Annotated in this window: 61 protein-coding genes and 1 pseudogene (1 of these 62 only partly in view); 37 read left to right on the forward strand and 25 right to left on the reverse strand. The window is 43.5% G+C overall.

Features of this window, described 5'->3' with window-relative positions; genetic code table 11:
• The 7 genes from VIN08_RS21180 to VIN08_RS21210 all read right to left on the reverse strand — a co-directional run.
• A partial coding sequence (locus tag VIN08_RS21180; RefSeq protein ID WP_331969419.1) for an NAD(P)H-binding protein occupies nt 1-310 on the reverse strand: 310 nt, incomplete at its 3' end.
• A 177-nt stretch (nt 311-487) separates the two neighbouring features.
• The gene (locus tag VIN08_RS21185) at nt 488-1,306 is read right to left on the reverse strand and encodes a type 1 glutamine amidotransferase domain-containing protein (protein ID WP_331969421.1); all 819 of its coding nucleotides are present in this window, start codon (nt 1,304-1,306) and stop codon (nt 488-490) included.
• A gap of 31 nt (nt 1,307-1,337) precedes the next feature.
• Nucleotides 1,338-2,108: a putative quinol monooxygenase gene (locus VIN08_RS21190; RefSeq protein ID WP_331969423.1), complete on the reverse strand. Its 771-nt coding sequence runs from the start codon at nt 2,106-2,108 to the stop codon at nt 1,338-1,340.
• 5 nt (nt 2,109-2,113) lie between these two features.
• The gene (locus VIN08_RS21195) at nt 2,114-2,926 is read right to left on the reverse strand and encodes an alpha/beta fold hydrolase (RefSeq protein WP_331969425.1); all 813 of its coding nucleotides are present in this window, start codon (nt 2,924-2,926) and stop codon (nt 2,114-2,116) included.
• 61 nt (nt 2,927-2,987) lie between these two features.
• Nucleotides 2,988-3,554: a hypothetical protein gene (locus tag VIN08_RS21200; RefSeq protein ID WP_331969427.1), complete on the reverse strand. Its 567-nt coding sequence runs from the start codon at nt 3,552-3,554 to the stop codon at nt 2,988-2,990.
• Nucleotides 3,555-3,586: 32 nt separating this feature from the next.
• A complete protein-coding gene (locus tag VIN08_RS21205; protein WP_331969429.1) occupies nt 3,587-4,159 on the reverse strand; it encodes a cupin domain-containing protein in 573 nt (190 codons plus the stop codon).
• Between the two features lie 9 nt (nt 4,160-4,168).
• Entirely contained in the window at nt 4,169-4,393 is a 225-nt protein-coding gene (locus VIN08_RS21210; protein WP_331969431.1) for a 2TM domain-containing protein, read from the reverse strand.
• 258 nt (nt 4,394-4,651) lie between these two features.
• Between VIN08_RS21210 and VIN08_RS21215 the strand changes: the two genes are divergently transcribed.
• The 6 genes from VIN08_RS21215 (at nt 4,652) to VIN08_RS21240 (ending at nt 13,828) form a co-directional block, all read left to right on the forward strand.
• A complete protein-coding gene (locus VIN08_RS21215) occupies nt 4,652-8,791 on the forward strand; it encodes a hybrid sensor histidine kinase/response regulator transcription factor (protein WP_331969433.1) in 4,140 nt (1,379 codons plus the stop codon).
• A gap of 158 nt (nt 8,792-8,949) precedes the next feature.
• Nucleotides 8,950-9,372 (forward strand): EthD family reductase, encoded by a 423-nt coding sequence (locus tag VIN08_RS21220; protein WP_331969435.1) that lies wholly within the window; start codon nt 8,950-8,952, stop codon nt 9,370-9,372.
• A gap of 143 nt (nt 9,373-9,515) precedes the next feature.
• Nucleotides 9,516-10,406: a hypothetical protein gene (locus VIN08_RS21225; RefSeq protein ID WP_331969437.1), complete on the forward strand. Its 891-nt coding sequence runs from the start codon at nt 9,516-9,518 to the stop codon at nt 10,404-10,406.
• 153 nt (nt 10,407-10,559) lie between these two features.
• A complete protein-coding gene (locus VIN08_RS21230) occupies nt 10,560-12,944 on the forward strand; it encodes an ABC transporter permease (RefSeq protein ID WP_331969439.1) in 2,385 nt (794 codons plus the stop codon).
• A gap of 93 nt (nt 12,945-13,037) precedes the next feature.
• The gene (locus tag VIN08_RS21235) at nt 13,038-13,367 is read left to right on the forward strand and encodes a metalloregulator ArsR/SmtB family transcription factor (RefSeq protein WP_331969441.1); all 330 of its coding nucleotides are present in this window, start codon (nt 13,038-13,040) and stop codon (nt 13,365-13,367) included.
• Nucleotides 13,364-13,828, forward strand: a complete 465-nt coding sequence (locus tag VIN08_RS21240; protein WP_331969443.1) for an SRPBCC family protein — start codon at nt 13,364-13,366, stop codon at nt 13,826-13,828. The genes VIN08_RS21235 and VIN08_RS21240 overlap by 4 nt, the downstream gene beginning before the upstream one ends.
• A 49-nt stretch (nt 13,829-13,877) precedes the next feature.
• Here the strand turns inward: VIN08_RS21240 and VIN08_RS21245 are convergent, their stop codons facing one another.
• From VIN08_RS21245 to VIN08_RS21265, 5 genes are read right to left on the reverse strand one after another with little or no spacing between them, the layout of a single operon-like run.
• Complete coding sequence (locus VIN08_RS21245) at nt 13,878-14,444, reverse strand: DUF4256 domain-containing protein (RefSeq protein WP_331969445.1); 567 nt, start codon at nt 14,442-14,444, stop codon at nt 13,878-13,880.
• Between the two features lie 60 nt (nt 14,445-14,504).
• A complete protein-coding gene (locus VIN08_RS21250; protein WP_331969447.1) occupies nt 14,505-15,092 on the reverse strand; it encodes a YdeI/OmpD-associated family protein in 588 nt (195 codons plus the stop codon).
• Nucleotides 15,093-15,104: 12 nt separating this feature from the next.
• Nucleotides 15,105-15,485, reverse strand: a complete 381-nt coding sequence (locus tag VIN08_RS21255; protein ID WP_331969449.1) for a DoxX family protein — start codon at nt 15,483-15,485, stop codon at nt 15,105-15,107.
• A 7-nt stretch (nt 15,486-15,492) separates the two neighbouring features.
• Nucleotides 15,493-15,957 (reverse strand): SRPBCC domain-containing protein, encoded by a 465-nt coding sequence (locus VIN08_RS21260; protein WP_331969451.1) that lies wholly within the window; start codon nt 15,955-15,957, stop codon nt 15,493-15,495.
• Nucleotides 15,958-15,964: 7 nt separating this feature from the next.
• Nucleotides 15,965-16,288 carry a metalloregulator ArsR/SmtB family transcription factor gene (locus tag VIN08_RS21265; RefSeq protein WP_331969453.1) on the reverse strand — a complete coding sequence of 108 codons (324 nt, stop codon included), beginning with the start codon at nt 16,286-16,288 and terminating at the stop codon, nt 15,965-15,967.
• Between the two features lie 244 nt (nt 16,289-16,532).
• Between VIN08_RS21265 and VIN08_RS21270 the strand changes: the two genes are divergently transcribed.
• Both VIN08_RS21270 and VIN08_RS21275 read left to right on the forward strand, forming a co-directional pair.
• Nucleotides 16,533-17,282: an NADPH-dependent F420 reductase gene (locus VIN08_RS21270; protein WP_331969456.1), complete on the forward strand. Its 750-nt coding sequence runs from the start codon at nt 16,533-16,535 to the stop codon at nt 17,280-17,282.
• Nucleotides 17,283-17,439: 157 nt separating this feature from the next.
• Nucleotides 17,440-18,111, forward strand: coding sequence for a heavy metal transporter (locus VIN08_RS21275; protein ID WP_331969459.1), 672 nt, complete (start codon nt 17,440-17,442; stop codon nt 18,109-18,111).
• Between the two features lie 388 nt (nt 18,112-18,499).
• Here VIN08_RS21275 and VIN08_RS21280 read toward each other — a convergent pair whose 3' ends face one another.
• The 3 genes from VIN08_RS21280 to VIN08_RS21290 are packed head-to-tail and all read right to left on the reverse strand — an operon-like array spanning nt 18,500 to nt 24,251.
• Complete coding sequence (locus VIN08_RS21280; protein ID WP_331969462.1) at nt 18,500-19,942, reverse strand: TolC family protein; 1,443 nt, start codon at nt 19,940-19,942, stop codon at nt 18,500-18,502.
• Nucleotides 19,932-23,138, reverse strand: a complete 3,207-nt coding sequence (locus VIN08_RS21285; protein ID WP_331969464.1) for an efflux RND transporter permease subunit — start codon at nt 23,136-23,138, stop codon at nt 19,932-19,934. Before VIN08_RS21285 ends, VIN08_RS21280 begins: the two co-directional genes overlap by 11 nt.
• Nucleotides 23,139-23,165: 27 nt before the next feature.
• Nucleotides 23,166-24,251, reverse strand: a complete 1,086-nt coding sequence (locus tag VIN08_RS21290) for an efflux RND transporter periplasmic adaptor subunit (RefSeq protein WP_331969467.1) — start codon at nt 24,249-24,251, stop codon at nt 23,166-23,168.
• 412 nt (nt 24,252-24,663) lie between these two features.
• Between VIN08_RS21290 and VIN08_RS21295 the strand changes: the two genes are divergently transcribed.
• The gene (locus tag VIN08_RS21295) at nt 24,664-24,795 is read left to right on the forward strand and encodes a hypothetical protein (protein ID WP_331969470.1); all 132 of its coding nucleotides are present in this window, start codon (nt 24,664-24,666) and stop codon (nt 24,793-24,795) included.
• A 413-nt stretch (nt 24,796-25,208) separates the two neighbouring features.
• On the opposite strand, the gene VIN08_RS21300 is transcribed toward VIN08_RS21295, so the two are convergent.
• Nucleotides 25,209-25,688, reverse strand: coding sequence for an SRPBCC domain-containing protein (locus VIN08_RS21300; protein ID WP_331969471.1), 480 nt, complete (start codon nt 25,686-25,688; stop codon nt 25,209-25,211).
• Nucleotides 25,689-25,694: 6 nt separating this feature from the next.
• Nucleotides 25,695-26,192 (reverse strand): SRPBCC domain-containing protein, encoded by a 498-nt coding sequence (locus VIN08_RS21305; protein ID WP_331969473.1) that lies wholly within the window; start codon nt 26,190-26,192, stop codon nt 25,695-25,697.
• A 138-nt stretch (nt 26,193-26,330) separates the two neighbouring features.
• Between VIN08_RS21305 and VIN08_RS21310 the strand changes: the two genes are divergently transcribed.
• The 9 genes from VIN08_RS21310 to VIN08_RS21350 all read left to right on the forward strand — a co-directional run bounded on the left by VIN08_RS21310 (nt 26,331) and on the right by VIN08_RS21350 (nt 33,103).
• Nucleotides 26,331-27,311, forward strand: coding sequence for a GlxA family transcriptional regulator (locus tag VIN08_RS21310; protein WP_331969475.1), 981 nt, complete (start codon nt 26,331-26,333; stop codon nt 27,309-27,311).
• A gap of 39 nt (nt 27,312-27,350) precedes the next feature.
• The gene (locus VIN08_RS21315; protein WP_331969477.1) at nt 27,351-27,920 is read left to right on the forward strand and encodes a Crp/Fnr family transcriptional regulator; all 570 of its coding nucleotides are present in this window, start codon (nt 27,351-27,353) and stop codon (nt 27,918-27,920) included.
• A 113-nt stretch (nt 27,921-28,033) separates the two neighbouring features.
• Complete coding sequence (locus VIN08_RS21320) at nt 28,034-28,585, forward strand: YceI family protein (protein WP_331969479.1); 552 nt, start codon at nt 28,034-28,036, stop codon at nt 28,583-28,585.
• A gap of 12 nt (nt 28,586-28,597) precedes the next feature.
• Nucleotides 28,598-28,816 carry a 4-oxalocrotonate tautomerase family protein gene (locus VIN08_RS21325; RefSeq protein WP_331969481.1) on the forward strand — a complete coding sequence of 73 codons (219 nt, stop codon included), beginning with the start codon at nt 28,598-28,600 and terminating at the stop codon, nt 28,814-28,816.
• A 4-nt stretch (nt 28,817-28,820) separates the two neighbouring features.
• Complete coding sequence (locus VIN08_RS21330; protein ID WP_331969483.1) at nt 28,821-29,564, forward strand: SDR family oxidoreductase; 744 nt, start codon at nt 28,821-28,823, stop codon at nt 29,562-29,564.
• An 18-nt stretch (nt 29,565-29,582) separates the two neighbouring features.
• On the forward strand, nt 29,583-30,062 hold the full coding sequence (locus VIN08_RS21335; protein ID WP_331969485.1) for a nuclear transport factor 2 family protein: 480 nt from the start codon (nt 29,583-29,585) through the stop codon (nt 30,060-30,062).
• A 24-nt stretch (nt 30,063-30,086) separates the two neighbouring features.
• Nucleotides 30,087-31,157, forward strand: a complete 1,071-nt coding sequence (locus tag VIN08_RS21340; RefSeq protein WP_331969487.1) for a nitronate monooxygenase — start codon at nt 30,087-30,089, stop codon at nt 31,155-31,157.
• A 72-nt stretch (nt 31,158-31,229) separates the two neighbouring features.
• The gene (locus VIN08_RS21345) at nt 31,230-32,072 is read left to right on the forward strand and encodes an SDR family NAD(P)-dependent oxidoreductase (RefSeq protein WP_331969489.1); all 843 of its coding nucleotides are present in this window, start codon (nt 31,230-31,232) and stop codon (nt 32,070-32,072) included.
• 143 nt (nt 32,073-32,215) lie between these two features.
• Nucleotides 32,216-33,103 carry a dienelactone hydrolase family protein gene (locus VIN08_RS21350; protein WP_331969491.1) on the forward strand — a complete coding sequence of 296 codons (888 nt, stop codon included), beginning with the start codon at nt 32,216-32,218 and terminating at the stop codon, nt 33,101-33,103.
• A gap of 123 nt (nt 33,104-33,226) precedes the next feature.
• Here the strand turns inward: VIN08_RS21350 and VIN08_RS21355 are convergent, their stop codons facing one another.
• From VIN08_RS21355 to VIN08_RS21370, 4 genes are read right to left on the reverse strand one after another with little or no spacing between them, the layout of a single operon-like run.
• Complete coding sequence (locus tag VIN08_RS21355) at nt 33,227-33,694, reverse strand: hypothetical protein (RefSeq protein ID WP_331969493.1); 468 nt, start codon at nt 33,692-33,694, stop codon at nt 33,227-33,229.
• A 7-nt stretch (nt 33,695-33,701) separates the two neighbouring features.
• Entirely contained in the window at nt 33,702-34,643 is a 942-nt protein-coding gene (locus VIN08_RS21360) for a heme-binding domain-containing protein (protein ID WP_331969495.1), read from the reverse strand.
• A gap of 27 nt (nt 34,644-34,670) precedes the next feature.
• On the reverse strand, nt 34,671-35,417 hold the full coding sequence (locus VIN08_RS21365; RefSeq protein WP_331969497.1) for an alpha/beta hydrolase: 747 nt from the start codon (nt 35,415-35,417) through the stop codon (nt 34,671-34,673).
• Nucleotides 35,418-35,445: 28 nt separating this feature from the next.
• A complete protein-coding gene (locus tag VIN08_RS21370; RefSeq protein WP_331969499.1) occupies nt 35,446-35,916 on the reverse strand; it encodes an organic hydroperoxide resistance protein in 471 nt (156 codons plus the stop codon).
• Nucleotides 35,917-35,942: 26 nt separating this feature from the next.
• On the opposite strand from VIN08_RS21370, the gene VIN08_RS21375 reads away from it, so the two are divergent.
• The 6 genes and pseudogenes from VIN08_RS21375 (at nt 35,943) to VIN08_RS21400 (ending at nt 39,789) form a co-directional block, all read left to right on the forward strand.
• Nucleotides 35,943-36,245 carry a hypothetical protein gene (locus VIN08_RS21375; RefSeq protein ID WP_331969502.1) on the forward strand — a complete coding sequence of 101 codons (303 nt, stop codon included), beginning with the start codon at nt 35,943-35,945 and terminating at the stop codon, nt 36,243-36,245.
• 1 nt (nt 36,246) lies between these two features.
• Nucleotides 36,247-37,023: a DUF1223 domain-containing protein gene (locus VIN08_RS21380; protein ID WP_331969505.1), complete on the forward strand. Its 777-nt coding sequence runs from the start codon at nt 36,247-36,249 to the stop codon at nt 37,021-37,023.
• 114 nt (nt 37,024-37,137) lie between these two features.
• Nucleotides 37,138-38,157, forward strand: a complete 1,020-nt coding sequence (locus VIN08_RS21385) for a sensor histidine kinase (protein WP_331969508.1) — start codon at nt 37,138-37,140, stop codon at nt 38,155-38,157.
• A complete protein-coding gene (locus VIN08_RS21390) occupies nt 38,138-38,902 on the forward strand; it encodes a LytTR family DNA-binding domain-containing protein (RefSeq protein WP_331969511.1) in 765 nt (254 codons plus the stop codon). The genes VIN08_RS21385 and VIN08_RS21390 overlap by 20 nt, the downstream gene beginning before the upstream one ends.
• 21 nt (nt 38,903-38,923) lie before the next feature.
• Nucleotides 38,924-39,142, forward strand: a pseudogene (locus VIN08_RS21395) (helix-turn-helix domain-containing protein); the annotation flags it as partial.
• A 131-nt stretch (nt 39,143-39,273) separates the two neighbouring features.
• Complete coding sequence (locus VIN08_RS21400) at nt 39,274-39,789, forward strand: DinB family protein (protein WP_331969514.1); 516 nt, start codon at nt 39,274-39,276, stop codon at nt 39,787-39,789.
• A gap of 72 nt (nt 39,790-39,861) precedes the next feature.
• Here VIN08_RS21400 and VIN08_RS21405 read toward each other — a convergent pair whose 3' ends face one another.
• The gene (locus tag VIN08_RS21405) at nt 39,862-42,213 is read right to left on the reverse strand and encodes a ChbG/HpnK family deacetylase (protein WP_331969517.1); all 2,352 of its coding nucleotides are present in this window, start codon (nt 42,211-42,213) and stop codon (nt 39,862-39,864) included.
• Nucleotides 42,214-42,602: 389 nt separating this feature from the next.
• Here VIN08_RS21405 and VIN08_RS21410 point away from each other — a divergent pair, with 389 nt between their 5' ends.
• Nucleotides 42,603-43,511, forward strand: coding sequence for a LysR substrate-binding domain-containing protein (locus VIN08_RS21410; RefSeq protein ID WP_331969520.1), 909 nt, complete (start codon nt 42,603-42,605; stop codon nt 43,509-43,511).
• Nucleotides 43,512-43,562: 51 nt separating this feature from the next.
• Nucleotides 43,563-44,759, forward strand: coding sequence for a threonine synthase (locus tag VIN08_RS21415; RefSeq protein WP_331969523.1), 1,197 nt, complete (start codon nt 43,563-43,565; stop codon nt 44,757-44,759).
• A gap of 53 nt (nt 44,760-44,812) precedes the next feature.
• Here VIN08_RS21415 and VIN08_RS21420 read toward each other — a convergent pair whose 3' ends face one another.
• Nucleotides 44,813-45,106, reverse strand: a complete 294-nt coding sequence (locus tag VIN08_RS21420; protein WP_331969526.1) for a YciI family protein — start codon at nt 45,104-45,106, stop codon at nt 44,813-44,815.
• Between the two features lie 232 nt (nt 45,107-45,338).
• Here VIN08_RS21420 and VIN08_RS21425 point away from each other — a divergent pair, with 232 nt between their 5' ends.
• From VIN08_RS21425 to VIN08_RS21455, 7 genes are read left to right on the forward strand one after another with little or no spacing between them, the layout of a single operon-like run.
• A complete protein-coding gene (locus VIN08_RS21425; protein ID WP_331969529.1) occupies nt 45,339-45,953 on the forward strand; it encodes a TetR/AcrR family transcriptional regulator in 615 nt (204 codons plus the stop codon).
• Nucleotides 45,954-46,002: 49 nt separating this feature from the next.
• The gene (locus VIN08_RS21430) at nt 46,003-47,289 is read left to right on the forward strand and encodes a TolC family protein (protein WP_331969532.1); all 1,287 of its coding nucleotides are present in this window, start codon (nt 46,003-46,005) and stop codon (nt 47,287-47,289) included.
• A complete protein-coding gene (locus VIN08_RS21435; RefSeq protein WP_331969535.1) occupies nt 47,270-48,184 on the forward strand; it encodes an HlyD family secretion protein in 915 nt (304 codons plus the stop codon). Before VIN08_RS21430 ends, VIN08_RS21435 begins: the two co-directional genes overlap by 20 nt.
• Before the next feature lie 5 nt (nt 48,185-48,189).
• Complete coding sequence (locus tag VIN08_RS21440) at nt 48,190-49,137, forward strand: ABC transporter ATP-binding protein (RefSeq protein ID WP_331969538.1); 948 nt, start codon at nt 48,190-48,192, stop codon at nt 49,135-49,137.
• Nucleotides 49,134-49,874, forward strand: a complete 741-nt coding sequence (locus tag VIN08_RS21445) for an ABC transporter ATP-binding protein (RefSeq protein ID WP_331969540.1) — start codon at nt 49,134-49,136, stop codon at nt 49,872-49,874. Before VIN08_RS21440 ends, VIN08_RS21445 begins: the two co-directional genes overlap by 4 nt.
• Before the next feature lie 12 nt (nt 49,875-49,886).
• Entirely contained in the window at nt 49,887-50,993 is a 1,107-nt protein-coding gene (locus VIN08_RS21450) for an ABC transporter permease (protein WP_331969543.1), read from the forward strand.
• Nucleotides 50,990-52,108: an ABC transporter permease gene (locus VIN08_RS21455; protein ID WP_331969546.1), complete on the forward strand. Its 1,119-nt coding sequence runs from the start codon at nt 50,990-50,992 to the stop codon at nt 52,106-52,108. The genes VIN08_RS21450 and VIN08_RS21455 overlap by 4 nt, the downstream gene beginning before the upstream one ends.
• 152 nt (nt 52,109-52,260) lie before the next feature.
• On the opposite strand, the gene VIN08_RS21460 is transcribed toward VIN08_RS21455, so the two are convergent.
• Both VIN08_RS21460 and VIN08_RS21465 read right to left on the reverse strand, forming a co-directional pair.
• Nucleotides 52,261-52,464, reverse strand: a complete 204-nt coding sequence (locus VIN08_RS21460) for a hypothetical protein (RefSeq protein WP_331969549.1) — start codon at nt 52,462-52,464, stop codon at nt 52,261-52,263.
• A gap of 285 nt (nt 52,465-52,749) precedes the next feature.
• A complete protein-coding gene (locus VIN08_RS21465) occupies nt 52,750-52,998 on the reverse strand; it encodes a hypothetical protein (RefSeq protein WP_331969556.1) in 249 nt (82 codons plus the stop codon).
• A gap of 339 nt (nt 52,999-53,337) precedes the next feature.
• On the opposite strand from VIN08_RS21465, the gene egtB reads away from it, so the two are divergent.
• The 4 genes in view from egtB to VIN08_RS21485 are tightly spaced (at most 38 nt apart) and all read left to right on the forward strand, a layout consistent with a single transcriptional unit that may run on beyond the window.
• Complete coding sequence (egtB, locus tag VIN08_RS21470; protein WP_331969559.1) at nt 53,338-54,480, forward strand: ergothioneine biosynthesis protein EgtB; 1,143 nt, start codon at nt 53,338-53,340, stop codon at nt 54,478-54,480.
• Between the two features lie 3 nt (nt 54,481-54,483).
• Nucleotides 54,484-55,458 carry an L-histidine N(alpha)-methyltransferase gene (locus tag VIN08_RS21475; protein WP_331969562.1) on the forward strand — a complete coding sequence of 325 codons (975 nt, stop codon included), beginning with the start codon at nt 54,484-54,486 and terminating at the stop codon, nt 55,456-55,458.
• Between the two features lie 38 nt (nt 55,459-55,496).
• A complete protein-coding gene (locus VIN08_RS21480; RefSeq protein WP_331969565.1) occupies nt 55,497-56,924 on the forward strand; it encodes a sensor histidine kinase in 1,428 nt (475 codons plus the stop codon).
• 4 nt (nt 56,925-56,928) lie between these two features.
• Nucleotides 56,929-57,243: the 5' end (the start) of an FAD-dependent oxidoreductase gene (locus VIN08_RS21485; RefSeq protein ID WP_331969568.1), read on the forward strand. 1,347 nt of this gene lie beyond the right edge of the window; 315 of the gene's 1,662 nt are visible here — the first part of the coding sequence; it begins with the start codon at nt 56,929-56,931; the stop codon falls past the right edge of the window.

Here is a 57,243-nt window from a genome sequence, read left to right on the forward strand (position 1 = left end):
GCACTCCGTTTCGTTTGGCAATCTCTGCAAATCTTGCCGGGATCTGAAAATCAATCTCCCATTGCCGGTCTTTGGAGCCCGCTGTTTTCAACGTTGTGCCCAGACAGGAGAAGAGAATGTCACCGTTAATCATTGATGACACCTCTTGCAGATTGTTAAAATTGGTTACAACAACAGAGAGTTTAGGGTGCTCTATATTCAAGGATTTACGAACGAAGGCAACTACTTCCGTATAGTCTTTGTTCTCGAGCAAAACATTGATAAGATCTTTACCCGTTGCTCCTGTTGCTCCGATAATTAATGCTTTCATGTCTCCTTAATCATTGGTATAGATCTGTTTCTTTCAGCCGTATACTTATTGATTATCTGTTAAACGCAAGTAGAAATTGCTTTCAGGCTTTCCGTCATCCGGACTTTTTACTTCAACATTCGTTAATCGATATTTCTTGTTCGATATTCAATTCCGTAATTCGTTAATAGAAATTTTCTAACGCCTAGCTATCAACCAGTTTTCAACAGCTCTTGAAAAATCAGACACATCAATCGGGTGTCTGCTGGTGATCAGGTTTCCATCAACAACCACCGCTTGTTCCAGCACCGTGCCACCCGCATTCTTCAGATCAACCTGAATGTTCCAATAGCCTGTGAGTTTTCTTCCTTTCAGAATATCAGCTGAGGCCAACACTACTGGCGCATGACAGATCGCTGCGATCAGTTTACCTGACTTGTTGAAATCCTGAATGAACCTGATTACATCTTTGTCGAACCGGAGGTTATCGGGATTCCATGCACCACCCGGTATAAACACTGCATCATAGTCGTTCACTTTGATCTGGTCTGCTGTACGATCGAATTTGATCCAGCCCACAGGTTGTAAGTACTGAATCGCCATGATATGTGTTTTAGACATTTCAGGATACTGCAGTCCATAGCGTTCAGGAGCGGGTACAAACTTCGGTGCTACGATATCTACTTTTGCACCGAGTTGTCTGAAATACCAAACCGGACCAAGCAGTTCTATTTCTTCAAAGCCATCGGCAGCGATAACAGCGATCTTCTTTCCTTTCAATATAGTTGAATCCTTTATCGGAGTAAAAAAGAAAGAACGCAATGCCTCGTTGCCAGGAGCATTGAGCAATTGAGAAACAGGCATGTTTACTACCACGGCCGGAGAACCTAATTGATTCAATACTTTCAGCTCGTGATCATTTACTGTTGTTGCTTTTACTTTCACCTGCGCTTGTGTTTGAAATAAAGTAAAGAGAGCAACTATACCCGTCAGGATAAATTGATTTATTGTTTTCATTGGTTTCATTTTTTGATCTGATCAATAACTACTAGTGGTGTTCATCCGCAGAGACATTTAGCGGAACGAGTCGATGCAAACCAGCCTGGAAGGGCGGCTTCTTAATGCTCGTGTTCAGATAGTCGAGCACAGGTTGTATAGGAGGAAAATTCAGATGGTATTTAAAGGCATCTTCATTTCTGAATTTTTCATAAGTAACAAATTGAGTCACATCATCCAGAGATTGCGATAGCCCATACGTGATGACGCCCGGTTCGCTTCTGAATTTTGGCATCGCTATATCATATACCTGCATGAAGGTTGCCTCGGTGCCAGGTTTGCTATCTACAAAAAGCATAATCACAATGGGCGTATCATCTTTAGCAGGAGCCCTGCGCCACGCAGTCTTTGAAAGTGGCGCAAGGTCTTTCAGGTAATATACTTTTACCGACTCGCCAAACGCGGTCTTTGTCAACCTCATCGTCTCCCTCACCTGAGCGCGTTGGGAGAACTCGTTGTAGTTGACCTGGCTATTCCAGCGCTCCAGCACCCATAACACGGAGGTCTGTTCCTCTTCCTGGAAAACCTCTGCCATAATATTGTTCTCATCGGCAAGCGCCTGTTGCACATAAGTACTGAGCGCTTTACCAACCTGTCCTTTAACGTGAGGATGAATTTCATATCGGGTAATGACAACGTATACATCCTGAGCATTGGATTGCGCAGCAACTGATGTCGCATACATATCAAAAGCATTCACAAAGCATAGTGTCAGTACCAACGATATCATGATCGTGGTCCATACAGATGATTGGATTTTCATGTTTCCTATTTTGCAACCTTCAATAAGAGCTCCGACAGCTTGTGTGGCTGAGCAAGAAAAGGCGAGTGACTTGTGTTCACTTCGAGAACCGTTTTGATTCCCGCTGCGGCAATCATACGACCTTGCAACCCGGGTGAGATCACTACATCCTGCAGCGTCTTGATATATACTTTATCAACTGCTCCAAAATTCTCTTTGGTCAATGTTACTTTATTGGTAAAGGGAATAGCAGGCTCTGCACGATAATTGGTAACCACCAGATTCTTCACGGCTTCGGTGCCATCGTTGATAAACAGACTGGTGAGTTGTTCCTTCTTTACATCGAGTGTTAACTGATCTGCAGAAGGTACAAGGTTAGGTCCCAATTTAGAGTCAGGATCAGAGTAAGCCAGATCAGTAAGTGCCTGGCCACTCGCTGGAAGGAATGCACCAACGTAAACAAGTTTACTGATTTTACCGGGGGCATTCTCTGCTACATGCGTAATAACCATTCCCCCCATGCTATGTCCAACCAGTATAACTTTACCTTCTACACCTGACATCGATTCAATGACCTTGTCGCGATAAACATCCAGACTAAGCGTGTGCGTTGGTGTCTGATCTTTTCCGTGTCCGGGCAGTTCAACAATAATTACCTTTTGACCTTTCTTCTCCAGGTCATCACGAACAGCATCCCAGACATAGGGTGCCTGCCATGCACCATGTACTAACACATAGGTATTTGCTTTTGCACTGGCGTCATTTTTCTCAGTGGATGAAAACAGTGACATGGCAAAAACTGCCGATATCAACGACATAAGCGTGTACTCGTTAATCATAAATAGTAATGTTTGTTGGGTATATATTTGAAATAATTAGTCAGGGTGTGAACTCATCAGTTTATGAATTGTCCGGTGGCAGCACATCAAATCCATTCAGGATCATAGCGAGGAGGCTATAGCCACCAATGAGGAAGTATAACTCGGCAACCTCATCTCTTCCAAGAATCTGAATAGCGTAATGGTAAGTAGCATCAGAAACTATATGACCTCGTACCAATGTGCGCGCGATGTCGTGGGCAATTGCTTCCTGATCACTTAACCCTTCGGGGCGACCACCGGCAGCAAGCGTTGCAATACTGGCCAGCGATAATCCAAAGGCCGCTCCCATAATTTCATGTGCATAGAGCTCGAAGCGTGCACCGAAAGAAGCGCCTACTGTTAAGATGGCCACTTCACGTACTTTCTTATCGAGCTTCGCGTGGTTATCCAGCGAGCGTATAAAAGTCAGTGCAGGCACACCAAACTGCGGGTAATGCAACATGGGCGGGAATGGACCAATCAACGCGCCATCTTTATCAGTCATGGTTACCTGGCGCTGGCTTCCACCTACAAGTGCTGCAATGCCATCATGAACAAGGCGCAGTTCAGCATTAAGCTTTTCCGGCTTTATAGGGTTGATACGCATACGACAATGGTGATTAGTATATATCTCGATGATTAGGAAACTGGTTTTATGAATTGTCCATCGATGAGCACAAAGGCCATACGACATAATTTCCCGGAGCGATTGGCCCAGGCATGGTTGGTACCATTCTGTATTACAATGTCGCCCTGTGAGATCGTTGTCTCACCTTTATCCAGCACCAGTGTGATCTCGCCCTCGAGTACAATACCGTAATCAACTGTCTTGGTCTTATGCATGAGCGGATGTGGAGCACCAGCCTTTGATGTTGATGCGTGTTCACCGCCCATCGCTTTAAATTTTTCTGCAGCATCGGCTCCGCTTAATCTTCTTATCTCTTCTCCTTCCGGAGGAAAATCAATAACCCGGATACGTGTTCCGCTTTGAGGTGGTGCCAGCACTAATCCATTCTCATTATCCTCGAGTGGTTGATCGTAGATCAATGCCGGTGATTCAGAAGTATGCCATACTTCGATGAACGTTGGTCCGCCAGGTCCGCCAACAAGCTGCGTTCTGGTGGGTGGCGCATTGGAAGTGATAACAGCATTTCCATTTGCATCATGACCCGTCACGATGCGTCTGAATGTTTGTGATTGTGATGCCATCATGCTGTTGTATTAATTGTTTTTGTTCTTCCTGAAAACAAACACGCCCAGGTAGTGGAACAATACACCGATCGCCCATGCCGGAGTTGACCATAGAGGCCACGGATATGTAGTGCTGGTCAGATACCAGATCAGCCAGATGGCGGGAGTACCCAGCAGAAAAACAATGAGGTGAATCCTGAAGCCTTTTTTCATAGACTCAATAGACTGCGCAGTCAAATTTGTTTGATAACTCATAAGCGTAGAATTAAGGGGTTTAACAATTTTTTCTGATGTGTAAAGATTGAACTGATGTGCTGAAGACAGGGGCAAAAATTATATTGAAAAGGGGTGAAAAACGTCCTGAATTCTGATGCCTCGAGTTTTGAAAATCAGAAAGCCCTAATTTTAGGTAAGCATGCATGACCTCAATCCGTGAATGTTGCAGGTCAGGAGAAACATGTCTTTTACTTTCGATAAATTTATATACGTATACGCCTGACACTGGCAATTACTGTGAAGCGGATCTGGAATAAATACTCCCCTATATTTATTCTGTTCATATTCTGGATGAACAGTGGCAAGCTATACGCGCAGCCCGGAGTTGTGAACTTTAAGCATATCTCCTATCGCGATGGTCTTGTACAAAGTCCAATCACCGGGTTTCTTCAAGACGATCAGGGTTTCATCTGGTTCGGCAATTACAAAGGTCTTACACGTTATGATGGATATGAGTTCAAGACATTCCGACACCGTCTGTCTGACTCCACGAGCCTTAGTAACGATCGCTTGAATACTGTCTTCATGGACAGTGAGCATACCATTTGGATTGGCACCAGCAATGGATTGAATCGCCTTAACCGTGATCTCGAAACATTTGAATCTATTGACATCCGTCCGATCAAAGGAGGAACAAATTACATTTCATGTATAGCTGAAGATAGTCAGAGGAATCTTTGGATCGGGACTTCCGGTGGACTGAAGAGATTGAATAAAGTCACGAAGGTGCTTGAAGAAGCTTCATTGACAGAAGCTCTTTCGATTGGCAAGGAGCCTATATACTCCCTATATATAGATCGCCAGAAGAGCCTGTGGGTTGGATCGAAGAGTGGGCTGCACAAATTTGATCCGGTATCAAGAAAGATGGTTGACATGCCCGATACCATCAAGGCCAGCAGGTTAAGTCAGAACATAAGGATTGTTGTGATACGCCAGACAGCCAACGGCAACCTGTGGTTCGGCACCGAAAACTCCGGTGTCTTTCGCTACGACCAAGAAAGAAATGAAATCAAGTCATACGCATTCAGTGAAGACTGCTCCAATTGCCTGATGTCTGATTGGGTCAAAGATATACTGGTCTATGACGACAATACCTTGTGGATTGCAACACAGAATGGTATTAGTCAGCTGAACATCAGAAGCGATATATTTACCACGTATCAACACGATGCAACCAACAGCAATACACTCAGCGATAACATAGTACGAAGCCTGATGAAAGATCGCGCTTCGTGTGTGTGGGTAGGCACTTTCTCGGGTGGCATTGATTTCTTTTATCAGGGTAACTCAAACTTTACCAATATAGGTGAAGCTATTGGTACAAAGGGTCTTTTACATCCGCTGGTCAACGCACTGGTAGAAGATTCGGATGGTTCGCTATGGGTAGGTACATCCGGTGGTGGATTGACTCATATCAATCGACAAACAGATTCTTATATACATTACCCTGTAAAGGCTCCGCTTATTGGAAGAATTACAAATGGCGTGAAGTCGCTTGCTGTCGATAAAGAGAATCTGTGGATCGGCACCCTCGAAGGATTGAGTCTCCTGCAAAAGACGTCCGGAAAGATGGTACACTTTGATATACCTGGCCGCGGAAGACTGGGAGAAAAAATAATCCACGCTATATTACCGGATGACGATGGCGTGTGGCTTGGTACGAATGGTGGCGGACTAAAATTCTTTCGCAATGGTCAGACGCTTCTATCATACTTAAATGAAGGCAACGTTGAATTGCTTGCCGATAATTTTGTTACTGCGCTGATAAAGGATTCTGATAATACACTTTGGGTGGGCACGCAAAACGGCATTTCATATTACAACATTCAAAAGAAAACATTCACGAATAAATATAGGAAAGGTAAAGAAGCACCAGGCGAGATAAGTCATAATCACATAACAGCATTCTTTCTCGACTCAAAGCAACGAATGTGGGTGGGCACTGAAAGCGGCCTTAATTACTTTGACAACAAATCGAAACAATTTCATGTCGTTACCGATGTGTTGGGACTTCCCGATAACTTCATTCACGCAATTACCGAAGACAAGGATGAGAACTTATGGTTTAGTACTGACCAGGGAATCGTAAAATTATCGTTCAGCAAATTCAGTATTCCATTCGATCAACATGATTTACAGTTTACACGATACAAACTATCCGATGGATTATCGGGCAACCAGTTCTCCAATGCTTGCGGACTTACACTGCAATCTAAAGAGTTGGCATTTGCCGGAATGAACGGACTATCCATTTTCTCTCCCGATAAAATACTTACCAACACAAATCCCGCTACGATTGCATTGACAGAAATACTGGTAGACAATAAACCACTTCCCATCGGAAGCAAATCGCCCATAGAAAAATCACCGACACGTGTTGATAAGATGACTGTCAACTTTAATCACGGTCTTGTCAGTTTCAAATTCGCGGCATTGAATTATATCAATCCGCAAAAGAGTGAATATGCCATCAAACTTGTAGGGCTACGCGGTAATGATGCGTGGCAGCAAATCGGAAATCAGAGACTGGTAAGCTTTACCAATCTTCCTCCCGGGAGCTATAGCTTTCAGATCAAGGCATCCAACGATAATCAGCTATGGAGCGACCAGATCAGGGAAGTGAATTTAATTGTGCTGCCCCCCTGGTGGCGCACCTGGTGGGCTTATGCTGTTTATGTTTCGCTGGCTATAGTTATGATTATAGCGGTTCTCAGATTTTGGGAATATCGCAGACGCATGCGTGCCGATCTTCAGATGGAACATCTTCAGAACGAACGCCAACGCGAGTTGCATCAATTGAAGATGGATTTCTTTACGCACATCTCACATGAGATCCGAACACCGCTCACGCTTATTCTCGGCCCCGTTGAAAAACTGATTGACAGTTATTCCAATGAGCGAATCATTACGAAGCAACTTCAACTGGTGAGAAAGAACGCCTTGTTGCTGATGAAGCTCGTAAGCGAACTAATGGACTTTCGAAAAGCGGAAGAGGGACACATGAAGCTATATTTCTCTCCATACGACATCGTTCCCTTTTGCAAGAAGATCTTTGACTACTTCGAGGGGCTGGCCCACGACAAGAAAATTACGTATGAGTTTTTCAGTAATGATGAATCGATACTGGTATATATCGATCCTAATCAACTTGAAAAGGTGATCTTCAATCTTCTTTCAAATGCATTCAAGTTCACACCCAGCAATCGAAGGATTGCCCTTCATATGGAAAGCAACGATGAATGGGTATATATTAATGTAGTGGATAACGGTAAAGGCATCAGCAAAATTCACCAGGAGCACTTGTTCAAGAATTTCTTTCAGGCCGATGATTCGGGTAGACAAAGTATTGGAAGCGGAGTCGGGCTCGCGTTCTCGAAGATCATCGTTGAGCTTCATAAAGGAACGTTGCATTTCACGAGCAATACATGGACTGATGAAACTCCGGGAAGCACAACATTTACCGTATCGCTAAGGAAAGGGAAAGATCATCTTGATCAGGCACAGATTATTTCGAGATCAACCTATTCAGAAGAACCTGAAGACACTGATCCTAATTATGACTCAGCACCGAATGATGCGTTGCAATTCAGTTCAAGAACGAAAGGTAAACCGACTATACTGATTGCAGAGGACAACGATGATGTACGACAATTTATAGCGGACACCTTAAGACCGATGTATGACATCATTGAATTTACAAACGGATCGGATGCACTCTCTGCTATGGAACGCGACATACCCGATTTAATCATCAGCGATATTATGATGCCGGATACAGACGGACTTACTTTATGCAAGTCGGTAAAGTCATCTGAAAATACAAACCATATCCCGGTTATACTGCTTACAGCACGTTCATCAGTATGGCATCAGGTAGAAGGCTTGGCCTGTGGTGCAGACGCCTATATATCAAAGCCGTTCAATACGAGGATACTTGAACTTACTATAAAGAATCTTCTCACTGCCATGGAGATCATGCGCGAGAAGTTTTCGCAGCAGATGGTGCTTGAGTCTACCGGTAAGGTTTTAACTTCAAACTCACCTGAAGAGAAGTTCATTGTAAAACTCATGACCATAATCGATTCGAAAATGGAAGATCCCGAATTTGATGTTGATGTGCTGGTGAACGAAATCGGGATGAGCCGCTCTGTTCTGTATAAAAAAGTGCAGGCACTGACAAATTATTCCGTGGCAGACCTTATCAAAGAGATGCGTTTGAAAAAAGCCGCAGAACTCTTTAAGCAATCCACGATGACCGTGGCCGATGTAGCGTTTGCCGTTGGATTCAATGACCGGAAGTATTTTAGCAGGGAGTTCAGGAAGCAATACGAATTGTCTCCTTCGAAGTTTATAGAAGCCAATCACTCGAAAGATTGATGCGTCTGTCATTTCCACATTCCTAAAAATTGGTAAAAGTTTTTTCATCAAATCTGCTCAAGCCCATGTTCCTTGTGTTTATCGAGCTATATTTGATAACCGGTGTGTATGTATTGGCCGACTGGAAGAGATAAAATTTCACAACTAAAAAAATACAAATGAATTTCAAACTCATAACCTTGCTCGTGGTTCTGACCGCAAGCGTTGCTGCATTTGGTCAGGAAAAACATAAACCTAAAGATCACAATTCGGCCGTTGCTGAAAAAGGATTGATCAAAATATCGGTCATGTACCCATTTGCAGAAGGCAAGACCTTCAACATGGAGTATTATGAAACGAAGCACATGCCGATGGTTGCCGGTTATCTTGGCTCCAACCTCGTAAAATATACTATTGAAAAAGGAATTGCCAGCGGTATCCCTAACCAACCCTTGCCCTATATGGCTATCGGAACTTTCTATGTAAAGAACCTTGAAGAATATCAGGCAGCCGTTGCTCCGAACAGAGATGCTATAAGAGCCGACTTCGCGAATTATACAAATATAGCTCCGATCATTTTAGTTAGCGAGGTGGTGAAGTAACGTTGTTGTTCATCTGCGATCACTTTTGTTCGAAATAACAGTTGTTGATTAAAAGTTACTGCTATGGATTGGCGGTATATCTCGAAACCCGGCAATCTTGTTTTTATCGAACCAGCATAGTACATTCAACTAAATTTATAGTTATGAATGGGTACACTCTGTTAGCAGCCTTTTTGATCGGCATAAGATTGGCTTATGCACAATCATCTGATCCTAAATATTTTGATGAAGTTCCTCCCGGCTTAACTCCCAGGATTTTTGCCCCCGGAAAGATCTCAACCGAAAATGAGTTTGAATTTGGTGCTGTCTTCTCCACTAACCGAAATGAATTTTTCTATAGTGTGGAAATTAATGGCAAGACAGAAACCCGGATGATGAAATTTGAAAATGGAAAATGGAGTCAACCGGCTAAAATTCTTTTCCATGATATATATAGTTGCAATGATCCTTTTCTGACGCCTGACAATAAAAAGTTATTCTTTATTTCTGACCGACCACTGAACGGAACCGGTCCTAAAAAAGATTACGACATCTGGTATATAGAACGCCAAACCGGAAAATGGTCGGAACCTATAAATGCAGGGACGAATATCAACTCCGACAAGAATGAATATTATATCTCATTTACAAAGACCGGTAAAATGTACTTCTCATCCAACCGGCAAGACAATACCGGAAAGTATAATTATGACATCTATTCCTCTGAGATGAAAGACGGAGAATTTCAGCCGTCAAATAAACTTGGTGCCGGAGTAAATACATCGTTCTACGAAGCAGATGTATTTATAGCGCCTGATGAATCGTATATAGTATTTTCCGCTAACCACCCGGAAGGATTGGGCAATGGCGATCTCCATGTGAGCTTTCGAAATGAAGACGGAACCTGGACGCCATCAAAGAGCCTTGGCGATACTATCAATACAGAAACCGATGATTTCTGTCCTTATGTTAGTCCGGATGGTAAATATCTCTTTTATGCAAGCCGGAGAGATATCTATTGGGTATCGGCTGATGTGATCCGGAAATTGCGCTGAACTGCTACTTAAATTTCCTCCCTGCATTTTCCCTAGAAATATTTAGAGATGTGCGCTATTCTTCGGTAATTCCAGTTGCCAGTTCTTCATCTGAATCAGTTATACACTAAAGATCAATGACTGGCATATTTTGAATTGATAAATATAGTATACATGATTTTGACCAGCTTACGAATCGCCTTGCGTCATGCACGGAAATTTAAAACGTATTCATTGATCAACATAGGAGGATTGGCACTGGGGTTTGCTTCTTCTATTGCTATCCTTCATTTTGTATCGGGTGAATTCTCGTACGATACATTTCATCGTCTTCCCGACAATGTTTATCGCCTCAATACAGTAACACAAACGCCAACCGGAATACAAGTACAGGCTGCAGCGACACCTCTACTTGCTCCTACCCTCATGGCAGATATACCGGAAGTTGAAGCAGCCGTGCGATTGCGGCATGCCGATGATGTGCTGATCGAAATCGGTGAACAGAAATTTCATGAAACAAAAGTATTCTATGCCGACTCTAATTTTTTTAAAGTGCTGACTTTTCCTCTCGCACAAGGAAATCCCAACACTGTGTTGAAAGAAATAAATACCGCGGTTATAACAACAGCATTTGCCAGGAAATACTTCGGTGATCAGGACCCTGTAAATAAAACAATCAAAGTAGATAATAAACTCGTGCAAGTCAGTGGCGTAACGCTTCCCACTGGCAAATCGCATATTGATTTTGATATACTGGTCTCCTTCGAAACATTTACACCACCCAAAGGCGTTCCGGTCAGTCTTTCAAGCTGGGCCTGGACATCCTTTCCAACCTATATCCGGTTACGTGAAGGATCAAACGCAGCAAGTATAGAACAAAAATTTCCGGCATTTATCAGAAAGTATAGGTCACAGGAGGATGCCTCGAAAGTCAACTATCAACTGCAACCGATAAAAGATGTATATCTGCAATCACGCAACATTCTTGAACGCGATGGTATATCTGCCAAAGGAGATTATACCTATACTATAGGTCTTGCTGCCACCGCTGTTCTCATTATGGGTATAGCATGTTTTAACTTTGCTACTATATCCACGGCACTTTCTACCTACCGGGTAAAAGAAACAGGCATCAAGCGATCATTGGGATCAAGTCGATGGAGAATCTTTTCGCAATTTATTTTCGAATCGATATTTACCGCAGCCATCAGCCTGTTGCTGGGTATAATCATTCTTCAGGTAGGTATCACAAAACTCGAAAATCTTATTAACAGCAGCTTGTCGTTAACGATCGTCACACATCTTACCTGGCTTCCGCTATATATTGTAATTGTTCTCTTCACTGGCTGCCTGGGGGGTATATATCCTGCCATTTTCTTATCAGGGTTGAAACCGCAATTGGCGCTGAAAGCTACAAACGCTTTTCATTCGCGAAGTGGTAAGGTGTCGGTTAAGAAAGCAATTATAGTTTTCCAGTTCTTTGTAACAGCTGTGTTAATTGCCGGTAGCCTGAGCATCAAAAGACAAATGGATTTTATCCGGTCAAAGGATCTTGGGTATAACAAAGAGGGAATTATAGTACTTCACGTTCCTGACGAGCAAATGCGAAAGCTCTATTCGCCATTGAAAAATAAACTTTCCGGAAATACAAATGTTGTGGGTGTTTCTGCAAGCAGAGATCTCTTCGATGGTCAGCAGGGAGTTACGGATGTTGAAGAAGCGGGAAGTACAGAAGCCCCTCACATGCTAAGTATGTTTCGCATGTATCCTAATTTTATAGAGACGATGGGTATAGAACTGACGATGGGAAGAACGTTCACTGAGCCGTTTACCGACAGCAGTTCGTTTATACTGAACGAGGCTGCGGTAAAAATGCTTGGCTGGGATAAAAAGGATGTGATTGGTAAAAGACTCACCTCTTACAATCAAACGGGAGAAGTGATCGGAGTCGTGAAAGATTTTCATTTCACAAGTCTTCATTCAGCCATTGCTCCATTGATCATGCTGGTGCCCAAATCAAAAATCGAATACTTATATATACGGGTAACACCGGGCGATTTGAATAATACTATCTCCTCTCTCGAATCAGACTGGAAGTCCATAGCTCCTCATCTTCCATTCGACTATATTATCCTGGATGAGCATGTTGACCAAATGTATCGTCAGGATGAAAGGCTTGCTCAACTGGGCTTTATCTTCTGCGGATTGTCCATTGTTCTTGCTTGCCTCGGACTATACGGAATTATTTCATTGATGGCCGAAGCCCGGACGAAAGAAATAGGAATACGAAAAATTTTAGGAGCTTCCATATCAAAGATCACAGCTATGCTATCAGGAGAGTTTATACTATTGGTATTTATAGCCGCGATAATCGCCCTGCCTGCCTCTTACTATTTCCTGGATCATTGGCTCAATGATTTTGCTTACAGAATTAGTATGCCGATTGATATACTGGTCTCTTCTGTACTCTCATCCGCGGTGCTGGCAGTCTTTGCAGTCAGTTTCCGATCAATAAAAGCAGCCCTGGCAAATCCGATCGATTCTATCAAGAGCGAGTAACAATAATTCGACCAAGCAGAGTGCGTTAAAATTGGATAAATAATTATGTCGTTAAATGACGTCATGTTATATTTGTCGTCAAATGGCGACATTATGATATTAAGACGAGACATTTTTCAGGCAATTGCCGATCCTACCAGAAGATCTATACTGGTTCTTTTAGCATCACAAACCATTACCGCTGGCGCCATTGCCGATCACTTTGACGGAGCCCGGTCTACCATCTCCAAACATATACAAATACTAACCGAATGTGGTTTGGTGGAATCAAACCAGCAAGGCCGGGAAATATACTATCAGATCAAAATTGAACGAATGAAAGAGATTGATCTATGGCTGGATCAACTATTAAAAATCTGGGAACAACGCTTCGATCGTCTGGATCTGTATCTGGAAAAGCTTCAAAAAAATAAACGTTCATGAATATGGAAAAAAAGGAAAGCAGAGAAATTCGCATGACGAGATCATTCAAGGCTCCGATTGATCTTATGTGGGAAGTATGGACTAATCCGGAGCATATTGCCAACTGGTGGGGACCCAATGGTTTTACCAATACCATTCATACGATGAACTTCCAGGAAGGCGGTGAATGGACGTTGACGATGCACGGACCCGATGGAACCAATTATCCGAACAGAAGTATATTTAAGGAAATTATACCCTTTAAGAAAATTGTGTTCGAGCACTTCAATCCTCATTTCATCACTACAGTTCTTTTCGAATCAAAAGGTGAAGAGACACAGGTAGACTGGTCGATGGTATTTGATACAGCAGAGATGCGCGAGATCGTAGTAAAAGCTCACAAGGCAGAAGAAGGTCTGAAAGAGAACCTGGCGAAACTCGAGAACCATCTTTCAACGCAACTCCGGAAATCAAAAGCCTGAATATAGCCTTGCACTGAAAATCACTTCAGCTCAGAATATATAGCGAGACTTAAACTCTAAGTGCACCACGAAAACCTCTGGCTGCATAGTATGATTCTGCTCCGTTGTGATATACGAAAACATGGTCGTAACGGCGATCACAAAATATAGCGCCACCTAACTCTCTTATACCTGCAGGAGTTTGCACCCAGCTCGATGTTTTTGTATCGAACTCTCCAAGCTCCTGCAATTCCCTATATTGTTCTTCTGTTAAAATTGTAATTCCTATAGCAGCCGCCATTTCTATAGCACTGTTCTTCGGCTTATGTTCTTTCCTTGACTGCAGCGCTTCATCATCATAACAAAAACTTCTACGTCCTTTGGGGCTCTCCGCGGAGCAATCGTAAAAAATATACTCGCCTGTTTTCTTATCATAACCAACAACATCCGGTTCACCACCGGTTATTTCCATTTCACTAAGCGCCCCTAATTTATCAGGATTCGCATTCAGTTTCTCTTCTACCCTGTTCCATTCAATACCTTTATGTCGCTTCATATTTTTCTCAAAGCGGCTTTTTAATATATGGAGCAGTTCTTCGCGCTCTTCGGATGATAGTTTCCTTTTATTGCTTTTCATACTTTTATACTATATCTGTTGAACAAAATCGTCACGTTTATATTTATAGCACATAATATGCTATTCATCTTCTAACCCCTTGCCTTCGAGAATCTGCGGTATATATTTCTCTACTCTCGATTCGCGCGTTTTGGCTTGCTTCGCTTGTGAGAAGTAAAGAAGGTATCCTCTTTGCCGTCCCGGGGTGAGCGCATAAAAAGCTTTACTCAGAGCACGACTCTTATCCAATTTACGTTGAAACTCTTCGGGCATTGTAAATTCCTTCGTCTTTTTGAACTCCACTTTCAAGCCAGCTTCCTCCACTTCAACAGCTTCATAAATATAGGCCTTCAATGCGCCTTTCAGCTTTACTATCTCACGAACATCGGTAAACCGGATCTGACGTGCCGCCTGTACATTCTCCGTTTGCTGCACCAATATACCTTTGGTATCTTTTAGCAAAGCGCCTTTGAAAAACAGCAGTGCGCAGTATTCTTTAAACCCGTGGATCAATACTATATTTTTCTTTTCAAATATATAGCAAGGCTGTCCCCACTTCAATTCTTCTGTGAGCCCACAATCAAGAACAATCATTCTTAATGCTTCAAATTCTTTCTGCCAGTTTTTAGCTTTACTAAAAAACGAATCTACTTTAGGATTTGGGTTCATACTTTCTGTTTGTTAGTTAACGGAAATAACTTTTCTATCCGCAGGCCTGAAGTACCAGGATATAATCGTCAACACTATTAATAATGTAGGACCGAAAAATTCCTTGGCGCCATCCCCGCTGGCCAAGTGAGAAAGCACTGCGCCTGACATAGCAAAAAAGAAACCTGCATAAGCCCACTCTTTCAGCAAAGGGAATTTAGGAATAAGCACGGCTATAACTCCCAACAATTTCCAAACGCCCAGTATTATCAGAAAATAAAGTGGATAGCCGAGGTGCGTCATCATATCAACTTCTTCTTTTACCTGGAGCAATTGCACCACTCCGGTCGATACCATGCCTAATGCAAGCCAGATAGTAGCAATCCAATAGATAATCTTATTTCTCTTTGTCATAAGTATATTATTTTAATTTGTTAACGATGTCTTGTAATCGGGCATGTGCCATATTTATACCTTGCACAAAAGGCAGTTGCAGCACCTGGTCTCTGATAGCAACTGATCTATATACTACCTGCATGCTGAGTTTGCTGGTATCGTCTGTAAGTTTTTCAAATTCCAGAAACTCCAGTTGAGCATCAAAAGATGCGCTCTCCATTTCAAATGTCCGGGTGATTTTCCGATTCGGGATAAACTCATGAATGGTTCCGCTAAACCCATGCTTGTTTCCCTTCGGATCGGTTGTTACAAACTGGTAACTGCCATGTTTTTTACTTTCAAGCTTCAATACGCTGGTTCCCATCCATTGCTCAACAATCTCCGGGTCCGTATATGCCTGAAAAAGTAATTCCAGTGGTAAATCAAATTCTCTTGTAATGAATATTTCCTGTTTGCCTTCTTCGGCACTAACTTTTGTTTTGCGCTCCATGATATTCTTATTTTTTGGGTTTATACTTTTTCATAATGTTTTCCAGTTTGTTGAACCGGTCATCCCACATATTCCGGAATGGCTCAATGAAGTCTGCTATTTCTTTCATCTTCTTTGGGTTAAAGTGATAGTATATTTCTCTTCCCTTCAGCTCTTGCTTCAGTAACTCACACTCGGTAAGTATTTGTATATGTTTGGAAACAGTTTGTCTGGATGAATCAAACTTTTCCGCTATTGCACTGGGCGTCATGGCCTGCAGGGCAACCAAAGTAATTATCGCTCTCCGGGTAGGGTCAGCGATGGCCTGAAATACATCTCTTCGTAAATCCATTGCGCAGCTATTTGACTGCTAATATACGCGCAGTCATTTAACTGCGCGAATTTTTTCCGGACTTTTTTTTAAAATTTTTGAAAGCGTTTCAACATTTGTCCAAATTAACCCCGTAACGAAGTCCATCTTACCCCCATACGCACGCATATCCGCACAGTGGTTTCTTCTCTAAGAATAACATAGTCCTCGTTAGTATATATGTGTATATTAAAGACTGCAAAAACGAAATATGACTTTATCAAAAATGAAAATAGGAATTATTGGAGCCGGTGAGATGGGCGGAACATTGATACGACAATATACCCGGGCAGGTCACCAGGTAAAAATGACAAATGCCAGTGGGGCGGACAAGCTTAAAAGTTTAGCATTAGAGACTGGTGCTACTCCGGTTACACTATCAGACGTAGTTATAGATGTGGATGTAATCATCGTGAGTATACCGATGATAGCCATACTGAAATTACCTAGAGGCCTTTTTAAAAATACACTCACCAACACAACCATTGTTGATATCGGCAACTATTATCCTATCCGTGATGGTGTTATTAAAGATATGGAAGATGGAATGCCTGAAAGTGTCTGGGTTTCCAATCAACTTCAGCGACCTGTTATAAAGGCCTACAACAATATATTTTATCGATCGTTGGTAAATGCTGGTACTGCGAAAGGCACTTCCTCACGGATAGCACTGCCTGTTGCAGGAGATGATCAGCGATCAAAAGATCTTGTTTCTGTGTTGATTAATGATAGCGGATTTGACTCTTTCGATTATGGAACACTGCAGGATTCCTGGAGACAACAGCCGGGAAGTCCGGCATATTGTACTGATCTGACTCTGCCTCAGCTGAAAAAATCTATCACAAGGGCAAAGAAGGAATTGTTACCGGAAAGACGTGAACTCGGGCTTAAATATATATTGAAGCACAATCCTGAATTATGGCAGGATAATGTCAAATACAATCGGGAGATTTACGAAAGTGATCTGACTATATAGATCAGGTCCTCCTCCAACGTGTTCTCTACCTGCTAATGGCACAATTCCACTGATAAATAGCCACTTACAACAGTTATATAACGTAAAAGCTGTTCTTAAAAGCTATTTTTTCAGTATACTCGCGCTTGAATTATTTTGACAATATATAACAGCGCAAATGGGAAAGATTATACGACCAACCTATCCGAAGGAATTTAGTATAGGGCTTTTAATACTGATTTTTGTTTTATCATTTTTTTTATCCACACAGATTTTCAATGTGTCGTGGCGTGAACTGATGGAGGGTACCAATGTATACCTAGGCATGTTCCTGGTGAGTACAGCTGTTCTTATTATGGTATTGATTCTTTGGGAAGAGCTTTTATTCCCCGTAAAAGTTAAAACCACCAATGATGGCGTGATCTTCAGAAATCACAGAACAAAATTAAAAACACAATTTCTTATCTACTTCGCTATTCCTGTTCTCTTCGCGATTGTATATCTCAAGTTTGAAGTTAATCTAGTTCGCTTCATTGTGTGGACTGCCGTGTGTACCCTTGCACCGGTTGTTATAAAATTCATCTCCGGAATAAACAATTACAATGACTTTCTGAAGCTGACGAATGATACTATCGAATACAAAAACAATAAAGAAGCAGGAACTTTCAGTCTGAAAGATATACAGCACCTCACGCTCGTAAGAGATCAAAAAGTGCTTCATAAAATTCAGGTATCACTGACCAACAACAGCCAGGTAATTATTGATTTGGATGAAATGGAGCTTGCAGCGTTTCTGGAGTCCATTGATAAGTTTATCACCAGTCACTATAAAACGCTCGTGAAGAGTTAATAAAGTATATATAGGTACGGATAAAACTATCCGTGCCTCTCTATCAAAAAAGAAAATCATTTCTGTTTATTAGGGCAACACCGTAACAATAACGCTTATACCCAACCAGCGCTGGTGTATCCTTCACTTGTAAAATGAATGGTCTGCGGTTTGTCAACCATCGGAGCGGTTACAGGCAAGTCGTACAGGTTTGATGCGTAAGTCTGAAGCTTACTATACCTGTATACGTTCCGGCTTCTCTGTATTGAAACTATAGATAGCTCATGTTTGTGTGAATCGGAAATACTTTTGCTCCTTGTTTTACCTCGTCATCAACAAACAGGTTATAAAAGCAAAAGCCCGCTGATTATGCGACCAGCGGGCTTCTTTATATGCCAGTTATTAATTCTTAATACCAACCGCCACCAAGTGCGCGGTATACATTAACCACTGCATTCAACTGTTGCATTTTGGTTTCAACCAGATCAAATCTTGATTCCAATGCATCACGTTGTGTTAACAGAACTTCCATATAGTCTGCACGTGCTGATTTGAACAGGCGTGTAGATATATCGATAGATTGAGTGAGTGCTTCCACCTGTTTTGTTTTCAGGTTATAGCTGTTCTCCAGGTTGCTGATGTTCGACAACTGGTTCACTACTTCAATGTGTGCATTCAAAATAGTACGTTCGTAATTATATACATTTTGAATCTGTTTCGAGGTAGCTGAATAGTAGTATGCCTTTATAGCATTCCGGTTTATCAGCGGAGCCATCAGTTCACCTGCTGCAGAGTATATCAGCGACTCGGGTGTTCTCATCAGGAAATTCGCATTGAATGCATCGTATCCTATACCTGCCGTAATTCTCAGGTTCGGATAGAAGTTCGCTCTTGCTGATTTAACATCGAGTTTTGATGCTGCCAGTTCCTGCTCAGCTTGTCTGATATCAGGACGGTTCTGCAAAAGTTGTGATGGTATACCTGAATGTATAGTAACCGGCACGAGATCGATGAACGTTTGAGAATTTCTGACAACTGGCTGCGGGAATCTTCCCACCAGGAAGTTAATTCTATTCTCTGTTTCAATGATCTGCTGTGCTATATAGAACTGACGGCTCTGGTTCTTGAGCACTTCTGCTTCGAACCTGCGCACAGCCAACTCCGTAACTTTAGCAGCCTGCTTCTCCAGCTTTACGATCTCCAACGCATTTTGCTGAATCTCGATGTTGCGCTTCAATATCTCCAACTGATTATCAAGCGCCATCAACTCGTAATACGAAGTAGCGATCTCTGCGATCATGTTAGTGACCATGAAGTTTCTGCCTTCTACAGTGGAAAGATATCTATGTACGGCAGACTTCTTGGCGTTACGCAATTTCTTCCAGATATCCACTTCCCATGATGCATTGGCACCGAACGCAATGTCGGTTAATGGATCCGGGAATCTTCTTCCGGGAGCAATCTCATCTGTTTCTTCAACAGCACCAGGGCGGGTATAGCGACCCACTTTCTCAACACCTGCTGCAGCGCCTACGCCAAGAAAGGGCAAGTACTCTCCTTTTCTTGCGCGTATCTCGTTCTGCGCAATGTTGATCTCCTGCATGATGATATTATACTCCTGATTGTTTTTCAGGGCAGTATCGATAAGACCAATCAGGTTCGGATCTGTGAAAAATTCTTTCCACTTCAACCGGGCTGTATTGGTAGTATCCTGTGCCTGCGAGTTGTTAAAGCCCGCAGGTACAGTTTTATTCTCTGTTCGATGAACCAAAGAAGGTGGTAAACTACAGGCTGATACCAGCAAGAGTATAAAGCCTGTTACCAATCCACGTGATATTCTTTTAGTGTGCATTGTCTTCGCTCTCATTAGATTGGGGAAAACTATCCATTTGATGTACCAGATTTTCAGTCAGAGAATCTTCGTCTTCATCTCTGATTAACTTCCGTCCTTCTGCAAGTCTACCGAAGATATAGTATAGACCAGGGACTATAATTACCCCGAAGATTGTACCGAACAACATACCTCCGAGTGCAGACGAACCAATGGTACGGTTTCCTATAGCACCCGCGCCATGCGCCAGTACCAGCGGAATCAAACCAGCAATAAAAGCGAATGATGTCATCAAGATAGGACGGAAACGAACTTTGGCACCTTCAATAGCAGCTTCCAATACAGTAGCGCCCTGATGGTGTTTCTGCATCGCGAATTCCACGATCAACACCGCGTTCTTACCCAACAGACCGACCAGCATGACTAGCCCCACCTGCGCATATATATCGTTCGCGAGTCCCATCGACTTGATCAACATGAATGACCCGAACACCCCGGCCGGCAGTGAAAGCACAACTGCCAATGGAATGATAAAGCTTTCATATTGTGCAGCAAGTACCAGGTATACGAATGCCAACACGATGAGGAATATAACAACTGCTTCATTACCACGTCTCACTTCGTCATACGAAAGTGCAGCCCAGTCAATGTCATATCCGCGAGGTAATGTTTTAGCAGCCACTTCTTTTACAGCAGCAATCGCTTCACCAGAGCTGTATCCAGGTGCTGGACCTCCTCTGATGGCTGCAGTGTTATACATATTAAAGCGGTTGATCTCGTTAGCACCCTGCTTCTTCTTGATTTTCATGAAGGCAGAGAAAGGCACCATTTCACCTTTATCGTTCTTCACCCAAAGATTCAATACATCCTTAGGAAGTTGTCTGAACTCAGGCGCAGCCTGCACAAACACTTTGAAGAAACGCTGATACTTGATGAAACCAAGTTCGTATGTACTACCTACAAAGATGGAGAGTGTGTTCATGGCATTACCAATAGATACTCCCTTTTGCATCGCCAATTGATTGTCGATCTCAATTTCATATTGAGGATAGTTGGCACTGAAGAACGTGAACAAGCCGGTGAGCTCTTTGCGCTTCTCCAGTTGCTCCATAAATTCGTTCTTCACTCTTTCAAGATCATCGTACGTACCATCCGGATTTTTATCCAGAAGCTGTAACGCAAAACCACCTGCGGCACCGAAACCTGGTACTGCCGGAGGATCGAAAAATTCGATGGTAGCACCCGGGAGTTGCTTGGAGATTTCTTCCAGTTCCAGGGTAATTTCCTGTACGGTATGTTCACGTTCTGACCAAGGCTTTAAGTTGATCAAACACGTAGCCGCGTTCGATCCACGACCTTCGGTAAGTACTTCATATCCTGCAATGGATGATACCGATTTAACTCCTTCAACTTTCTGAATCAGTTTCTGAAGCTGAAGTGAAATATCGTTGGTACGTTCCAGCGTAGATCCGGGAGGTGTCTGCACAATTGCATATAGCATACCCTGGTCTTCACTTGGAATGAAACCCGAAGGCAGGTTGCTGGCAACTGCAATAATACCGGCACTGAAAGCCAGCCAAAGCCCGATGGTTACCCACCTGCGGTGTGCGATTTTCTTCAGCACCCACACATACTTATCTGTTACTTTTTCAAATCCGCTGTTGAAGCTATCAATGAATCGGTTAAATATATTTCTTGATCGTGGCTGGCCATGCGTATTCTTCAGGATCATCGCGCAAAGCACAGGAGTTAATGTCAACGCCACGAGACCGGAAAGAATGATAGAGCTGGCCATGGTGATGGAGAACTGACGATAGAATACACCCACCGGACCAGACATGAAAGCAATAGGCACGAACACTGCAGTCATCAACAATGTGATGGCAATAACGGCACCACTGATTTCACCCAAAACTTTTTGTACGGCTTTATAAGGCGTGAGATGCTCTTCGTGCATTTTGGCGTGCACCGCTTCCACCACCACAATCGCATCATCCACCACAATACCAATCGCCAATACAATGGCAAACAGTGTGATCATGTTCATCGTGAGCCCGAATGCCTGCATGAAAATGAAAGCACCGATAAGGGAGATAGGCACAGCCAGTGTTGGAATCAATGTAGATCTCCAGTCACCCAGGAAGATGAACACCACCAATGCCACCAGGATAAAGGCATCTCTTAATGTGTGAATTACGTTTTCTGTTGACGCATCCAAAAACTGCGATACATCATAGCTCACTTCGATTTGCATCCCCGGAGGGAAGTCTTTCTTCAACGCTTCCAGTTTTTTCTTCACGTTCTCAATTACCTGGCTGGCGTTACTACCATAGGTTTGCTTGAGCACGATAGCGGCAGAAGGATAACCGTTGATATTCGAATATATATCGTAATACTCGCTACCCAGATTAACAGTAGCAACGTCTTTCAGACGAAGCAATTCTCCTTTGGAGTTCGCTTTGATGATGACGTTTTCATATTCTTTCGGATCGCTGTAACGGTCGGAATAAGCCAATACATATTCCAGCGCTTCGGCACGCTTGGAGTCACCACGACCGATACGACCGGGCTTACCAATGATACTCTGATCGGCCAGTGCTTCCATCACTTCATCGGGTGATATAGCATAGGCGCGCATACGTTCCGGATTCAGCCACACACGCATCGCATATTGGCGGCTACCAAGAATACGTGCCTGACCAATACCATTGATACGTTGTAATTCAGGAATCATCGTAACCCCTGCATAGTTGAACAAGAATTTCATGTTGGCATTCTTGTCGGTACTATACAAGTTCACATACATCAACATACTTGGGATTACCGGTGTGATAATTACCCCTTCGCGTTGTACGAGTTCAGGTAATCGGTTTCGCACCTGCTCCACACGGTTGGATACCTGTACCAGTGCCTGGTTGATATCCGTACCCGGTTCAAAGATTACCTGCACGTTAGCTTCACCCGCACTGGTAGCATCGGATGACATATAGCGCATACCCCACGCACCGTTGATAGCCTGTTCTATAGGAATGATAACAGACTCAGTGAGCGTTTTTGCGCTGGCTCCCGGATAAGATGCAGACACCATTACCACAGGTGGTGCAATAGACGGGAACTGCGAGGTAGGCAGTGTATTGATAGCCAGCACCCCCAAGAAAATAATCACGAGTGATAGTACTATCGCGAGTACCGGCCTTTTTAGAAATGCATTAAACATTGTATTTCCTTTTAAATGAAAGTGGAATTATTCGACATAAACTTTCAAGCGAGGAAGAACTGTCTTCATATCCTCAAACTTGTACTCTCCAATCTTCTCTTCGTTTCTCACTTTGCGAATACCTTCCAGCATAATCTTATCGCTTTCAGTCAAGCCTGATGAAATAACATACAAATCAGGCATCTCGGCAGCAATAGTAATTTCTCTCTGACGGATGACGTGGTCTTTGTCCACAACGAAAACATATTTCTTTTCCAATACTTCAAAAGTTGCCTTTTGCGGAATGATCAATGCATTCTTTAACGGAGCTGTGGCAATCACATTACCTGTTTCACCATGTCTCAGCAGTCCCTTAGGATTAGGAAATGTAGCTCTGAAAGCAATGTTTCCTGTTTCATTATTAAAGTCTGCTTCAATGGTCTTTACTGTACCGGCATAAGGGAACATTTCATTGTTCGCCATCTGAAGATTTACTTTCATCAGGCTGTCTTTCTTCTGCGTTGCCTTGTAGGTCAGGTACTCAGCTTCCGGTACATTGAAGTAAACCCACATCTCACTGTTATCTGACAGTGTAGTGAGCAGGTCGCCTTCTTCTACCAAGCTTCCCAATCGCACCTGGAAGCGGTCCATGATTCCATCAAAAGGAGCTTTGATCTCTGTGAAACCCAGATGAACCTGAGCCAGCGACATTTCTGCTTTTGCTTTGTCATATTTTGCTTTAGCCAATGCCAGTTCGTTGGGCGATACTACATTGCTATCAGCCAGTTGCTTGGTATTTTTATATTCAATCTCTGCAAACTTGGCTTCTGCTTCGGCCTTCTGCACCTCAGCTTTGTAAAGCAACGGCATGATCTGAAACATCATCTGCCCTTTCTTCACACTCTTACCTTCATCTACATATATATTCTGCAGATAGCCTCTCTCCAACGCCCGCAGTTCAATGTGTTGTATAGCTCGGATTTGACATACGTACGAACGGTTAACCAGTGTGTCCTTCTTCATAGGGCTGGTAACCAAAAAGTTGTACTCTTCTTCCTTTTCTTCTTTTTTAGAATGGCAACCTGTAAAACATAACAGGGCGCACAAGTTCATGAAAATGAGAATTTTCCTCATAATAATTTGCTCTTTTAAAAACAGATACGGTTTGTTACTAAATTCTTTCAACAGCCGTGTAAACGTATATATAGTCTGTAGGCCCTTTTGCTTATGCAACCGGACTGGCCGTAAAAAATTTCATAGTGGAAGGTCAGGAGGCAAACTCAATTGCCTTCTTCATAAGTCCTTATACATCATATCCGGATTACCTGAAGTATCAGATACCGGTTTGATGAAGTACTGGAAAAGTCGTTATTGAAAGGTAAGACTTTTTTAGTGTAGCTGAAAAAATACCCGTGGGTTTGAGCAAACAAAATGGAAACAATGTAGCTGCTGCTCTCTAAACGTTTTTTGAAAGAGATCGACTCATCGTCTTCTTCTTCTCGAATTTCGGTAACATCTATTGTGAAAACTTCCTTTTTCCGATCGGATGAAGCTGACCGGATCATTAACGCGAGGCTTCTTTGCTCAGCATCGAAGATGGCTTGTGCTGGCGCACCAGGAAGTACTGCCGAAGAGTCGTGAATATAGTCTCCCTGCTTCTCAGCATGTAGTTGGCTAAATCCGGTTAGGTGGATGCCCAAAAGCAGAAAAACTCTAACTAGAAACTTCTTCATCGAGTCGCGAATGTATGTAAAGATGATTGTAAAGGCAAGCATCAAAAATGCAGGCGGATGTAATTAACGATTGCGATGGCATCTATTTACGCATCCTGATGTAAAAAAGTTTTTCAAACAAATGTATATAGCTGAAAAATGCTGCAAGGTAAATGAAAAGTAAGTATCTGAAGAATACGTTTATCAACAATTTATTACTCTATCATACAACGTGATGGCTACCAGCGCAGTAAAATTACTCACCGGTAGCCTTGAAGTTTCTTAAGGAAATTTTAAGCACACCTATAGTAAGTGTGCATATAGTAAAGAAGTCATTTTGCTGCTATACTTCTCCCCTGGCCTGATGATATTATCCTTTTTAATCTTTGACTTTTACCTGCCCTCCCACCTCCCTGGGAGTAGGTTTACCTTTACCTGTAGCCATCAGACTATATAAACTCTCCTGTATATATTGGCTCCACGCACCAGAGCAGGCATCATAACATTCAATGTTAGGCACTAAACCAACATGCGTAAAGTCTACCTTGGTTTTGTTGCCAATCTCTGAGAGTTCAAAACTGATACGCGTGTTTGTCCATTCTTTTTTATCGCGAATAAAATTTAGCCTGCTGTCCGTTACCAGCCACACTACTTTCTTATCAGGTATAAACTCAATCAGTTTTTGGGTGGATACATGAACATCGCCAAAGCGAACCGTAAATTCATCATCCAGTTTTTGCGAACCGCCTTCGAAGTTCTCCGTCCACCATAGAGAAACATGATTAATACAGGCGAACGCTTCCTGCATAGAAGTATTCACTATAAAGCTTATATGAAGATTCTGTGTTTTTGTTTCCATACTATATCAATGATTTTTATTGGTCAGGTATTCCTCTAACAACGCCTGGTTAAAGCCTCCTTCTTTAGGATTAGGCTCCCCCTTCCCGGTAGCGATCAGGTTACGCAAGCTGCTTTGTATATAATTTGTCCATGCATCGTGGCATATATCGTAGCACTCGTGAGACGGAACAAGACCATGATGGGTAAAGTGTATCTCGGTCTTGTTATCCTTACGTGATAGCTCGAAACTGATCTTTGTATTGATCCATTCGCTCTGGTCCTTCACAAAGTTGAAGTAGTTATCAACCACAAGCCATACCACTTTCTTATCCGGTATAACTTCTATCAATTTCATTCTGGCGATATGCACATCTTTGAAATGATAATGGAACTCGTCATGAAGTTTGGTAGTGCCGCCTTCCACTTCTTCCGACCACCATCCTTGCACGTTGTTAATGGCACGAAAGGCTTCTGCCGGAGTTTGATCTACCAATATGCTGGTAGTAAAATCAGATGTTGTCATTCTTAATTATGGGTTTAGTTGTTGCACTTGTGTAGCGTAAAAGTAGAGTCTGAATAAGATTTTGGCCGGGTGCAAAATGGACTTTATAGCGGGTTGATTTGGACAACCGTATCGCGTAGCTTTCGTTAAATTTTTGCTATGAAAGACGTAATCATCCTGGCACCAAAAGGTAATATCAACCTAAGCAGTATAACCGGTTCGTTTCAGATACTGGCACGCGCCAATGATGTCTGGCAAAAGATGGGAAACCCCGCCAGGATAAAAGTATATATAGCCAGTTCTGAAACAGAGTTGAAACTGGATGCGGGCTTCTTCTCTATATATCCACTTGATATTAACGATATAAAAAAAGCAGATTTGGTTATTATACCTTCGCTCAATCACGATTACGACAACATCATTAAAAACAACCAGGATCTTATTGCATGGATTAACCGGCAGTATAAGAACGGTGCCGAAGTAGCGAGTATATGTACCGGTGCATTTTTACTCGCAGCCACCGGTCTGCTGGAAGGCAAAGCCTGCTCCACGCATTGGAATGCTGCCAGTGATTTCAGACGGCTGTTCCCCAATGTAAATCTTCATGTTGATAAACTGATCACTGCCGAACCGGGTATATATACCAATGGTGGTGCCTACTCTTTCCTGAACCTCATTCTCTTCCTGGTTGAAAAATACTTCGACCGGCAGATCGCTATACTTTGCTCCAAAGTTTTTCAGATTGATATTGAGCGATCACTGCAATCGCCCTTCTCTATTTTTCAAATACAGAAGAACCATGGAGATGAACTGGTCAGCAAAGCGCAAACCTATATTGAAGAAAACCTCACGGCAAAAATCTCCTTCGAAGAGCTGGCTTCGAAGCTGGCCATCAGCAGACGAAACTTCGACAGGCGTTTTATCAAGGCGACTGGTAATACTCCGGTAGAATATTTACAACGTGTAAAAGTAGAAGCAGCGAAGCGAACATTGGAAAAAGGCAGGAAGAGTATATTTGAAGTCATGAGCGAAGTAGGCTACTCAGACGATAAAGCTTTCCGGGAGATCTTTAAAAAGATAACCGGCCTGTCTCCCTTAGACTATCGGGCACGCTTTAACCAGGAACCGGTTTTAAATTAGCATAACGATCATGTAGCTTTGCTAACATTTACTTCAGCTATGCAGTCAAAAGAGATTCTGAAAAACCATGTATCAAAAATGGTTTCACTTACAGAGGACGAGTTCGATCATTTCTTTTCGCATTTCAAGCATCAAACTTTTAAAAAAGCACAGACTTTAATTTCAGCAGGCGATCCAGTTGAATGCGAATACTTTGTATTGAGCGGATGCCTGAAAACATTTTTTATTAACGATGAACTGAAGATGTATATCCTACAGTTTGCTATGCCATCGTGGTGGGCTTCCGATTACAACGCATTATACAATAAAAGTAAAGCAACCGTTAGTCTCGATTGTATTACCGATGCAGAAGTATTGGTACTGACCAATGACGACCGTGAAAAAATCTGTAACGATATACATAAGGCCGAACACTTCTTTCGGTGGAGAACCAACAAAGGTTATGTAGCATTACAAAAGCGTTTACTCTCGGTAATGAACAGCAACGTAAAGCAACGGTACGATGAGCTTATGACCCAGTATCCAGAGCTATATAATATAGTGCCCAAGCAATTGATAGCCGCATACCTGGGTGTATCACGGGAAACGTTGAGCCGCCTTCACCCCTGAACTTTGTGATGCAGATCACATAATAACGTTCTTCTATACAATGTGATCTACATCACGCGATATCCGCGCCTCTTGTGACTTGCTTTGTGTCGTAATTAAAACACACAAAGAACATGGAAACACAAAAATTTCAGATCATTTCCGCACAAAGTAAAATTGACTGGGTCGGAAGAAAAGTAACCGGTGCGCACAACGGAACTATCGACATCAAGAAGGGCGACATCGAGGTTGTTAACGGAAAAGTTACCGGTGGCAATTTCATTATCGACACAACATCCATTGTAATTCTTGATATTGCCGATCCTGCTACCAACGCGCAGTTCGCAGGCCATCTTGCTTCAGAAGATTTCTTTGCTTCTGAAAAATTTCCCGAAGCATACTTCAATATCACATCCATTACATTGGCTGATGCAGAGCAGTATGAAGTAAAAGGTGATCTTACTATACGCGGCATCACCAACACCATCAAGTTCATAGCAACTGTAAATGTAAAAGACAATATACTCACCGTAAGTGGCGAAGCGGTTGTTGACAGAACGAAATACGACATGAAGTTTCGTTCCGGTAACTTCTTTACCAACCTGGGCGACACGCTCATCTACAACGAATTTGAACTTGATATTCACCTTACTGCAAAAGCTGTAACAGCCGCGATAGCAGCATAACCACGCACGTGTATGCCATACATTAAAATTGAAGTAACACGCGAAGGTGTTACACGCAAACAAAAACAGGAAATCATCAAAGGTGTAACCGACCTGATGACACACGTACTGAACAAGGATCCACACTTGACACATGTAGTGATACAGGAAGTTGACCTGGATGACTGGGGCTACGCAGGCGAACAGGTTTCTGTGCTCCGCGAAAAAGGAATAACTGCCGATAAAAAGTAATCGTATGAAAAAGCAGACTATCATTGTAACAGGCGCATCATCCGGTATAGGGAAAAGCGTAGCGAAGTACTTCCTGGAAAGAGGCGACAATGTGGTGATCAACTCCCTCACGCACGACAAGCTTCTGCAAACCTATAACGAGCTTGCACCGAAGGAAAATATAGCGATGGTAAGTGGCGATGTGCGCCATAAACAAACAGGTGAGCAATTACTCGCTGCCGCGCTGGAAAAATTTGGATCAGCCGATGTATTGATCAATAATGCCGGTATATTTGATACAAAGCCTTTCCTGGAAGTGGATGAAAACTACCTCGACAGGTTTCTGAATACAAATCTGAAAGGCACATTCTTTACAACCCAAGCCTTTATTCCGCAAATGCTGAAACAGAAGGAAGGTGTAGTAATAAATATAGGGACGCCCATCGTAAACCATGCTTTCGGAGGCTTCCCCACTACGGCACCACTTTCCAGCAAAGGCGCTATACATTCACTCACACTTCAACTGGCTGCAGAATTTGGCAGACACAACATACGGGTAAACACAGTGGCACCCGGTACAATCCGAACACCGATGCATGAAGTGAACGGAGAAGATGTTTCGTATAAGAGCGCAGGTCTAACGCTGCTCAATCGCGTTGGTGAAGCCGAACATATAGCGCAGATGGTATATACCGTTGCCAAGAATGATTTTATAACAGGTACAATCATCAACGTTGATGGAGGCATGATGGCAGGTCGTAATCTATAACACGTAAAGATACCGATCATGAATCTTTTAATAATGATACTCCTGACCTTGACTGGTACAGGAGTATCAAACCAAAACACAATCGATCAAAGTATATTTCCTAAACATGTAAGCATTATGGAAACTTCAAAAGAGGACAGCCTGCTTATACGCCAGGCGTTGGAAAATTATTATTTCAAAGGCATCTACGAAGGTGATACCTCGCTGCTTGATAAAATATACTATAAAGGCACACTGCTCTTTGGGGATGTAAAGGGCAAGCCCTATGCGAAGACACTGGAAGAATATATAACCGGTGTGCAGAACCGCCAGAGTCCAAAAGAATCCGGAAAACCTTTTAAAGGTGAAATTTTATCTGTACATATTGTAAACTCAATTGCTGTAGCAGAAGTGAAAGTAAAGATGTACGACTTTCACTATCATGAGTTTCTCTCGTTTCATAAGATAAACGGAACATGGCTGATCGTGAATAAAATGATCAGCGATACTTCCAATTAATTCACCCCTCATCTATTACTGTGTATGTGGAACCAAACAAGAATTTCAAAATTACTCCATGTAGATTACCCTATACTGCAAGGGCCATTCGGTGGTAATCTTTCTTCCGTGGCATTGGTAACAACCGTCTCCAATGCCGGTGGGCTCGGAGGCTATGGCGCATATACCTTGTCGCCACAGGAAATTGTCAGCGTACATAACCAGATACGATCGCAGACCAATAAACCCTATAATCTGAACCTCTGGGTTTCCGATACCGATGCTATCAATGGAACGGTGAACGATGAGGCATTTCAGCAAACTGCTGCGTTGTATAAACCTTACTTCGATGAAGCTGGTATTCCTCTTCCTGCCAAACCACAACCCTTTCAATCGAGGTTTGAAAATCAGTTGCAGGTTGTACTCGATCTGAAACCGGAAGTATTCAGTTTTATGTTCGGCACGTTGTCGCCCGACATAATGGAGCAATTGAAAAAGCGCAATATAAAAACCATCGGTGCAGCCACTACACTTGATGAAGCTATAGCGCTGGAAGCAACCGGTGTTGATGCCATCATTGCATCAGGCTTTGAAGCCGGTGGTCATCGCCCTTCTTTCATGGCTTCAGCTGAAAGTTCTGTTACCGGCACATTTGTATTGGTGCAGTTGATAAAAGAGAAAATAAAAACACCTGTTATTGCAGCCGGAGGTATTGCTACCGGCAAAGGTATAGCAGCCGCATTTACATTGGGAGCAGAAGCCGCACAGATAGGCACGGCATTTCTGGCGTGTGACGAATCTAACGCACCGGCTATACATCGCAAGATGTTATTTACCGATGCGAGTAAATATACCACCCTGTCGCGCGCATTTACCGGCAGGCTGGGGCGTGGTATAACAAGTCGTATAGCAAAAGACTTGTTACACCAGGAGGATAAAATTCTTCCGTTCCCACTCCAGACACAATTTATGTCGCCACTAAGAACGGCTGCGCTGGAAAAAGAAAAATGGGATATGGTTTTGTTTTGGGGAGGACAGATCTCTCCTATCCTTAAACATACCAAGGCAAAAGAATTAATGCATGCATTGATCGAAGAGACAACGGCTATTCTGTAAGCCGCAATCTTCTGATCAATGTAAAATATAGTATATACAAGAGGCTCTACATTCACCCAAAGAAACATTTTTATGAGCAGTAATAAAGTCTGGTTTGTTACGGGCGCATCACAGGGATTGGGATTAATACTCGTAAAGAAATTACTCAGCAAAGGCCATCGCGTAGCGGCCACTTCGCGTACAGCCAGTACGTTGAAACAGGCCGTTGGTATTCATTCAGAAAATTTTCTACCACTGGCTGTTGATCTGCATAATGTTGACAGCATTGAACATGCCGTGCAGCAAACGCTCCATACATTCGGAAGAATTGATGTTGTAGTAAACAATGCAGGCTATGGTATGTCGGGCACGCTGGAAGAGATCGATGACGTTGCCATTCAAAGTATATTTACTGTAAATGTGCTGGCCACGATTCACGTTACCAAAACCATTCTGCCCTACTTACGCAAGCAACGCTCGGGGTATATTATCAACCTCTCATCAGTAGCCGGATTTTCCGGTGCACCCGGATGGTCTATATATTCAGCAACAAAGGCGGCTGTTACAGCATTTTCGGAAGTGTTGGCGGCTGATGTAAAGGAGTTCGGTATATATGTAACGGCTGTACAGCCTTCAGGCTTCCGTACGGGTTTTCTCTCGCAGCAGTCGCTGGCTGTAAAAGATGTACAGATAGAAGGCTATCAGGCTGTAAAAGATACACAATCAAAATATCTTGCCATGAACGACAAACAACAGGGCGATCCGGATAAAGCAGCTGAGATCATGATCGACCTGTCAGAAACGGTACCCCCACCGTTGCATTTGTTTCTGGGTAAAGATGCCTACACACGCGCGAACATCAAGATCGAACAACTCGCTAAAGAAGTGAATGATTGGAAAGCTGTAACAACAAGTGCCGATTTTCAGGATTCATAACGAAGTATCTAACATACTGATAATCTGTTGTGATCTGTTCTATCTAAAAAAATAGGTTGGTATACTGAGAAAAGTGAAATTCCCTGACAGAGGTTGATTGAAATAATTTGGTAAATTACCTGTCAACAAACCCAGATTATTTCATGAACGAGATAAGGAAAGAAGATATCAAACAGGAAGTGTTTGACCTTTATGACGACTATGCTCACAACCGGATCGACAGACGTGACTTCGTGCAGAAACTTTCCAGCTATGCCGTAGGTGGCCTTACGGTCGCATCGCTGATGAGTTTTTTGATGCCCGACTATAAGGGTGGCATTCAGATACAGGCAAACGATCCACGATTAAAATCAGAGTATATAAATTACCCTTCTCCCAAAGGTGCAGGAACCATCAAGGCATTACTATCAAAACCTGCAGATGCCAAAGGTAAACTGGGAGGTATAGTAGTAGTACACGAGAACCGCGGCCTTAATCCCCATATAGAAGATGTAGCACGAAGAGCTGCGCTGGCGGGGTATATTTCCATCGCACCGGATATGCTCACACCACTGGGAGGTTATCCGGGCAATGACGATCAGGGTCGCGATCTGCAGAGTAAACGCGACCGGAATGAAATGCTCGAAGATTTTATAGCCGCTTACGATTACCTGAAACAACACAAAGATTGCACTGGCAAAGTAGGTGTTGTAGGTTTTTGTTTTGGCGGATGGATCTCCAACATGATGGCCGTGCGTATACCTGATCTCGCTGCAGCGGTACCATTCTATGGTGGGCAACCAGCTACAGAAGATGTTCCTAAAATCAAAGCTCCACTCCTGCTCCATTATGCAGAACTCGATACACGCGTAAACGAAGGCTGGCCTGCGTATGAAAAAGCGTTGAAAGAAAATAATAAAGAGTATACCGCCTATATGTATGCCAACGCCAACCACGGTTTTCATAATGATACAACACCCCGCTACGATAAAGCCGCTGCTGAACTTGCCTGGAAGCGAACGATAGATTTCTTCAATCAGAAATTAAACTAAATACATAGAAATATAGCCCAGTCACCGAAAATCCAATATCCTCGGTGACTGGCTATAGGTTTATTCTATACCCGCAGTGCCACAACTACCTATATTTAGTTTAAGCGAAATATACAGCAGAGACTATCCGGGATATTGCGCCCCTTTTCGCGAAAGTATATAATCGATTCGCTCCTGCTCCAGTTGCGTTCCGCTAATAGAATCGGAAGCAGCATGATAGACCATGTTATACTGCGGCACTATATATCCGGCATCGTCCGTAACGATCGTAACAAGCTCAATGGCTGCGATACGCTCGCTGATCTGGCTACCAAACCACAACGGATTATTTTGCTGATGCCAGGTGACCAGTGTATATTGTTCACCGGGTATATGCTTCTCTCCTTCTATAGCTATAGTATCTGTCATCACATTTCCATAGAGAACAGAAGTTGTATGGCGCTTGTCATTGAACCATGACGTGATCACATGCAGGTCGCCATTATCATATATATCTTCGGGTGAAAGCTGATAGCCGTTCTTTACCCTGCATGACTGGAGACCAAGCAAAAGCAATGCTCCCCATACTATATTTACACCTGTAATTTTCATATCGTGATTACTCTTCTGTTTTGTGCGATGGTACATCAAAGACAAATCCGTTAGCAGAAGCCAGTCGATGACAGTCTATACAGGCAACATCGAAATTTACCGTTGCTCCGTAAGGAATTAGCTGTGGCGTACTGAACCGCGCAAATCCCCATCCCTCTGTTTTACCGAACTTTCGGCTGTCGCGTATCATAAACTGAACATTACTGAAATTGCCAGGGTATATATTACCGTCTGCATCTTCCTCGCCTTTATTCCACACTACTTTTACAATCACCGCACCATCGGGCCACGGACGTATAGTATGTTGCTCTATAGCGTTTACGGCTATATCATTTCCGTAAATAATACGCATCGTACCATTATCAAATCGATTGGTAGTAGTGATCACCTTCCAGTGCCGGTAATCGCTGGAGTATTCTATACCATTGGGAGATCGCTTTATTTCACCGGAAACAACAGGTCCCTGCGACACACGTCTGGTTTGTACTTGCACAGGCGGTTGATGATTCGTTAACGACAACACATAGTTCTTCAAGATATTCACTTCTTTCTCTGTAGGTATAGCATCAGGATGCGCCAGCGTATAGTCTCTCCGTGGCATTTTTCCCTGCTCCACCATATTTACGATATACCAGAGCTTCGTCAATTGATCGCCGGATGAAAGACTATCCCAGTGCGAAAAGTTGAGATGACGTCTGGCTTCCTGCACATCGGCATATACCTTCCATGAAAGTGGAGCGACCTTCGCATACCATTCCTGTTTTGTTTTGTTGGAATGACAATCGTAACAGGCATGTTCGAAGATCGCCCGCACGGAGTCAGGTCCTGCAAATTCTCCCGTAGCAGGTGGATTGGCAATCGTTGGACTGATGGCTGTAAGTATCGTAATGATCGCGACACCGATCGACACTAAAATTACCACCCTTAAATTTCTATAGGTGAATTGCATGACTACTGATGTTGTTCGAAGAAATAATTATTGTGTAATCGACTTTGCTGCCTGATCGATAATCTCGGCAACATCTTTGGCGTGCGAGATAAATACCAGGTGACTTCCTTTGAGCTCGTATACTTTACCACCACTTCGTTTACCCATAAAGCGTTGCAATGATACCGGGAGCGAGTGATCATCCTGCGAGATGATATGCCAGGAAGGCTTGGTCTTCCATGCTATATCCTGAAAGGTATATTGAAAGGCCGCCACCGCTAATGGAACCTGAGAATCTGCCAGGAACTCGGCTTCTTCCTTTGAAAGATCTGCACAAAATCCCTGGTGAAATCTAGCTTTGTCATACCACGCATAACCATCCACCGGAGGTAGCACACCCGATAGCGGATCTGATGGATAGGATTGCAACAACTGCCCCATACTTTCACCTTGCTCTGGCGAGAAAGCTGCTATATATACCAGGCCTGCTACGTTAGCAGCATTACCGGCCTCGGTAATTATACCACCACCATACGAATGGCCCACTAATAACACAGGGCCATTCTGTCTGTCAAGCACACGCTTTGTTGCAGCTACATCATCAGCAAAACCGGTGTTGGGATTTCCCACCACGCTAACATTATATCCTTTCGCTTTCAGGAGAGTATATACTTTATGCCAGCCCGATCCATCGGCAAAAGCTCCATGCACCAGCACGATGTTCTTTACCTGGGCGTACGTATTGATACTCAAAACAAGCGCTGCCAGCAACGCGATTACACTATACTTCTTCATAACTATATATATCGATGTAAATGACTGATTACTCTACTACGTTGATCACCACGTTGATATTACCGCGGGTAGCTTTGGAATAAGGACAAGTTTGATGCGCTTCGTTAACAAGAGCCTGTGCTACATCGGTAGGTATACCGGGAAGACTTACGTTAAGACGAGCCTGCAGAAAATATTTACTGTCGGTTGTATAAAGATCAACCTCGGCATCAACTGCAGGATCATTTACCAGTTTCACATTCAGTTTGATAGCTGCGAGTTTGATGGCGCCTATAAAACAAGCTGACCATCCGGCTGCAAATAATTGCTCAGGATTTGTACCTGCACCTGTTGAGCCCGGTGATGAAAGTTTCACTTCAAGTTTTCCGTCTGTACTGCGGGAAGAACCATCCCTCCCACCGGTAGTATGTGTCTTCCCTGTATAAAGAACTTTTTCCACGTTTGCGTTTACAATGTGTTCAGCTGCATTTGTTGTGATTGTTGTTTGATACTTTTCCATGACTTTGTTGTTTAAATATGCCTCAAATGTATAGCGCGGCATACCCCCGGTTCAATGGAGATCATGGTGAAGTGGACGAATTGGCACCTCGCGTAGACATTCCGAAATGTGACGACACCCGCGAAAAAGCTTCCGGTATTGTCATGCGCATGACGGATGTATATACCTCTCAGAAAGTAACTTTAAACATTCATTGCAAGGGAATTTGCTTATTGGCTATTATGCCTGTTTTACCCCCGCATTTGCCGAACTGGCAACAGTATTCATTTCTTACAGGAAGCCACCGGTATACTTTTGAGAACAAATCATGTATAACACTAAATTTATAGTATGAAATCCATTAGAATATTCGCTGCTGCTGCTGGCATTTGTATAGTACTCATTGCCGCGATCAGCATTCGTGAGGAAAAAACAGAAGATGTTACGATCACTACCGGTAATCCGGGCTTCGCCCTGCTGGAGCTATTTACTTCAGAAGGATGCTCGAGCTGCCCGCCAGCCGATAAATTACTTGAAGAGATCCGCGAGAACTTTCAAAACCAGCCGGTATATATACTAGCCTTTCATGTCGATTACTGGAATCACCTCGGATGGAAAGATCAGTTCAGCAAGGCTGAGTTCACCCAAAGACAACGCCAGTACTCAAGGTGGCTCGGAGTTGGTTCACTCTATACTCCTCAGCTGGTGATCAACGGATCAAAGGAGTTTGTTGGCTCCGACAGGAAAGCTGTACTGGAAGAAGTTACAGCAAACCTTACTACAGCGAAGTCAAATACACTCACACTTCATTGTACGATCGAAGGAAATAAAGCGCTGGTGACTTACGAAGGCGTTGCCCGCGATGAACGTTCTGAACTCGTGCTGGCCCTTGTACAAAAGGCTGCACAAAGCAATGTGAAGGCTGGCGAAAACTCCGGCAGAAAATTATCGCATGTACAAATAGTAAAAAGCCTGGAGCACGTTCGCATCGATCCATCCCAACCGGTAACCCTGACGTTGCCTCCTGACTTTACCACTGCCGACTGGGAACTGATCGGCTTTGTTCAGCAAAAAAGTGATGGTCATGCTTCTATGGCTGGCAGATTTGATTTTGATTCAAAGCGCTAATACTCGGCATAAGAAATGTCTAACTCACGGTCGATATTGTCTAACTCGGCCGTGAGTATCTGTATATATTGTCGGGAGATAGTAACTTAGCACTCACTTTGCAACGACAACCGTATGCTCCAAAAAACATTCAAGCTCTCGAACAAAATCATTTGGCTCTCGTCACTTTTTCTGGGTATACTTTCATCGGTTCCTAAAATTGCCGAGCATCATTTCAATCCTTACGAAGCGCTCGTTAATTCGCTGATCACTTTCTTGTTCTCGCTTTTTATCTGGTATTATAACATCTATACCCTTCCAAAATTTACTTCACGTAATGCTATCAGCGAGTTCTCTGTTGCACGGCTCCTCAAAAGTCTGGTGGTAGGTTTAGGAGTTATGTTTCTGCTGGCTTGCCTGCAACAATACCTGTTAACACATCTCAGCTTTGGCCCCGTAATGCTCATGATAGAAGTAAGAGGTATATTAATCAATCTCACGTTCTACATGTTTCTGCATCTTCTCTACCAAAGTTACCAAAACCAACAGGTGGCAATAGAACTTGAACGTACAAAGTCCGACAATCTCAGTGCACAATACGAGCTCATCAAACAGCAGGTAAATCCTCACTTTCTCTTTAACAGTCTCAACACCCTGAAGTATATGGTGGAGAGTGACGATGCCGGCAGTGTAAACTTTATTCTGAAGCTGTCGGATTTTTACAGATATACTCTGGAAAGCAGGAAGCACAACCTGATCAAACTATCCAAAGAACTGGAAATATTACAATCATACCTGTTTCTGCTGAAAGCTCGTTTTGAAGAAGGAATTGTATTGTCTGTACGCATCGATCAATCGCTATGCCAATCCTATATACCTCCGTTTACATTGCAGCTTCTATTGGAGAATTGTATCAAACACAATATAGTATCACTACAGCATCCACTGGAAATCAATATATACTCCGATGAGCAGTATATTACGGTTGAGAATAAACTTCAACTCAAAAAGACACCCGAAGCTTCTACCGGGCTGGGTCTTGCCAATATTAACCAGCGCTATATTCACCTGCAGGATAAAGAAATACTGATCACCGTAACGGATACTCTATTTACCGTAAAACTTCCTATTATTCATGAAGATCATCATCATTGAAGACGAACTGAAAGCGGCAAAATCGCTGGCCGCTATGATTGAAAAACTACGACCGAATGCTGAGATCATCGCACAGTTGCAAAGTGTTGATAGTACTATAGCCTATCTTTCAGAACACGAGCAGCCCGATCTTATTTTTATGGATGTGCAGCTTTCTGACGGTTTGTGCTTCGAGATATTCAAAGTAATCAAGATCCATTGTCCGATCATATTCTGTACGGCCTTCGGAGAATACGCGATGGATGCTATCAAAGCCAATGGTATAGATTACCTGCTGAAACCTTTTTCGAAAGAACAACTGGAAGAAGCCTTTCTGAAAGTGGAAGGATTTAAAACCTTCTTTCAAAGAAATACACAGCCCGATATGTCGGTCTTTCTCAAAATGATGGGAATGGATGAAGGCAAAAAGAACTTCCTGGTTTTCAGAAGTAACAAATATACCACCGTACCGACCGATCAGATCGCCTACTTCTATATCAAAAACGAACTTGTTACCATCGTAACATTTCAGTCGCAGGAGTATACATTGGATCAAACCATGGAGCAGGTACAGAGCTCGGTCTCTTCCAAACAGTTTTACCGGCTTAACCGACAATATCTTATCAACTTCAGTGCAGTGAAAGAAGTAGAACATTACTTTGCGCGAAAGCTGTTTGTGAAACTATCGATATCGACACCGGAAAAATTATTGATCGGCAAAGAGAAGACCACCACTTTCCTCCAATGGCTGGAAGGTGGTCGGTAATGTTGTGCACGCTTCCATAAACTGGAGCGGTTCGCATACCTCACCGGCCGCAGTCTCTTGGTATTCAAAAAAGATTTCGCGTTACACCGGGTCGCTGGTTAATACAAAAGCGACTGCAGGAAGCTTACTTCCAGATCAACAAAGAAAGGCAGGAAACCTTCTGAAATATACCTTGAACTCGGCTTCGAAGACCTGTCGCATTTTTCATTCGCCTTTAAGAAAAGTTCGGCCAATCGCTAATGAGTTGATCAGACAATCTGTAACAAAGGAGTAGAAAGTAAATTTCTCTGCGACTTGATTCGGCCATACTTATTCTCCTGCTCTTGTCAAACCTGAAAATGATATACTTATCTTTACCTTTTTACTAGAAAATGCACATTCAGTCTTTCAACAAGACAATCGATATCTGGATAGCAGAATTGGATCATTACAACCTTGATCAACTACGCACCAAGCCCGCTCCTGCCAGTTGGTCATTAGGCCAGGTATATATTCATATTATTGATGATACGCATTACTATATCGATCAGATCAAAGCCTGTACACCTTTACAGGTCCATACCAACGATGACGCTACTGACCGTGCAAGGGTAATGCTACTCAATAATGATTTCCCCAATGAAATGATTGAAGGCTCACCAAACAATGACAAGGTTCCGCAACCAGTCAGTATAGATCAGTTACGGAACGGTATGCTTGCACTCAGGGCAGAAATGAACAAAGTTGCGTTGGAGATTTCTAAAGGTGCATTGCCCGGCAAAGCTCAACATCCAGGTTTTAATTATCTCACGGCTAACGAGTGGCTTCAGTTTGCCGAGATGCACATCCGACATCATCTGCGACAGAAGAAAAGGATCGATCTGTTTCTTTCCAGTATAAAATTATAGCTCTAGTTATCCCGCCAAATAAAAAAGGAGTGTCATGCTGCGACACTCCTTTTTAGTATGATGAAAGATCGTTTATTTCTTCGCGCTCAAAACATCTTCATAACTCACCAATGCTATACCTTTTCGAATGATGGCCTCTTTTACTTTTTCGCTGGTAAATATCGTGGTTACATCTTGTCGACCCTGCGCTACATCTTCGTAACCGATATGGTAGATAGCCCTGAGCTCGTCATTATCTATACCGGGATGCTCAACAAATACATAGGTCTTGCCAGCTTCCAGTTTGTCCAGCATATCAATAAAAGCTCGTATACGCTGTTCGGTTGTTTTATTTCGCATATCAAAACCGGTATACGATATAGCCAGCGTCTTTTCTGCATCAACATCTACCATCGGTAAATTATACTCTTTGGCAAGACGCTGTGCCAGTGCCTTTACTTCCGGCGTGAAAGCCGTGCTCATCATGTGTCCGGATATGTGACTCACTTGAGGTATATATTTCCTGGCCATCACGATCTGTGCACGCAATTCTTTCTCTATATCTTCCAGCTTCCAGGGATTATCGACTACCGCTTGTCCCGGGTAGTTTCTGTTTTTGAATATCATCGGGTAAAAATAGCCATCGGCATTCCGGAGGCTTGGGCAATCAGTTAATGGTCGCCATTTTACATTGTCCCATTCGCTGGTAATAGCGAAGTGCAACCCCACATCTACACGCGGATTACGGTTCAGTATCTTTACAGTTTCCGGGAACCATGGAGAAGGTACAATAACTTCGATAGAGGTTTCTATACCCTGGCGATACGATTTGATCAACGCTTCATTGGCCGAATGCGAAAAGCCCATGTCATCACCGCGAATGATCAGCTTCGGAGCATTTGCCACCGGCTTCTTCTCCACGCCTTTCAGATGTAAAGCAATCGACTTGTTAAAGCTGTTCTCAAAATCAAGCGAAGCATATTCTCCATCAAACGTGCAGCGAATAGTTTCTGTATGCGGGCTTTCTATATAGCGAAGTGTAAGCTCCAGTGTTTTATCATCCGCCCAGCGATAACTCTCGGCAATTTTAAAAGGCGATAGTCCCACACGATTATGTTTGGCACGCGCCACCAGGTAAGGTCCGAATTTATCCGTTTCAGCTTTCTCCCATTTACCGGGTGTAAATTGAAATGCATGTGTAGCAGAATCAGTATTCAAGGTTAGCTGACATACACCATTCCTGAAATCCAGACGAAAACTTTCCAGTCGTCTGTCGCTGCTAATGATTCCAAAAGTTTTACCGGTAACAGCAGCTTCCTGCGCAGCGTTTGTTTTACCCGCAGGCAACGGCAGGGCCAGGGCAGCCAGCCGCGCTTTCAGTTCCTTTGCCTTTTTAGCATTGGCCGATAATTTTTCCTTGCTGAATGCCGACAGTATATATTTCCACACGAGGTTCAATTCATTCTGCATGCTCGATGATTCGGAAGTGACAGCGATCACCGCATCATGCTCCGGCAACACGAGTATATATTGACCAAACGCACCATCTGCACGATAAGAATTGTGACGGCTTCGCCACATCTGGTAGCAATAGCCTTGCAACCAATCGCTGGAATCTTTTTTCACTTGTGGCGCTGCTGGATCCTGATCAATCTTGGCAGTGGAAGCTTCTTCTATCCACGTTGCCGGAAGAATCTGTTTACCTTGCCATTGTCCCTTCTGTAAAAACAACTGACCGAACTTGGCCATGTCTTCAGTCTTCAATCGCAAACCCCACCCACCTGTATTTATACCTTTCGCATCCGTTTCCCAATCTATACCTGTTATACCCAGCGGATCGAATAAACGTGGTTTTAAATAATCTGCTATCCTTTGGCCTGTTACCTTCTGCACAATGGCCGACAACGTATAGGTAGCGGCAGAGTTATAGAGAAATTTAGTGCCTGGTTCGTATGCTATAGGAATGCTCAAAAATTTCCGTACCCAGTTTTCTTCACGATTCACATCGCCTGTCGGGTCCGTTGCCTGCCCTACACTCATAGACAGTAAATGTTTGATACGAAGATCTGCGAGGTAAGGGCTTATCTCTACAGGTGCATCCTCCGGGAAAAATGAAATGACTTTATCTTCTACGCTCAGTTTGTTTTCTGCTACAGCAAATCCTACTGCAGTGGCTGTAAAACTTTTACTTACCGAATAGAGTGTATGTTTCAGATCAGCACGATACGGGTTCCACCAACCCTCTGCCACTACTTTACCATGACGCAGAATCATAATGCTATGAAACTCATGATTCGTTTTGGCAGCGGCATCCAGGAAGTTAATGATCGCCTGTGAAGAAACATCTTCTGCTTCCGGTGTACTACTTCGCGGAAGCGATGTTGTTTGGGCGAATACCTGGATCGCCAGTAAAAATAAAACAAGTGTATTTCTGAAATGAGTCATGACGGGTATTGATCGTTGTATTTTCAAGTAACAAAATTCGACAACAAGTTCCTTGTACTATTTTATGAAATAGCTCCCGGTTTGCCGAGGTCTGTGCGCGAAGAGTGTGCGTGTAAATCCCATGGCACGAAGAACACCAGGAAGGCACAGCGTTTCGCAGAAATCATAAAGAAAATTTCGTCTGGCACTATCAGGCAAAGGTGTAGCTGCCAGATTACATTTTCTCCCAGCGGCTAACAACCGGAAGCCGGCAGCGAATGCAAAGCGGAAATAAAGAAGTGACACTTACCTGTAACCTGCTATGTATATTTACTGGTGAATTGCTGCCGGAAACAGTAACGTTGCAGCGGTTATAACTTTCTTCCGGCACCTATCATTACTATAGCACTATGCTTTCATTCAAGCACGAAGTCTTCCTCGAAGTTGCCCGGCAATTAAGCTTTACCAAGGCAAGCCAGGTACTATATATCAGCCAGCCGGCCATTACCAAACACATTCAGCAACTGGAAGAACAGTATAAAGCGAGTCTGTTCGAACGCAAGGGAAGCCAGATATCACTCACAGAAGCCGGTCGTATATTGCTCGACTTCATTCAACGCGCCAAGGCTATTGAAAAACAGCTGGAGTATGAGATCAACACCTATCGGGATAAATTTCACGCCAAAGGCGAATTGAAACTCGGTGCCAGCACAACGGTAGCCCTATATATTATACCGCCTATACTTTCAACGTTCAGGCGCAAGTTTCCGGATGTGCGCATCAGTCTCGTAAACCGGAATACAGAGAATGTGTTGAAGGCGATGCTCGATCACGAGATTGACCTGGGTATTATAGAAGGTAAAAACAAGATGTCGATGGTAAATAGCGAGTCATTTATAGCAGACGAGATTATACCGGTTTGCTCCTCGCAAAGTTACCTCGCTAAAAAGATCAAGTATTCCATCGATGACTTAAGGACAATGCCGATCGCCTTGCGCGAGCGGGGTTCGGGTACACTCTCCGTGGTAAAACATGTACTCGGCAGTCATGGTATAAAAATGACAGATCTCAATATTACCATGCGCCTGGGCGGCACAGAAGCACTCAAAAACTTTGTATTGGCCGATGATAGTTTAGGATTTCTCTCCAGTCGTGCTGTATCAAAAGAACTGGCAGCCGGTGAACTGGTAAGACTATATATTGATAATCTTTCGATGATCCGTCATTTTTACTTTATCCAGCGGCATGGTGATGAGAACCATGGACTTAACGATGCCTTTATCAAATTCTCGAAGAACCACTATAACATGAAGTTATAAAGGATAACAAATCAGTATTAGTGACGGAATATACTTCGCTATACTTTCGCTTTGGCATTTGAGGCCAGAGGTATGATTGCGCAGAAGCAGATTTCAAGAATATCCGTATTACAATGTTCCCGATGCGATAAAGTATATCCGCTCGATCAGGCAAATACTTTCGCATCGTGCGAACAGTGTGAGAAGGCTCCGCTGGTATGTGAGTACGATGTATTCTCCGGGCTTTCACGGAAAGATATAGATCACAGTGAACGATCGATGTGGCGGTATTTTGAAATGCTGCCGGTGTTCGACCGGAAGAACATTGTTACACTGGGTGAAGGCTGGACTCCCCTGCTTCCACTCGAGCGTCTCGGAAATATAGTGGGCATGCAGCAGCTATATTTAAAAGATGAATCGCTTAACCCTACCGGTTCATTCAAAGCACGCGGCCTTAGTATGGCCATTTCCAAAGCAAAAGAACTCGGCATAAACAATTGCATTATACCTACAGCCGGCAATGCCGGTGGTGCGATGGCGGCCTACTGTGCACGTGCAGGAATGACGGCTACTGTAGTCATGCCTCGCCATACGCCTCAGGCTTTTAAAACCGAGTGCGAATATTTCGGAGCCAAACTTATACTGGTAGATGGTCTCATCAACGACTGCGCAAAGAAAGTTGCAGAGCTCAATGCCGACAAGCAATACTTCGATGTGTCTACTATGAAAGAGCCGTATCGCCTGGAAGGTAAAAAGACCATGGGTTATGAAATTGCCGAACAGTTTCATTGGGAATTACCCGATGTTATACTATATCCCACCGGTGGTGGCACTGGCCTCATTGGCATGTGGAAAGCATTTCGTGAAATGATGGAGATGGGCTGGATAGGAAGTAAAATGCCACGACTCATTGCCGTGCAATCTGAAAATTGCAAGCCGGTAGAAGATGTTTTCTTTCATCGTAAGCCTGAAGGTCCCAGTAGACCCACCGTTGCCAATGGGTTAGCTGTGCCATTCCCTTTTGCTGATAAAATGATTCAGCAGGTGTTGCACGAAACTGCCGGCACGGCTATATCCGTACCTGAGAGAGAAATTATACCCTGCGTACGTCAGATGGCTGCTACCGAGGGATTGTTTATTTCTCCCGAAGGAGCCACTTTATTATCTGCACTCAAGATTATGCTCACTACCCAGGAAATTAATCCGGAGAGCCGGGTACTGCTGCTGAATACAGGCTCGGGCTATAAGTATATTGAAAGCATGATGTAAGCCTGCTGGCATATATACCACTATATATACAGCCGGCAAACACAGATATATACTTACGAGCGTATCAAACCCAGCCGCATCGGTATCAGTTCAAAAGTATTCAGCCCTGTTTTTATAGCAGGGTCTTCCTTCGATACACGTTCGGCAGCTTCCGGAGTATCTACTTCCATGATGCCGAGTCCCCAGACACCTTGGGGATCGAACACAGGCCCGAACACTACACCGATTTTATCCTTTACCAGGTTGTTCCAGTATTCAATATGCTGCTGCATAATAGCTCTCTCCTGCTCAGTCATATCCTGTGCAAAAGTCGGGCGCGGTGGAATAAGTTTGTATAAGAAAAACATAGCTGTATAATTCCGTGTTTACACAAATTACCGGAAATGTATTTCGGGTAATCCCTATAAAGATCTCGCAATTCTTCGATCTGCACAACCGATACTCCGGTTTCATTCTCCAAATTCCGGCTTTAAACTCATATTGACGGATTGGAAATGCAATTTTAATCAAATGATTAAAAAATTTGATTAAAACAGAAACCCCGTTACCTTTGTTCCGTTATACTCACACGAAATCGTCATGGCGAAAAAGAAAATAGCAGAAGGTGATACTTCTGCAGAAGAGAAAATAAAAGAAGCTGCCCGTAAAGTATTTATGACAAAAGGTTATGCCGCTACCCGCACACGCGATATAGCAGAAGAAGCGGGCCTCAACCTGGCGTTGCTGAATTACTATTTCCGCAGCAAAGAGAAACTCTTTGAGATTGTAATGATGGAAAAAATACAGAAGCTCTTTGGTATACTCGCTCCCGTTCTGAACGATGAGAGTACAACACTGGAGCAGAAAATTGAACAGGTTGTAAACAACTACCTGGATATGCTGCAGGTAAATCCGGATCTTCCGCTCTTTGTTATGAGCGAGATACGCAATGAACCGGAGCGTTTTGCCAACAAAATACAGGCCGGTAAACTTATACGCGACTCATACATGGTAAAGCAATTGAAAGAGAAAAGGCCCGATATAAACCCGCTGCACTTTATTGTGAGCCTGCTGGGTATGACGCTGTTTCCGTTCATAGCCAAACCTGTGCTGGAGTCTGCTATGAACATAAGTCCGAAAGCATATCAGACTATGATGGAAGAGCGGAGAGACTATATACCGCGATGGATCAAATCCATGCTGAAGACGCGCTAATTTTTTTGCTCTTTTATTAATCAAATGATTAAAACAAATAATTAAAAATATGCGAACCATTCCCATCCTTCTCTCCTGCTGCTGGTACCTGGTATTGGTGTTGCCTGCACACGCGCAAGCCGACTACCCGCTTACGCTGGAGGAATGCTATACGCTTGCCGAACAGAATTACCCGCTTACCAAACAACGGGAACTGATACGACAGAGTCGTGAGTATTCTGTCGACAATGTTTTGAAAGGATATCTTCCGCAATTCAGTATCAATGGACAGGCTTCTTATCAGTCTGATGTGACTCAGATACCCATCAAAGTTCCCGGTACGGATATACATGTACTCAGCAAAGACCAGTATAAAGTATATGCGGAAGTAAACCAGGTAGTATACGATGGCGGTGCCACCCGCCAGCAACAACATGCGCAGGAAATGAATGCACTGGTAGAAGAACAGAAGCTGGATGTAGAACTATATAAACTTCGCGAGCGGATCAACCAGCTATACTTTGGCGTTCTGCTAACCGATGAGCAGCTATTGCAAAATGAGTTATTGAAAAATGATATAAACATTGGTCTGAAAAAAACACAGGCGGCTATTGATAATGGAACCGCGTTTAAAAGCCGGGCCGATGTATTGAGAGCCGAACTGCTGAAAGCCAATCAACGTACCACAGAACTTGTCGCCATGCGCAAAGCTTACCTCGATGTGCTGGGACTCTTTTTGAACCGATCATTGCCAGATGTAACTACGCTGGCGAAACCAGTGGTGCTTACACTCTCCAACGAGATCCATCGCCCGGAGCTGAAGCTATATGATTTTCAGAACACCAGTATAGATATACAGCGCGAACTCATCAGCGTTAAGAACCGGCCTCGCCTCAGCCTCTTCCTGCAAGGTGGTTACGGACGGCCTGCGCTGAATATGTTAAGCAACAGCTTTGAATCGTATTATATAGGTGGTGCCCGATTGAGCTGGTCGCTCTCAGGATTATATACTTCCAGAAAAGAAAAAGCGATCCTCAACAACTCCAGTCGCACAATACAATTGCAGCGCGAAACATTTTTGTTTAACACCCATGCATCACTCAGACAACAAAATGCAGAGATCATCAAGCTTCAACAGTTACTACAATCCGATGATGAGATCATTACCCTGCGTGAAAGTGTAAAGACAGCAGCCTCGGCACAACTGGAAAATGGCGTGATCGATACCAGCGATTACCTCCGTGAGGTGAATGCAGAAGACCAGTCACGACAAACAAAGATCTATCACCAGATACAATTACTCCTCGCACAATACAATCAACAAACTATAGTCGGTAATGAATCAATCCATGAATAACACCATGAAAAATATAGCAGGTATACTTACAACGGCCCTCCTGGTGGCAGCATGCAATGGCGACAAAAATCTTTACGATGCCTCCGGTACATTTGAAGCCGTAGAAACCATTGTATCAGCAGAAGCTACCGGTACAATCCGCACACTGTTGCTGGAAGAAGGGCAGTTGCTCCACGCAGGCCAATCTGTTGGCAGTATCGATAGTGTTCAACTCTATCTGAAGAAAAAACAATTGCAGGCCCAGATACTCGCAGTGCTTAGCAAGCGTCCGGATATAGGTTCGCAGGTGGCATCCCTTCGCGAACAATTGAAACAGGCTGAGCGCGAACAGCAACGTATCACACGCCTGTTAAAAGCTGATGCTGCTACGCAAAAACAACTGGATGATGCCAACGCACAGATCGCTATTATACAGAAACAGATTGAAGGTATACAATCATCGCTCAGTATAACTTCTTCCAGTTTAAATGAAGAAACATCGCCATTGCAAGTGCAAATCGAACAACTCAACGATCAGCTTCACAAATGCAGGATCATCAACCCGATCGAAGGCACTGTACTGACGAAATATACCGAAGCCAACGAGATGGCCACCACCGGGAAACCGCTCTATAAAATTGCTGATATAGCCACTATAACCTTGCGTGCCTATGTAACCGGTGATCAGTTTGCCAGCATAAAACTTAATCAAAAAGTACATGTGCTGGTGGATACCGATAAAGATAATTATAAGACCTATGAAGGAACGATTGAATGGATTAGTGACAAAGCTGAATTTACTCCAAAAACCATTCAGACAAAAGACGAGCGTGCCAACCTGGTATATGCCGTAAAGATCCGCGTAAAGAACGATGGCTTCCTGAAGATCGGCATGTATGGCGAAGTAAAATTATAGTATACATGCTATCCACAAACACCTATAGTATGCAGGCAAGTACACCGGCTATCGTGATCAGCGAGCTCACCAAAACATACGGCAAAGAAAAAGCCGTGGCAGTCGATAAGGTTTCGCTGACGGTTAACAAAGGTGAACTCTTCGGATTGATCGGTCCTGATGGTGCTGGCAAAACGAGTATATTCCGCATGCTCACAACGGTATTGCTACCGGACGGTGGCAATGCTTCGGTAGATGGCTACGATATTGTGAAGCAATACCGGGAAATTCGTCAGACCGTTGGGTATATGCCCGGTAAGTTCTCGCTATACTCCGATCTTACTATTGCCGAGAATCTTAATTTCTTTGCAACGGTATTCAACACCTCGGTAGAAGAGAACTATGCGCTGATCAAAGATATATATGTACAGCTCGAACGCTTCCGCGATCGCAGAGCCGGTAAACTTTCCGGGGGTATGAAACAAAAGCTGGCACTGTGTTGTGCGCTCATCCACAAGCCTACGGTATTATTTCTCGATGAGCCCACCACCGGTGTTGATCCCGTATCGCGCAAGGAATTTTGGGAAATGCTGAAGCGACTACAGGAACAAAATATTACCATCCTGGTATCAACACCCTATATGGACGAAGCTACGCTTTGCGATCGCATCGCCCTGATACAGGAAGGACATATACTCTCCATTGATACTCCGCAAAATATAGTGGCATCATATCCTGATCCGCTATATGCCGTGCGCGCCAGCAATATGGCTACACTGCTGAAAGCGCTGCACGATGCTCCCGGTATTATGAACAGCTATGCTTTTGGTGAATATGCCCATGCATCGTTTCACAACGCACCGGATATGCGCATGCTGGAAAATTACCTGTGGTCGAAAGGCCTGGAAGACACCGAGATCAAACCGGTTACAGCATCTATCGAAGATTGCTTCATCAAACTTCTAAAGAAATGACAGACGCTGTTATCAAAACAGAAAAACTTACCAAGCGCTTCGGCAATTTCATTGCTACGAATGAAATCACGCTGCAGGTATATCCGGGCGAGATATTCGGATTCCTGGGAGCTAACGGTGCCGGTAAGACAACAGCTATGCGTATGTTGTGCGGCTTATCTATACCGTCATCGGGCAGCGCTGCCATTGCAGGCTTTGATGTATATAAACAAACGGAGCAGATCAAGAAAAATATAGGCTATATGAGCCAGCGCTTCTCGCTATATGAAGACCTGACGGTATTGGAGAACATACATTTCTTCGGAGGTATATATGGCCTGAGCGATGCAGCACTCAAGCAAAAAAGCGAGGAGCTCATTACACAACTCGGTTTGCAAAGTGAAGCGAAGAAACTTGTTGGAGGATTACCCCTGGGATGGAAACAAAAGTTATCATTCTCGGTAGCCGTTATCCATCAACCGAAGATTGTATTCCTCGATGAGCCTACCGGTGGTGTTGACCCGGTTACACGCAGACAATTCTGGGATCTGATCTACGATGCTGCCGCTAAAGGTGTTACCATCTTTGTAACGACACACTATATGGATGAAGCCGAATATTGTAATCGCATTTCTATTATGGTGGATGGCAGGATTGAAGCACTTGATACACCACGCAACCTGAAGCAACGTTTTCAGGCCGACTCTATGGATGATGTATTCTATCAACTGGCACGTGGTGCCAAACGCAGTGATTAACCCGCTATAGTAATGAAACAGTTTTTTGTTTTTATACGAAAAGAATTTGCGCACGCGCTTCGCGACCGAAAGACGTTACTTATACTCTTTGGTATGCCGGTAGTGCAGATCCTCATCTTTGGGTTTGCCCTGACCAATGAAGTAAAGAACTCAAAGATTTTGATCATAGATCACGCGCGCGATGAAGCTTCTCAACAACTGATCGGACAGATCGATGCCAGTCGCTATTTTGAAATTGAAAAAGCTCCGTTGAACTATCGGCAGATTGAAGAGGGATTCAGGGAAGGTAAAATAAAAATGGCCGTGGTATTCCCGGCTAATTTTCAAACAGACCTGCTGCATCAACACCAGGCACAATTACAAGTGCTGGCTGATGCATCCGATCCGAATCTTGCCACTACACTGATCAACTATGTTTCATCGATCGTACAAGATTATCAATCACAGATCACACCCACCGATGCTATACCCTACAGAATTATACCGGAGGCCCGCATGCTATACAATCCACAACTGAAAGGTGTACACAACTTTGTGCCGGGTGTTATGGCACTGGTGCTGATGCTGGTGTGTGTGATGATGACTGCAGTGTCCATCGTACGAGAAAAAGAAACCGGCACCATGGAGATATTATTAGTATCACCCTTCAAACCTATATTGGTTATACTTTCCAAAGCGGTGCCTTACCTCCTGCTGTCCCTGATCAATGTTGTATCCATACTATTGCTGAGTATATTTTTACTGGATCTGCCGGTTGCCGGAAGTATACCACTGCTGTTTGCTGAAAGTACACTGTTTATCATTACCAGTCTTACACTGGGTATATTTATATCGGTGAAAACAAGTTCGCAGCAAACCGCCATGCTCATCTCGCTCATGGGTATGTTGTTGCCCACCATCCTGTTCAGCGGCTTTATGTTTCCCATCGAGAACATGCCTGTGCCTTTACAAGTAATATCCAACATTGTGCCCGCCAAGTGGTACTATATCATTGTGAAATCGATTATGATAAAAGGGCTCGGCTTCTCTGCTATATGGAAGGAAACGCTGATCCTCACCGGTATAACTTTATTCTTATTAGTGATAAGTCTCAAGAGTTTTAAAATCCGACTGACATGAGAACGATCCGATTTTTATTACAGAAAGAATTTCGCCAGATATTCCGGAACAAATCTATACTGGCCATGATCCTGGTAATGCCTATTATGCAATTGCTGATATTACCGCTTGCGGCCAACTATGAAGTAAAGAATATTAACCTGGCTGTAGTAGATCATGACCACTCTTCGTATTCACAAAAAATGATTTCTAAAATTACTTCCTCCGGCTATTTCCGGTTAACCGGTTATCATCCTTCCTATAAAGAAGGACTACACGAGATCGAGTCAGACAAAGCTGATCTTATCCTGGAGATACCACACGGCTTTGAACGCAACCTGACCCGTGAAGACAAAGAAAAATTACTCATTGCTGTCAACGCGATCAATGGTGTAAAGGCAAACCTCGGCAGCGCTTACCTCGCTGAGATCATCCGCAATTTCAATGGCGACATCCGTTATCAATTCTTCCCGGTTTCACGATTTATGACGGAGCCTGTTATCACAATCACATCGTCTAACTGGTTCAATCCGCTGCTCAATTACCGGATGTTTATGGTGCCAGGTATATTAGCAACGCTCGTAACAATGATCGGAGGTTTTCTCAGCGCACTGAACATCGTAAAGGAAAAGGAAGTTGGCACCATTGAGCAGATCAACGTAACACCTATACGCAAGCATCATTTTATACTGGGCAAGCTTATACCTTTCTGGGTATTGGGAAATATAGTGTTCTCCATCGGGCTGTTGGTATCATGGCTGATATATGGCATTATACCGGTAGGAAGTTTGTTACTGCTTTATGGTTTTATTACCGTATACCTGCTGGCAGTATTGGGGCTGGGTTTATTAGTGTCAACTGTATGTGAAACACAACAACAAGCTATGTTCATTATGTTCTTCTTCATGATGATCTTTATACTCATGGGTGGTCTCTTCACTTCTATCGACAGTATGCCGGAATGGGCACAGATGGTTACGCGCTTTAACCCGGTAAGCTATCTCATCAACGTCATGCGCATGGTTATACTCAAAGGAAGCGGCTTCCGCGATGTAGCCCCACACCTGGGCGTGGTTACCCTGTTTGCTATTGTACTTAACGGATGGGCAGTGTTGAATTATAAGAAATCTTCGTGAGTCGTTAACAGTTATCTGTTAATGGTTATCCGTTAATCGTTAACCGTTATTCGACATTCGTTGATCGATGTTCCTTGTTCGATATTCACTTTCCGTTAGCAGTTAATCGTTATTATACTTCAACATTCGTTAATCCGAATAACGATTAACTATTAACGGTTAACCGTCAACGCCTGTCCTGTTTCTTCTGAAAAAAGTTTCTCTTTACAAGGGCGGTGCAATGCGCACATCTGGAAGAGATATTCCCAATGCTTCATGTCATCATTCAGCCACTCGAATAATTCATCTGCTTCATCATCAGATGAAATATATAGCGCATACTTTCGACAAAGGATTAAATAATATGTTTCGTTCACGGGGGTGTGATTTGGTATCAGTGAAAGTCATGCACGGCATGATGTGTATAGTTGCGCGTATCGATGTATCGGCCATCTGCACACGAGCTGGTATACTTTGCTAAGGTCTGATACTTCTGTGAAACCGTGATTACGGGCACATTAAGATTATGCAAAAAACTCACGCTGATAATGCTGTATACATTATGAACGTGAGTTTATCCGTTGCATCAACAAGGAATGTTGATCGCTCTGAGAATATAGTCGCTCTTGTAAATTTACCGGACGAGTGGTTAAACAGCGTGATCAGTCGAGCACCACTACTTTCTCTTTCTTCTTTGCTTTTGTTTTTCCGGTAGCTTCTTTCAGAATGCGTTCTGTTTTCCTGGTCTGCTTTTTCACTTCGCTGCGAATACGGCTTGAAAATTTACGCGCTACTTTATCGAGCAGCTTTTGTGTTTTTTTGGAAGGCGATGAAATTTGGAATTTACCAAGCGCCTGATTCATTGCCTCTTCTACAGTCAGCAATATTTCTTTCTTCAATACTTTTTCCATGTGAGTCGGACTGGGTTTTCGTTCGGGCTCAAAAGTAGTTTATGTTATTTGAATGTTAAATGAGTTAACAAAAACTTAATATTTACTATTTGTAAACTATATTGCCATTTAGTAAACCTTTCTACCTGAATCCGCTCGTATGCAGTGTTTTATAGAAATGATCTCTTCAAAAAACCAGTGCGCATCAATTGCTGAACAGGGTCGGAGAAAGATTGTTTTACCATGCTCGCTATAGAAGAATAGTGATTTACTTGCAGGCTTGCTGATATAAATAGTTATACAACATCAGGCATTATTATATAACAACGTAATACAAAGAGCTGATTATACCACCACTTCATGAAAGACCGCTATATTTCTATACGTCATCATACCGAAAAGATCTGCGCACCACTTCAGTTAGAAGATTACGTAGTGCAGCCGATGCCTGACGCGAGTCCACCGAAATGGCATCTGGCGCACACTACCTGGTTCTGGGAAGAATTTATACTTTCACAATACCTGGCATCTTATAAACGCTTTCATCCGCACTATGCTTTTTTGTTCAACAGTTATTACGAAAGTGTTGGCGAACGTGTATTGCGACTGCATCGTGGCAATATGTCGCGGCCAACCGTTGCTGAGATTCTGGCGTATAGGGCCTACGTGGACGAGCACATGCTAAAGCTGCTGGATAATATTCCGCAGGAAGCGCAAAGTCTTGTCGAGCTCGGCCTTCACCATGAACAACAGCACCAGGAACTGCTCTATACCGACATCAAATATATACTGGGACACAACCCGTTGTTTCCCTCCTATCAACCTGACTTTCGCGAAACACCACGGGTAGAAACAGATCATCGCTATATGGAAATTCCCGCAGGTATATATTCCATTGGTTATACCGGCACCGGTTTTTCGTTCGACAATGAGCATGCGCCGCATACTGTACAATTACAAGACTTCAGCATCCGTAAAAGCCTGGTAACAAATGGAGAGTATATTGAGTTTATCAAAGCAGGAGGCTATAGCAATCCGCTACTGTGGTATAGCGATGGCTGGAGTTGGGTGAAGCAAAACACAGTAGACAGTCCGTTGTATTGGTATCCTGCAGGAGATCAGTGGCAACGGTATTCACTTGCAGGACTTGAAACCGTGAATCCATCCGAGCCTGTAACGCACATCAGTTTTTATGAAGCGGCTGCATTTGCCGAGTGGAAAGGGTTACGTTTGCCAACAGAGTTTGAATGGGAGGCAGCATCGGGTAATTTTACCTGGGGCCAGCGATGGGAACATGTAAACAGCGCTTACCTGCCATACCCGAATTATCAGCGACCTGCCGGAGCAGTGGGCGAATACAACGGCAAGTTTATGATCAATCAAATGGTATTGCGCGGTGCTTCCGTAGCAACTCCGGCCGGCCATTCACGTAACACCTATAGAAATTTCTTTTACCCACAGCAGCGCTGGCAATTCAATGGCATACGGCTGTGTAAAAAATAACCGATGATTATCACCACCGATATACTCCCCACAGAAGTTGCCCGCGCGGTAAAAGAAGGCTTCGCGAAAATTCCGAAGCGATTACCGAGCTGGCTTTTTTATGATGAAGCTGGCGACAAAATATTTCAGGCGATTATGCGCATGCCTGAATATTACCTTACACCCTGCGAATACGAGATACTGCAAGCGAACAAAGATAAGTTATACCAACGCTTTACCACAGACGGTTCTGCATTTGACCTGATCGAATTAGGCGCTGGCGATGGATTGAAAACTGAAATACTGCTTCGGCATTTTCAAAGTAAAGAGGCGGCCTTCCGATATTTACCGGTAGATGTTTCTTCTACTGCGCTGAGTTCGCTCACACATCGCCTCGCAGATATATTTCCGAAGCTGGCGATTCAGCCGGTAAACAAACAGTATAACGAAGCGATCCGCACACTGTATGAAGAAGATCTGAACCGGAAAGTATTTTTATTTCTCGGTGCAAACATTGGTAACTTTCAGGTGCATGAAGCCGAGAACTTTGTAACCATGATTGCTTCAGGCATGCATCCGGATGATCAATTGCTGATCGGCTTCGATCTGAAAAAAGATCCGCGACTTGTACAGGCAGCGTACGATGATCCACATGGCATCACCCGTAACTTCAACATGAATTTGCTGATACGTCTGAACCGCGAATTAGGCGCGCAGTTTCAGCTCGATCAGTTCAGGCACTATCCGTATTATGATCCGGAGAGCGGCATGACCAAGAGTTACCTGGTAAGTCTTCGCGCACAGGATGTATATATCGAAGCATTTCAGTCTGCTATACATTTCGATCGTTGGGAAGTGATTCACACTGAAGTATCGCAGAAATATGATATACCGATGATCGAAAAGATCGCGTCAGTCTCGGGATTAGAGATCACCGATGTACTGTACGATTGCAAGCACTACTTTTGCGATGTATTGTTCAAAAAGAAAAACGGATAAACCGACAGGCTTCTTCTTATAATGTAGTATATTTTCTTATGGATATTGTAGCAGCACTCAGAAGTGTTCCTGAATTTAAAGAACTGGATGAAAGCCATTTGCAATGGCTGGCCAATAAAGGATCAATCGTTCACGCAAAAGACGGAGAGTATCTTTTTCGCATGGGCGATACCATCGACAGCATGCGTATACTGTTTCAGGGCGAGCTGGATATATACCGCGATCAGGCCGGCAACAGGCGCTATCTCGGCACTGTGGAGCAGGGAGAGATCACCGGGGTACTTCCCTATTCGCGCATGAAAGCCGCGATGGCCGATGGTATCATTTCCGGTGATGCTATAATGTATAGTCTCGATCGTCAGTATTTTCCGGAGTTGCTGCGCGATCATTCTCCGCTTGCAGAAATACTGGTACACATCATGACCGATCGTGTGCGCGACTTCACACAACTGCAACAGCAGGACGACAAGATGATGGCACTCGGTAAACTTTCTGCCGGCCTCGCACATGAGTTGAACAATCCTTCTGCCGCCATCGTGCGCAGTGCACATGAATTGAAACGTCACCTCGCCAACCTTCCTGAAAAATTCAAGCGGGTTATCAAGATACAGGCTACGGATGATATTGTTGACCAGGTAAATCATTTTGTATTCTCGCGTCTGGCAGCCAACAATGGCTATAATCATCCGGCTTTATCGTTGACGGAAAAGAATGAAAAAGAAGAAGTACTGATCGAATGGCTGGAGAACAACGGCTTGGAAGATGTATATGAAATGGCCGAACTGTTTGTGGAGTTTGGTATCACAACACAAGACCTTGATTCTTTGAATACGATACTTCGTCCGCAGGATCGTGTTGCTGTACTCAACTGGGTTGTACAAACTTTTACTACGGAACGGCTGGTGAACGAAATTGAAGAAGCTTCCAAGCGGATCAATGTACTGGTAACATCCGTAAAGAGTTATACCCACATGGATCGCGCTCCGGAGAAAGAACGTACCGATATCAGCACGGGGATACGCAACACACTCACGATGCTCAACCACAAGATCCGGAAGAACCAGGTAAAGGTAGTTGAAAATATACCGGCCGATCTTCCGCATGCGTGCATCTATATAAGCTCCATGAACCAGGTATGGACGAACCTGATCGACAATGCGCTCGATGCTTTGGAAGGACGACCTGATCCTGTGCTGGAAATCAAAGCAGAAAAAGACCGCGAGTTTTTACTCGTACATATTATTGACAATGGTCCTGGTATACCGGAAGATATACAGGACAAAATATTTGATTCGTTTTTTACGACCAAGCCTGTAGGTAAAGGCACCGGTCTGGGTCTGGAAGTAGTACGACAGATCGTGCTGCAACATGCCGGCCGTGTAACCGTAAAATCAAAACCGGGCTATACCGACTTCTCTGTTTGTATACCCATCGAAGCACGCAACCGAAAAGAAGTGACTAAGTAGCAAGATGAAGAAACCAATAGTATTTACATTAGACGATGACCCCCAGGTATTACGGGCTGTAGTCCGTGATCTTCGTAATGAATTTGGAAAAGATTTCAGGATCATGAGCACAACTTCTGCCAAAGAAGCGCTGGCATCATTGACCGATCTGAAAAATAAAAATGAAGCGATCGCTTTATTTCTCTGCGATCAGCGTATGCCTGAAATGCTGGGCGTTGATTTTTTGCAGCAGGCGAAAGAAGTATATCCGGAAGCAAAGCGTATACTGTTAACAGCATACTCGGATACAGAAGCTGCAATCAAGGCGATCAATGAAGTG

Origin of the sequence: Ohtaekwangia sp. (genome assembly GCF_036568665.1) — a bacterium.
Classification (GTDB): Bacteria; Bacteroidota; Bacteroidia; order Cytophagales; family Cyclobacteriaceae; genus Ohtaekwangia.

What these genes read in the sequence shown, in the direction of transcription:
- VIN08_RS21455 (WP_331969546.1), top strand. Translation starts at nt 50,990, where the DNA reads ATGAGAACGATCCGATTTTTATTACAGAAAGAATTTCGCCAGATATTC.
- VIN08_RS21340 (WP_331969487.1), top strand. Translation starts at nt 30,087, where the DNA reads ATGTGGAACCAAACAAGAATTTCAAAATTACTCCATGTAGATTACCCT.
- VIN08_RS21315 (WP_331969477.1), top strand. Translation starts at nt 27,351, where the DNA reads ATGCAGTCAAAAGAGATTCTGAAAAACCATGTATCAAAAATGGTTTCA.
- VIN08_RS21350 (WP_331969491.1), top strand. Translation starts at nt 32,216, where the DNA reads ATGAACGAGATAAGGAAAGAAGATATCAAACAGGAAGTGTTTGACCTT.
- VIN08_RS21360 (WP_331969495.1), bottom strand. Translation starts at nt 34,643, where the DNA reads ATGCAATTCACCTATAGAAATTTAAGGGTGGTAATTTTAGTGTCGATC.
- VIN08_RS21445 (WP_331969540.1), top strand. Translation starts at nt 49,134, where the DNA reads ATGACAGACGCTGTTATCAAAACAGAAAAACTTACCAAGCGCTTCGGC.
- VIN08_RS21205 (WP_331969429.1), bottom strand. Translation starts at nt 4,159, where the DNA reads ATGATGGCATCACAATCACAAACATTCAGACGCATCGTGACGGGTCAT.
- VIN08_RS21370 (WP_331969499.1), bottom strand. Translation starts at nt 35,916, where the DNA reads ATGGAAAAGTATCAAACAACAATCACAACAAATGCAGCTGAACACATT.
- VIN08_RS21225 (WP_331969437.1), top strand. Translation starts at nt 9,516, where the DNA reads ATGAATGGGTACACTCTGTTAGCAGCCTTTTTGATCGGCATAAGATTG.
- VIN08_RS21310 (WP_331969475.1), top strand. Translation starts at nt 26,331, where the DNA reads ATGAAAGACGTAATCATCCTGGCACCAAAAGGTAATATCAACCTAAGC.
- VIN08_RS21385 (WP_331969508.1), top strand. Translation starts at nt 37,138, where the DNA reads ATGCTCCAAAAAACATTCAAGCTCTCGAACAAAATCATTTGGCTCTCG.
- VIN08_RS21220 (WP_331969435.1), top strand. Translation starts at nt 8,950, where the DNA reads ATGAATTTCAAACTCATAACCTTGCTCGTGGTTCTGACCGCAAGCGTT.
- VIN08_RS21425 (WP_331969529.1), top strand. Translation starts at nt 45,339, where the DNA reads ATGGCGAAAAAGAAAATAGCAGAAGGTGATACTTCTGCAGAAGAGAAA.
- VIN08_RS21450 (WP_331969543.1), top strand. Translation starts at nt 49,887, where the DNA reads ATGAAACAGTTTTTTGTTTTTATACGAAAAGAATTTGCGCACGCGCTT.
- VIN08_RS21235 (WP_331969441.1), top strand. Translation starts at nt 13,038, where the DNA reads ATGATATTAAGACGAGACATTTTTCAGGCAATTGCCGATCCTACCAGA.
- VIN08_RS21475 (WP_331969562.1), top strand. Translation starts at nt 54,484, where the DNA reads ATGATTATCACCACCGATATACTCCCCACAGAAGTTGCCCGCGCGGTA.
- VIN08_RS21355 (WP_331969493.1), bottom strand. Translation starts at nt 33,694, where the DNA reads ATGAAAATTACAGGTGTAAATATAGTATGGGGAGCATTGCTTTTGCTT.
- VIN08_RS21230 (WP_331969439.1), top strand. Translation starts at nt 10,560, where the DNA reads ATGATTTTGACCAGCTTACGAATCGCCTTGCGTCATGCACGGAAATTT.
- VIN08_RS21195 (WP_331969425.1), bottom strand. Translation starts at nt 2,926, where the DNA reads ATGATTAACGAGTACACGCTTATGTCGTTGATATCGGCAGTTTTTGCC.
- VIN08_RS21480 (WP_331969565.1), top strand. Translation starts at nt 55,497, where the DNA reads ATGGATATTGTAGCAGCACTCAGAAGTGTTCCTGAATTTAAAGAACTG.
- VIN08_RS21345 (WP_331969489.1), top strand. Translation starts at nt 31,230, where the DNA reads ATGAGCAGTAATAAAGTCTGGTTTGTTACGGGCGCATCACAGGGATTG.
- VIN08_RS21270 (WP_331969456.1), top strand. Translation starts at nt 16,533, where the DNA reads ATGAAAATAGGAATTATTGGAGCCGGTGAGATGGGCGGAACATTGATA.
- VIN08_RS21305 (WP_331969473.1), bottom strand. Translation starts at nt 26,192, where the DNA reads ATGACAACATCTGATTTTACTACCAGCATATTGGTAGATCAAACTCCG.
- VIN08_RS21440 (WP_331969538.1), top strand. Translation starts at nt 48,190, where the DNA reads ATGCTATCCACAAACACCTATAGTATGCAGGCAAGTACACCGGCTATC.
- VIN08_RS21260 (WP_331969451.1), bottom strand. Translation starts at nt 15,957, where the DNA reads ATGGAGCGCAAAACAAAAGTTAGTGCCGAAGAAGGCAAACAGGAAATA.
- VIN08_RS21285 (WP_331969464.1), bottom strand. Translation starts at nt 23,138, where the DNA reads ATGTTTAATGCATTTCTAAAAAGGCCGGTACTCGCGATAGTACTATCA.
- VIN08_RS21465 (WP_331969556.1), bottom strand. Translation starts at nt 52,998, where the DNA reads ATGGAAAAAGTATTGAAGAAAGAAATATTGCTGACTGTAGAAGAGGCA.
- VIN08_RS21390 (WP_331969511.1), top strand. Translation starts at nt 38,138, where the DNA reads ATGAAGATCATCATCATTGAAGACGAACTGAAAGCGGCAAAATCGCTG.
- VIN08_RS21320 (WP_331969479.1), top strand. Translation starts at nt 28,034, where the DNA reads ATGGAAACACAAAAATTTCAGATCATTTCCGCACAAAGTAAAATTGAC.
- VIN08_RS21300 (WP_331969471.1), bottom strand. Translation starts at nt 25,688, where the DNA reads ATGGAAACAAAAACACAGAATCTTCATATAAGCTTTATAGTGAATACT.
- VIN08_RS21210 (WP_331969431.1), bottom strand. Translation starts at nt 4,393, where the DNA reads ATGAGTTATCAAACAAATTTGACTGCGCAGTCTATTGAGTCTATGAAA.
- VIN08_RS21435 (WP_331969535.1), top strand. Translation starts at nt 47,270, where the DNA reads ATGAATCAATCCATGAATAACACCATGAAAAATATAGCAGGTATACTT.
- VIN08_RS21325 (WP_331969481.1), top strand. Translation starts at nt 28,598, where the DNA reads ATGCCATACATTAAAATTGAAGTAACACGCGAAGGTGTTACACGCAAA.
- VIN08_RS21380 (WP_331969505.1), top strand. Translation starts at nt 36,247, where the DNA reads ATGAAATCCATTAGAATATTCGCTGCTGCTGCTGGCATTTGTATAGTA.
- VIN08_RS21255 (WP_331969449.1), bottom strand. Translation starts at nt 15,485, where the DNA reads ATGACAAAGAGAAATAAGATTATCTATTGGATTGCTACTATCTGGCTT.
- VIN08_RS21185 (WP_331969421.1), bottom strand. Translation starts at nt 1,306, where the DNA reads ATGAAAACAATAAATCAATTTATCCTGACGGGTATAGTTGCTCTCTTT.
- VIN08_RS21375 (WP_331969502.1), top strand. Translation starts at nt 35,943, where the DNA reads ATGTATAGCGCGGCATACCCCCGGTTCAATGGAGATCATGGTGAAGTG.
- VIN08_RS21245 (WP_331969445.1), bottom strand. Translation starts at nt 14,444, where the DNA reads ATGAAAAGCAATAAAAGGAAACTATCATCCGAAGAGCGCGAAGAACTG.
- VIN08_RS21190 (WP_331969423.1), bottom strand. Translation starts at nt 2,108, where the DNA reads ATGAAAATCCAATCATCTGTATGGACCACGATCATGATATCGTTGGTA.
- VIN08_RS21410 (WP_331969520.1), top strand. Translation starts at nt 42,603, where the DNA reads ATGCTTTCATTCAAGCACGAAGTCTTCCTCGAAGTTGCCCGGCAATTA.
- egtB (WP_331969559.1), top strand. Translation starts at nt 53,338, where the DNA reads ATGAAAGACCGCTATATTTCTATACGTCATCATACCGAAAAGATCTGC.
- VIN08_RS21280 (WP_331969462.1), bottom strand. Translation starts at nt 19,942, where the DNA reads ATGCACACTAAAAGAATATCACGTGGATTGGTAACAGGCTTTATACTC.
- VIN08_RS21405 (WP_331969517.1), bottom strand. Translation starts at nt 42,213, where the DNA reads ATGACTCATTTCAGAAATACACTTGTTTTATTTTTACTGGCGATCCAG.
- VIN08_RS21290 (WP_331969467.1), bottom strand. Translation starts at nt 24,251, where the DNA reads ATGAGGAAAATTCTCATTTTCATGAACTTGTGCGCCCTGTTATGTTTT.
- VIN08_RS21275 (WP_331969459.1), top strand. Translation starts at nt 17,440, where the DNA reads ATGGGAAAGATTATACGACCAACCTATCCGAAGGAATTTAGTATAGGG.
- VIN08_RS21365 (WP_331969497.1), bottom strand. Translation starts at nt 35,417, where the DNA reads ATGAAGAAGTATAGTGTAATCGCGTTGCTGGCAGCGCTTGTTTTGAGT.
- VIN08_RS21295 (WP_331969470.1), top strand. Translation starts at nt 24,664, where the DNA reads ATGAAGCTGACCGGATCATTAACGCGAGGCTTCTTTGCTCAGCATCGA.
- VIN08_RS21335 (WP_331969485.1), top strand. Translation starts at nt 29,583, where the DNA reads ATGAATCTTTTAATAATGATACTCCTGACCTTGACTGGTACAGGAGTA.
- VIN08_RS21430 (WP_331969532.1), top strand. Translation starts at nt 46,003, where the DNA reads ATGCGAACCATTCCCATCCTTCTCTCCTGCTGCTGGTACCTGGTATTG.
- VIN08_RS21240 (WP_331969443.1), top strand. Translation starts at nt 13,364, where the DNA reads ATGAATATGGAAAAAAAGGAAAGCAGAGAAATTCGCATGACGAGATCA.
- VIN08_RS21400 (WP_331969514.1), top strand. Translation starts at nt 39,274, where the DNA reads ATGCACATTCAGTCTTTCAACAAGACAATCGATATCTGGATAGCAGAA.
- VIN08_RS21265 (WP_331969453.1), bottom strand. Translation starts at nt 16,288, where the DNA reads ATGGATTTACGAAGAGATGTATTTCAGGCCATCGCTGACCCTACCCGG.
- VIN08_RS21200 (WP_331969427.1), bottom strand. Translation starts at nt 3,554, where the DNA reads ATGCGTATCAACCCTATAAAGCCGGAAAAGCTTAATGCTGAACTGCGC.
- VIN08_RS21250 (WP_331969447.1), bottom strand. Translation starts at nt 15,092, where the DNA reads ATGAACCCAAATCCTAAAGTAGATTCGTTTTTTAGTAAAGCTAAAAAC.
- VIN08_RS21330 (WP_331969483.1), top strand. Translation starts at nt 28,821, where the DNA reads ATGAAAAAGCAGACTATCATTGTAACAGGCGCATCATCCGGTATAGGG.
- VIN08_RS21420 (WP_331969526.1), bottom strand. Translation starts at nt 45,106, where the DNA reads ATGTTTTTCTTATACAAACTTATTCCACCGCGCCCGACTTTTGCACAG.